Below are 49,776 nucleotides of genomic sequence, written 5' to 3' on the forward strand. Positions count from 1 at the left end.
ACCCACGAACTCAAGGGCTGTAGCCACACGAACCACTAGCGCGCCGCCTGCAGAAACGACAAAGCCGTTGAAGCTGGCGCTTCAACGGCTTTGTCGTAACTATCGCGCAGCAGCTAAGCGCTTTTACCGCGACGCAGGCGCAGCAGGTACTGAATCGGGCCCGAGGCCGCGTATGCAAGGAAGATGATCAGCAGAATGCGTGGCGGATCACTGAACACCACAGCAAACACCAGCACCACCGCCAGAATCGCTACAAAGGGCACGCGCCCTTTCAAGTCGAGATCCTTGAAGCTGTTGTACTTGATATTGCTGACCATCAGCATACCGGCAGCAGCCACCAGGATGGCAACCACAAAGGCCATATTCGAGCCCTTGATGCCAAAATCACTGAAGGCCCACACCGTACCCGCCACCACACCCGCAGCAGCCGGGCTGGCCAGACCGATAAAGTAGCGTTTGTCGACGCTGCCGATCTGTGTATTGAAGCGCGCCAAACGCAGCGCGGCACCCGCTACATAGATGAAGGCCACCATCCAGCCGACCTTGCCCATGCTGCCCAGCGCCCACTCAAACGCGAGCAAGGCAGGCGCCACACCAAAGGCGACCATATCGGACAGCGAGTCATACTCGGCGCCGAAAGCACTCTGGGTATTGGTCAAGCGTGCGACACGCCCATCCAGACCATCCAGCACCATGGCAACAAACACTGCGGCGGCGGCCACATAGAAGTTGCCGTTCATGGCATTGATGATGGCGTAGAACCCGGCAAACAGATTGGCCGTGGTAAACAGGTTGGGCAGCAGATAAATACCGCGATGACGGACCTTGCGCCCTTCGGCGTCATGCCCCTCTTCTATATGCTCATCGATTGGCAGCAAACTTTCAGCGTCGGCGGGAGACTGCGGCTCATCTGGACGTTCATTCATGAACAACACCTTGCAACGGATTTGGAGAATTTCGACAGGCGCTGACGATCAGGGTTCACGCCAGCGCCCATGCAACACTCAGGCTTTATACCAGAAGCCTTGCCGCACCATGAAAAAACGCGGCCAAGGCCGCGTTTTTTCTTACGTCATAAAACCTTAGTTCTTGGCTTTGTCGACAATTTTGTTGGCACCGATCCACGGCATCATGGAGCGCAGTTGCTCACCGATGATTTCGATACCGTGAGCAGCGTTGTTACGACGCTTGGCGGTCATCGAAGGGTAGCCGGTTGCGCCTTCGCTGATGAACATCTTGGCGTATTCGCCGTCCTGAATGCGCTTCAGAGCATTGCGCATGGCCTGACGGGACTCGGCGTTGATGACTTCCGGGCCGGTCACGTACTCGCCGTATTCGGCGTTGTTGGAGATCGAGTAGTTCATGTTGGCGATACCGCCTTCGTACATGAGGTCAACGATCAACTTCAGTTCGTGCAGGCACTCGAAGTAAGCCATTTCCGGCGCGTAACCGGCTTCAACCAGAGTTTCAAAGCCGGCTTTAACCAGCTCAACGGTACCGCCACACAGAACAGCCTGCTCGCCGAACAGGTCGGTTTCAGTTTCGTCCTTGAAGGTGGTTTCGATGATGCCGGTACGACCGCCACCAACACCAGCGGCGTAGGACAGAGCAACGTTCTTGGCGTTGCCGGAAGCGTCCTGATAGATAGCGATCAGGTCAGGGATACCGCCGCCCTTGACGAACTCAGAACGCACGGTGTGGCCCGGCGCCTTCGGCGCGATCATGATCACGTCGAGATCGCTACGCGGCACAACCTGGTTGTAGTGGATGGCAAAGCCGTGGGAGAAGGCCAGGGTGGCGCCTTTCTTGATGTTCGGCTCGATTTCGTTCTTGTACAGCGAGGACTGGAACTCGTCCGGGGTCAGGATCATGACCAGGTCGGCAGCAGCAACGGCGGAAGCAACGTCAGTCACTTTCAGGCCGTGGGCTTCAGCCTTGGCAACAGTGGCCGAGCCTTTGCGCAGGCCAACAGTCACGTCAACGCCGGAATCCTTCAGGTTGCACGCTTGAGCGTGGCCCTGGGAACCGTAGCCAATGATGGCAACTTTCTTGCCCTGGATGATCGAGAGGTCACAGTCTTTGTCGTAATAAACTTTCATGTTCTTGGCTCTTTTAATCGAAAGGGATGGGGTGCATGCACCGCGACGAAGACACCTTAAGTGATCCGCCCTATTGCGTAAAATGATATATTTGCAACACAACATGCCGATATTTGAAACGATTATGGATAGTCACGCACTCAGGCTCTTTCTCTCCCTGGCCGACCACCTGCACTTCGGCAAAACCAGCCGCGAGCAACACGTCAGCCCTTCCGCACTCAGCCGCAGCATCAAGCAACTCGAGGACGAACTGGGCGCGCCACTGTTTCTGCGAGACAACCGCTCAGTCCGCCTGACCCGCGAGGGACAACAGTTTCGCGAGTATGCGAACGAGGTCATGAATGGCTGGCAGGCCATCCGCCAGACCTTTAAGCAGGACCAGTTGATCCTCCACGGCGAGCTCTCACTGTATTGCTCGGTAACCGCTAGCTACAGCTTCCTCTATGACATCTTGAGCAGCTTTCGCCAGGACTACCCACGCATTGAAATGAAGCTGCACACCGGCGACCCGGCCAAAGCCGTAGAGCGCGTGCAAGAAGGACTGGAAGACCTGGCCATCGGCGCCCGCCCCGACAGCTTGCCCGCTGGCGTCGCGTTTCAATCCATTGCTCGTTCCGCACTGTGCTTTATCGGCCCACTGTCACCCCAGCTGTTAAGCGAGGAACAACTGAAGCTCCCCGGTACGGACACTTGGAAAGACGTACCGATGATTCTCTCAGAAGAAGGCCTTGCCCGAACCCGCACCGATCGATGGTTAAAAAACCACAACATCAAACCGCGCATTTACGCCCAAGTGAGCGGCAATGAAGCCATCGTCAGCATGGTGAGCCTGGGTTTTGGCATTGGTGTGGTCCCGCAAATCGTCCTCGACAACAGCCCACTGACCGCTCGCATCCGCATCTACGATATTCAGCCACCACTAACTGCCTATGACATTGGCCTGTTCGCGCTGGAGAAGCGCCTTAAAGATCCGCTGATCAACGCCTTCTGGAATCGCCAACGCTAAATGCGGGCAGCGAGCCGTTGACCCCGAAACGCAAAAAACCCTCAGGGATCTCTCTCTGAGGGCTTTTCGTTTTATCAGCACAACGCAATCAGATGCTCAGCACCTTGTCGCCACGGGCAATGCCGGTAACGCCACTGCGCACGGTTTCCAGAATCGAAGCAGTGCCGATGGCCTGGATAAAGCTGTCCAGCTTGTCGCTCGTGCCGGCCAGTTGAATGGTGTAAACGCTGCTGGTCACATCGACGATCTGCCCACGGAAGATGTCGGTGGTACGTTTGACTTCAGCACGTTGAGCACCAGTGGCCTTGACCTTGACCAGCATCAGCTCGCGCTCGACGTGAGCGCTTTCTGACAGGTCGACCAGCTTGACCACCTCGACCAGCTTGTTGAGGTTTTTGGTGATCTGCTCGATGACTTCATCATGACCCACAGTGGTCAGCGTCAGACGCGACAGAGTCGGGTCTTCGGTCGGTGCCACAGTCAGGCTTTCGATGTTGTAGTTGCGCTGCGAGAACAGACCGACCACGCGGGACAATGCGCCGGGCTCGTTTTCCAGCAGCAGGGAAATAATGTGTCGCATGATTAGGTACGCTCCGTCTTGCTCAGCCACATATCGCGCATTGCACCGTCTTTGATCTGCATCGGATAGACGTGCTCACTGGTATCAACCTGGATATCGAGGAACACCAGGCGATCTTTCATCGCGAAGGCTTCCTCCATCTTCGGTTTTAGATCCTTCAGGTCAGTGATGCGCATGCCGACATGGCCATAGGCCTCGGCCAGCTTGACGAAGTCCGGCAACGATTCCATATAGGAATGCGAATGACGGCTACCGTAGTTCATGTCCTGCCACTGGCGCACCATACCCAGCGCACCGTTGTTCAGGTTGACGATCTTCACCGGCAAACCGTACTGCAGGCAGGTCGACAGCTCCTGAATGTTCATCTGGATGCTGCCTTCACCGGTTACGCAGGCGACTTCGTCATCAGGGAAGCTCAACTTGACGCCCATGGCCGCAGGGAAACCAAAGCCCATGGTGCCCAGGCCGCCGGAGTTGATCCAACGGTTCGGCTTGTTGAAGCGGTAGTACTGGGCAGCAAACATCTGGTGCTGACCAACATCGGAGGTCACAAACGCGTCGCCACCGGTGACTTCGGACAGAGTCTCGATCACGGTCTGCGGCTTGATGATGCTGCCGTCGCCCTTGTCATAAGGGAACATGATGCGACCACCGCGCCACTCTTCGATCTGCTTCCACCAGCTCGCCAGAGCATCCTTATTCAGCTGCTCGCCGATCTCTTTAAGGATCGCGACCATCTCGGTCATCACGCTATCAACCGGGCCGACGATTGGGATATCGGCCTTGATGGTCTTGGAAATAGAGGCTGGATCGATATCGACATGGATGATCTTGGCATTCGGGCAGAACTTGCTCGCGCCGTTGATCACGCGATCATCAAAGCGCGCACCAACCGCCAGGATCACATCGGCGTGGTGCATTGCCAGGTTGGCGGTGTAGCTGCCGTGCATACCGAGCATGCCGAGGAACTGGCGATCGGTGCCTGGATAGCCGCCCAAACCCATCAGGGTGTTGGTGACTGGCAGGTTGAGCATTTGCGCAAGTTCAGTCAGCGGCGCTGCAGCACCGCCCATGATCACGCCACCACCGGAATAGATCACTGGACGCTTGGCCGTCAGCAGCAATTCAGCCGCCTTACGGATCTGCCCAGAATGACCGCGCAGTGCAGGGCTGTAGGAGCGCAGCTTGACCTTCTTCGGATAGACGTACTCAAACTTCTCAGCCGGGTTGGTCATGTCCTTCGGAATATCCACGACCACCGGGCCTGGACGGCCGGATTGGGCCAGATAGAAGGCCTTTTTCAGAACTTCTGGAATTTCCGAGGCGTGCTTGATCATAAAGCTGTGCTTCACGATCGGCCGGGAGATACCGATCATGTCGGTTTCCTGGAAGGCATCGGTGCCAACCATGTTGCTTGGCACCTGGCCAGACAACACCACCATCGGAATGGAGTCCATATAGGCGGTGGCAATACCGGTAATGGCATTGGTTGCGCCAGGGCCGGACGTTACCAGTACCACACCGGCTTTACCGGTGGCACGGGCATAACCGTCAGCCATATGGGTTGCCGCTTGCTCGTGACGAACCAGGATGTGCTGGACTTCCGGCTCTTTGAACAGGGCATCGTAGATGTGTAGGAGAGCACCGCCCGGGTACCCATAGATGTTCTTAACGCCTTCGTCACGCAAAAAGCGGACGACCATTTCAGCGCCGGATAAAAGCTCCACGTTGTTCACCTCTAAAACGCCAGAAAACCGCCCAACAAGGAGGACGGCCTAAGATAGGTTTACTGTCAGCAGAGCATGAGCGACGGTGGTCGCCGACTACGTCAGCTACAACTGAGCAAGTATTGGGAATGCCCCAAAGTGTTGCGGGGTCTTCCCACCCAGCGCGAGGTAACGCGTTGCGGGTGTAACAGGTCGGCGCGGGTGTGCACCTCATGTCTACTGAGCTAAAGCCTGCTTGCGGCGGACTCCACTACAGCGAGCGTGGAATTGTTGAGATTCGGCGCTGCCAAGTCAAGCAATCCGTGATTGAATCTGCAATCTTCTGCTGTGACGCAGCGCAGGATGACGATTCGAACATTTTGGTTATAGTAGTCAGCAGGCACCGCAGCTCAATATAAGGAAACCGCATGCGCCGCATGATGATCACCAGCAGCTTGCTGCTCGCCATGAGCGCCACCGCCATGGCCAGCCAGGTTTACAAGTGGGTCGACGCCCAAGGCGTGACGCACTTCAGCGCACAGCCACCACAAGGCCAAGACGCCACCAGCATCAACACCGCAACACCGCCGCCAAAACCTGCCGTCGCAGAAGAGAAGAAAGCGGCGCCGACCTTCGAAAGCATCGCCGACCCCGAGCAGGCGGCCATCGATGAAAAGGTCAAACAGGACGTCGCGGCCAAAGAAGTGGAGCGCAAGAAGTACTGTGAAGATGTGCGCACTAACCTCGCACAACTGCAGAACAACCCGCGCGTACGCGTGGATGTAGACGGTGAAGTGCGCCGCCTAAGCGAAGAAGAGCGCCAAAGCCGTATCAGCGAAGCGCAGAAGGCGATTGCCGAAAACTGCAAATAAGCCGATTGGCGCGACTCAGCTCGCGCCAACAATCAGCTGATCGAATTCACCCAGCAGCTTGATCAGCACTCTGGCCTTCTTGGCCTGACCGCCATACACCTGCTCGGCCATCGGCTGAATCCCGGAAACACTGGGCAATGCGGCACCTGCTTCCAGCATCTGCTTCATCCTCGGTAGAAATATCCACTGCAGCCACTGTTCGAACGCCAGCGTATCGACACAGAACGGCTGCTGGCTGGATAACGCCTGTGCACTAGGCGCCTGCGCATCCCACCAACCTTGCACGCGCAGCTCGCGCTCGATCAGCAGCAGCTGCTCCGCCACCACAGGTACGCGCGCATCCATCAGAGGCTAACTCGCGCCTGCTCACGGGCCTGGGCGGCACCCGCAGCATCACCTTGACGCTCGCGCGCCTGGGCGATCAGGTTCCACAGACTGGCCTGCAAGGCCGGGCGACCGTTGGCATAGCTCAGACCACGCCGGGCAAACTGCTCGGCCTGCGCCGCATCGCCTTGAGCCAAACGTACTTCGGCAAGCTTATAGAGCACCTGTGGTTCACGCGGTGCAATACGCTGAGCGCGCTCCAGACTGGAGGCAGCGCCATTCAGATCACCACCACCCTGCTGCTGCTGAGCCGTAGTCAACAAGGCCAGGACCGGGCCATCCAGCTGCTCATCCATGGCCAAACCACCGCTTGGAATGCCACTGGGCGCCGGCGCGACATAGCCGCCTTGGGTTGTGGCGGGCGGCGTAGCACTCCACGGCTGCGTAGTGCTGCCGGTATCCAGCGGGGCATTGCCTGCAGGGAACGACTGAATCGGCGCGGAACTCCCGCCACCACCCGGCACCATCACCACCACGCCGGAGTCTTCCGGCAGGGCCTGAGGCTGCGCAGCGGGGGCACCGTACCCACCTGGCGTACCCGATTGCGCGCCGGCGACAGCAGTGCCGCCTTCAACTACCGGAATCGAGCCGCGCGGCACACTGCTGCAACCAGCCAACATCAACGAAGCCGTTACAGCTGGAATCAACCACTTATTCACGTCACACCCTCTTCACTTAATCCAACCAGCCGCGTACCCAATCCATCACTTCGTTGACCGGCGCCTGAATACCACAGGCCGGCCCGGCGACGGGTTGGCTGCCGCGAATATACGGCATCTGTACTGCATTCGGACAACTCGGGTCGGTGCCCTGGCCGCTACTGGCATCCACCCAGGCCTGCACCACGTTATCCGGCACGGGCATATCCAGCGGCAGCGGGTCGGCCTTGCGCATAAAGTCCGTCCACACCTGCAGCGCACCAGTCGCACCGGTCAGCGGTGTGGGGCCGTTGTCATCACGCCCCAGCCACACCACCGCCAGAACGTCCTGACTGAAGCCGGCAAACCAGCTGTCGCGCGAGTCGTTACTGGTGCCGGTCTTACCGGCCAAGGCCAGGGAACGCGGCAGCTGGCTGTAGACCGAACGTCCTGTGCCTTCTGACATCGTGCGCTGCATGGCGTTCTGCAACAGATAAATGGCGCCGCTGTCGAAGCGCTGCTGAATCTGATACGGGTAGCGCTTGAGCGGCTCACCCTCTGCCGTCAATACCGCACGAATACCGCGCAACGGCGTATTGAAGCCGCCATTGGCCAGGGTCTGGTACATATTCGCCACGCTCATCGGGCTCAGTCCGCCTGCGCCCAACAACATCGACGGATACGCCGGCCACTCCTGCTCGACACCCAAGCGGTTCAGCGTCTTCAGCACTTCCGGCACGCCGATTTCCAGGCCGAGCTTGGCGGTCGACAGGTTGTAGGAATTGACCAGACCCTGATACAGATAAATCGTGCCATGGGCCTTGCGGTCGTAGTTCTGCGGGCTCCAGACCTGACCATCCTGACCCTTGATGGAGAACGGCTGATCTTCAAGCAGACTGGTCAAGGTGTACTGGCTCGGACGTTCCAGAGCCGTCAGATAGATCGCAGGCTTGATCAGCGAACCAATCGGCCGTACTGCATCCAACGCCCGATTGAAGCCAGCAAAGCGCGGCTGGCGACTACCAATAATGGCCTGCACCTCGCCACTTTCCGGACTGGTCACCACCATCCCGGCCTCAACCTGATCAACCCCCTTGCGCCCGGATAGGCGTTTCAGGGTGTCGGCCAAGGCACTTTCGGCTTTGAGCTGCATGATCGGATCAAAGCTGGTGAAGATGCGCAGGCCTTCTTCGGTCAGGTCCTGCTCCTGATAATCCTCACGCAGCTGGCGCTTGACCAGATCGAGGAAGGCCGGGAAAGAGCTGTCCGCCAAAGTCCCGCGCTGGGTAATGCCCAACGGTTTCTGTTTTGCCGCTTCAACTTCTTCAGTGCTGGCCACGCCCTGCGCTGCCAGCACATCGAGCACCAGGTTGCGCCGTTCCAACGCACGCTCGGGGTTACGGCGCGGATTGTAGTAAGTCGGCCCTTTGACCATGCCCACCAGCAGCGCCACCTGATCGAGCTTCAGCTCGGACAGCGGCTGACTGAAGAAATACTGGCTGGCCAGACCAAAGCCATGCACCGCACGCTGGCCGTCCTGGCCCAGGAAGACTTCATTGAGGTACGCCTCAAGAATGTCCTTCTTCTCGTAATGCAGCTCCAGCAGCACCGCCATCATGGCTTCGGTTGCCTTACGGGCCAGGGTGCGCTCGTTGGTCAGGTAGAAGTTCTTCACCAACTGCTGAGTCAGGGTACTGCCGCCCTGACGCAGCTGACCGGCGGTGGCGTTGATCCACACCGCGCGAGCAATGCCCTTGGGCGACACGCCGAAGTGATTGAAAAACTCGCGATCCTCAATCGCCACCAGGGTTTCCACCAGATACGGCGGCACCTGCTCCAGCTTGATCAGCACGCGGTCTTCCTGGTGCGCTGGGTACAAGCCACCAATCAGCAACGGCTCAAGCCGCGCCACCGCCAGATTGCCGCCACCGGCCTGAGTCAGGCCCGCAACATAGTCACCGGAGAAGCGCACGCGCACGCGCTGCGACGGCTCGGTGCTTTCATAGAATTGAAAGCCGCGTGAATGCAGCTCGATATTGTTGCCTGCCACCGACACGCCGCCGGGGCCGGCCACTGCGTTTTCGCGGCGATAGCCCAGGGCATCCAGCTCCTTGAGGAAGTCATCCTTGGCCAGTTTCTGCCCAACGAATAGCTCCAGTGGCCTGGCATAGACCTTGGCGGGCACAGTCCAGCGCTTGCCGGAGAACTTCTCCTGCACCACAGCATCGAGATAAACCGCAAACACGGCGAGTACCACCAAACCAACCAGGCCGAGCTTGATAGCCCAGCCCAACCAGGGGCGCATACCGCCAGAACGGCGTTTAGAACGGGGACGGGAAGATCGGGTACGAGTCATGGCGCGGCATTATACGCACTTTGCCCGCTTGCCAGCAGGCCAGCTCAGCGGTTTGCAGACTGGCGTTGAGCGGCCATAATGGCCGCCTCTTATTCAGTACAACGCCAAGGATCGCCCGTGAGCCAAGCTCTGATCGCCGCACTGCAGAACCCGGCCCTCTACCCTCATCCTGTGGAGCAGTTCCAGGTCATCGAAACCCATATTTCCTGGGTGGTGCTCACCGGCCCCTTTGCCTACAAGCTCAAGAAGCCGGTGAATTTCGGCTTTCTCGACTTCACCGAGCTGAGCGCACGTGAACACTTCTGCAAGGAAGAGCTGCGCCTCAACCAGCGCCTGACCCAGGGCCTTTATCTGGAAGTGCTGCCAATCACTGGCAGCGTCGATGCCCCGCAACTGGGCGGTACTGGTCCAGCCATCGAATACGCGCTGAAAATGCGCCAGTTCCCGCAAAGCCAGCTGCTCAGTGACGTGCAAGCGCGCGGCGAACTGAGCGAGGCGCATATCGACGCGCTGGCCAAACAAATTGCCGACTTCCACGGTTCGACCCCTGCGGTCGCGGCCAACCATACGCTGTGCGCCCCCGAAGCGATCGTCGCTCCGATGCGGCAGAACTTCGAACAGATTCGCCCGATGCTCAATGACGCGGCCGATCTGCAGCAGCTTGAAGCCCTGCAAGCCTGGACCGAAGCCAACTACGCGCGCCTCGAGCCACTGCTGGCCAAGCGCGCAGCCAATGGTTCGATCCGCGAATGCCACGGCGACATCCACCTGGGCAACGCCACTCTGCTGGACGATCAGGTGGTGCTGTTCGACTGCATCGAGTTCAACGAGCCATTTCGCCTGATCGATATCGCCTCGGACGCCGCTTTCCTCGCTATGGACCTGGAAGATCGCGGTCTCAAGGCCCATGCCTGGCGCTTCGTCAATGGCTGGCTGGAGCACACCAGTGATTACGCCGCTCTGGAGCTGCTGAATTTCTACAAGGCCTATCGCGCGCTGGTACGCGCCAAGGTCGCGCTGTTCAGCCTGGCCCATCAGACCGATGCAGTGCAAAAGGCGGTAACCCTGCGCCAATACCGCAACTACGCCAACCTGGCGGAAAGCTACAGCGCCATCCCGTCGAACTTCCTGGTCATTACCAACGGCGTTTCCGCAGTGGGCAAAAGCCATGTCGCCATGCGCCTGGTTGAAGCACTCGGCGCCATTCGTCTGCGTTCGGATGTAGAGCGCAAGCGCCTGTTCGGTGAGCAGAAGGATGCCGACCTCGGCAAACTCAGTACCGGCATCTACACCCAGGACGCCAGCGCCGCCACTTACCAGCGCCTGCACCAGCTGGCCGACGCCGCGCTGCACGCCGGTTTCCCGGTAGTCATCGACGCCACCTACCTCAAGCAGGCACAGCGCGAAGCGGCCAGCCAGGTTGCCGAAGCCTGCGGCGCACCCTTCCTGATTCTGGAATGCAGCGCCCCGGACGAGGTGATTGCCAGCTGGCTGGAGCAACGCAAGGCCGCCGGCAGCGACCCGTCCGATGCCACCATGGACGTCGTGCACGCCCAGCAAGCCAGCCGCGAAGCGCTGACCGACGATGAACTGCTGCACAGCAAGCGCGTAGAGACTCATGAAAGCGCCAGTCTGGACACCCTGATCGCGCGCATTCGCCAGCGCCTTACGGGCCTGTAACAAGCAAAAGGGCAATAGAGTTGCGGCGCGAGCAGAGCGCGCCGCGGCTTCTATACTGGCGGTGAGCCCATATGGAGATGCCCCATGAGTCAGCCCCGACAACTGGATAGCCCGCTGTATATCCTGATCCGCAACGAACAGATTTCCGCCTTCAATGCGCAAAAGCCCAAAGACACAGTCGTCGACCTGAGCGACGGTGATTTTCGCGGCATTGACCTGCGCGCTCTTGATGCCCAGGGCATCAACTTCACCAACGCCTACTTTCGCGGCACCGACCTGCGCGGCCTCGATCTGCGCAATGCCCAACTCGAAGGCGCCAGCCTGGCCCACGCGCAGATTTCCGGGGCCTACTTCCCCGTGGAGCTGACGGCTGACGAGATTCTTATGTCAGTGAATTTCGGCACCCGCCTGCGCTACAACACTCGTTGAGCGGCGACCACATCAGCCAGCTATTCGGCGCCCGAGCGGACGCCTACGCCTGCTTTCGTCCGCATTACCCGCAAAATCTGTTTGCCTGGCTAGCCGCGCAATGCCCCGAGCGCACTCGCGCGCTGGATATTGCCTGTGGTAATGGCCAGGCCAGCTATCCGTTGCTTGAGCACTTCAAGCAGGTGCTGGCCTGCGATGCCAGCCTGGAGCAATTGCAGGCTGGCGCGGATCAAGCTGGGCTGCAGTTGTTCGTCGCCAAGGCGCAGGCGCAACCCCTGCACAGCCACAGCCTGGACCTGATTGTGGTGGCGCAGGCGCTGCACTGGTTTGCCACACCGGCGTTCTTTGCCGAAGTACACCGCCTGCTCAAGCCCGGCGGGGTGTTCTGCGCCTGGTGTTACAGCCTGATGCGCATCGACGCTGAGCTGGACACACTGATCGACGATTTTTACTGGAATACCCTCGGCGGCTACTGGCCAACCGGCCGCGCCAGTGTCGATGCTGGTTACCGTGATATCGACAACCCCCTTAAGGCACTCACCCCGCCCGCCTTGGCTATTGAAGCCAGCTGGACGCTAGAGCAGCTGCTGGGCTACCTGCGCACCTGGTCAGCGGTGCAACGCTATGAACAGCAAAACGGTGCCGATCCTCTGCTGCAATTGCAGCCAAAACTGCGCCAGGCATGGGGTGATGCCAAACAGCCACGTTTTGTCCGCTGGCCGCTACACTTTCTGGCAGGCACACGAAACTGACTCCATCCGCACGACTGCCCAGCAGCGCAAGGAGGCTTGATGAACGATGAACTGCAACACCTGAAGAACCTCGGCAAAACCTCGGCCCAGTGGCTCCACGCGGTTGGCATTCACAGCGCCAATGACCTGCGTCGACTGGGCGCGGTGAGTGCCTATCGAGCGGTACGCGCGCGGGGCTTCAGGGCATCCAAGGTGCTGCTGTACGCGATTGAAGGCGCACTGCTGGACGTGCACTGGAACGAACTGCCACCCGGGCATAAGGCCGAACTGAATGGCCAGCTCGATGAAAGTTCACCCCACAACAAGAGCTAGCTCACAACCTCTCAGGCTTTTGATTTACCTGAAGCGCGCTGGCAACTATTGTTTTAGGGACGTTCGTGCGGTTTAGTATGCCCAGCCAGTTCAAGGAAATTCGCTCATGTATTTACTCGGGGAGCAACCGGCTTACGCCGATCAGCTGATCAACCGACTACAAAGCATCCCCACTCAATTACTCGATGGGCTTGCACCTGCTGGATCGCCACTACAGCTTGAACGTGCGGACGACCTGGGCAAGATGCTGCCAGGTAATCAGCTATTCATCATTGAAAATGGCCTGCTGCATGCCGTAGTCGATGAACGCCCGCTGTTTTACCTGCAGGAAGGCGACCTGGTTGGCCTGCGCCAGGGCCTGGACATGCCCAGCTGCCGTTACAGCAGCGAAGAGCAACTGAGCCTGATTCCTTACTCGCGCAGCGAAGTGTTCAAGCACATCTATGCCAGCGAACAGCGACAGGAACTGTTTATCCAGTACCTGATCGGCCATACCGCCCTGCTTTCCGACGCCCTGGCACGCTTGAAACAGCCAGAAATTCGCCCCTCCACCGGTTTCCAGCATTTTGCTGCGGGTGAAGAGCTGATCCATCAGGGCGATGTCGCCGACAACGTCTTTATCATCATCGAAGGTCATGCCGAGGCGTACGTCGACGGGCACAAAGTCGGTGACGTACAGAAAGATGAAATTTTCGGCGCCATGGCGGTGTTCACCCGAGAGAAGCGCAGCGCCACCGTATTGGCCAGCGAGCCCTGCACCGTGATGGTGATTCCCAAAGAGCAGTTCCTCAGCCTGATGCAAAGCAACCCGCGGATTGCCCACAGCCTGATCGAGAGCATGGCCAAGCGTATCGATCTGCTGAACAAGGAAGTCACTCAGCTGCGCCTGCCGGCCGAAGTGTCCTGAAACCCGCTTGCAGCCTGAAGAACCCGACCTCGTGTCGGGTTCTTTGTTTATGGGCCAAGCAGGCAGTTGGCAGCTCGATAAAAAAGTTTGTTTGGGGGTGTTGACATGAAAATGAGAATTGTTATTATTACCGCAACTGGTCGCGAGATCAGCCGATAAGCTTAAGAGACCTTCAGTCGGCCTCTTCAGATTATCTCCTCATCAGGCTAATCACGGTTATTGACCCGGCTCTTGCCGGGTCTTTTTTTGCCTGTCGAAAAGTACGCTTAGCAACCTTTAGAAATCGACCTGCGCCAACCATTCCGGCAGATTGAAATGCTGGCTTACCCGGCAGATCTTGCCGTCGCGAATCTCGAAGAAACTCGCTGCCGTCAGCTGATAGCTCTGGCCACAGGCGTCTGGCAGGCCATCATCGGTGCTCAGGTATTCACCGCTCAGGGTAAATTCACAAGCGGCGCGCTGCCCGCTTGGTTCGGTGAGGATCTGCAGGTTATCGATGCTTTCGCGGTAGCAGCGCTGGGTGCGCTCCAGATAGTCGGCAAAGGCTTGTACGCCCTGCTCGCGCGGGCCCTGATTGATATCCAGCAGCACATCGGCGCTGAGCAGGGCCAGGCAGGCGCGGCTGTCGCGTTCGTTGAGGGCGTTGAAATAGCGGGTAAGCAAGGCGTGGGCAGCGGCTGGCATCAGCAGTCTCCGGTGAAAACCGCAGACTACCTGCTCAGCCGCAGGCAAATCGGGCTAGGGTCGCAGTTTTGCGCAGTGGTCCTGCTCAGGTTGCGCCGGCGTGTACCAGACATAATCGGCCGAATCTGCAGCAACCTGGCTGCCTACCTCCGCCAGAATCAGCACCTGCACACCTTCCGCTGCACCTAAATCCTGCAAATGCAGCGGCACACCCAACTCACGACGCACATGGAAGGCGCCAGCAAACAGCAGACTTGGCGCCGGCGCGGCCAGCAGGGCTTCGGCCATACGCCGGTCACGCTGTTGCTGCACGGCGAGCATGGCGGGCAACTGACTTTCCGGCAGCAGGTTGCAGTGCGACTGGCGAATCTGTTCAAACAGCGCCTCACGCACTGGCTGCGCTGTAGAAGCCTGGCCTCGCAGCTGCGGCACCTGAGCGTAAATCTGCATGATCTCGCGACGCTCGAGGTTGGCCGCCAGCAGCGGATAAGGCTGACGCAGGGCATGCTGCACCAGCGGCCCGTACAGCGACCAGGCCCAGCCCGGGTGCCAGACCAGGGCGCTGAGGATGTCCTGCGGCGCCTGCCCGGCGGCGATGGCAGCGCGCACCTGTTCGACCTTGACCTGTTGATCCGGCGTCAGCATTTCCAGCAGCAGACTGCCTTGCGGCCGCTGCACTGCCAGTGCCCGCAACAGCCAGAGCTGCAGCGTGTGGTGATCGGGATTGTCATGCCGCTCGCCGACCAGCACTTTGGGTGCAGCGGCCAAGCGCGTCAGCAGTTGCTCAGGCGTCAGCCGCGTGCCGGTGCGCAGCTCAACAATCTGCCCCAACTCAGGATGCTGTAAACCTTCCGGGCTTTGCCAGGCGGGTAAAGCCGGTAACGAGGCCTGACAGGCACTCAACAGCGCGGCAGCCATCAATAACGCAATACGCATAAACACAACCTTAACGAGCAACAATTAAAGGATGACCCCGTTCCGGATGCTGTTGCACCAGCACTTCGAGACCGAACACGGCCTGCAGCGGCTCGGCGCGCAATACTTCCTCAGGGCTACCGAGCGCATGAGGGCGGCCACGTTCCAACAGCAACAGGCGGTCGCAGTAACGCGCAGCCAGATTGAGGTCATGCAGGATCACCAGCACCGCTGCGCCCTGCTCGACAAAGGCGCGGGTGGCCTGCAGCGTGGTGTGCTGATGCAGCGGATCGAGCATCGAAGTCGGCTCATCCAGTAGCAGCATTTGCCCTTCACCGCCCGGCCACAGCTGCGCCAGTACCCGCGCCAGGTGCACGCGCTGACGCTCGCCGCCAGACAGCGCCAGGTAGCTGCGCCCGGCCAGGTGCAAGGCATCGGCCGCTTCCAGCGCCTGATGGATGATCTGCGAGTCACGCACACGCCCGCTGGCGTGGGGTAAACGGCCCATGCCGACCACTTCTTCCACGCGAAAGGCAAAATTCAACGTCGAGGTCTGCGGCAATACCGCCAAACGCTGCGCACGCTCACTGCCGGGCCAGTCCTGCAGCCGTCGCTGATCCAGCCAGACATCGCCATGGCTCGGCTGTAGTTCGCCGCACAAGGCGCCCAGCAAGGTGCTCTTGCCGGCGCCATTGGGCCCAAGCACGCCGAGCACTTCACCCGGACGCAGCTCCAGGTTGATATCCGCCAACACCGTGCACGGGCCGCGCTGTACCGCCAGATTTTCCGCGCGCAGCATCAGGTACGCCCCCGCAACAACAGATAAAGGAAGAACGGCGCGCCAATCAGCGCCGTGACGATACCAATCGGCAGTTCGGCCGGTGCCAATGCCAGCCGCGCCGCCAGATCCGCCAGCAGCAGCAGGCTGGCGCCCGCCAGGGCCGAGGCCGGCAACAGCACGCGATGATCCGGCCCGACCAGCAGACGCACCAGATGCGGCACCACCAGGCCGATAAAGCCGATCATCCCCGCCGCTGCCACAGCCGCGCCGACGCCAAGTGCGGTGCAAAACACCAGCTCGGCCTTGACCCGCTCTACGGCAAAACCCAGATGGCGGGCCTCAGACTCGCCCAACAGCAAGGCATTCAACGCCTTGGCCCGCCGCGGCAACCACAGCGCCACCGCCGCCGTCACCAGCAGCAACGGCCATAAACGGCTGTAACTGGCACCATTAAGGCTGCCCAGGTTCCAGAACGTCAGGGTACGCAAGGTGGCGTCATCGGCCAGGTAGGTGAACAAGCCGATGGCCGCACCGGCCAGTGCCGTCAGCGCAATGCCGGCCAGCAGCATGGTCGCCACATTGGTTTCGCCGTCACGCCGGCCCAGACGATAGACCAGCGCCGTCACCCCAAGGCCGCCGATAAAGGCGAACAACGACAACAGATAAGGTGCAAAGGCTTCCGGCAAACCGCCAAGGGCCGCGCCGCCGACAATCGCAATCGACGCACCGAGAGCCGCGCCGCTGGAGACCCCGATCAGGCCCGGGTCAGCCAGCGGGTTGCGAAACAGCCCCTGCATCGCCACCCCGCACAGCGCCAGCACCGCGCCGACCAGCAGCCCGAGCAAGGTGCGCGGCAGACGAATCTGTCCGAGTATCAATTCGGCCTGGGCCAGATCATCACCCGGTTGCGCCAGGCCCAGCAGGCGCAATGCCGCTTTAAGGGTATCGAGCAGCGGCAGGCTGACCGGCCCCAGCGCCAGGGATAACCAGAGCGCGAGCGCCAGCAACAGGCTCAGTGCGATAAACAGTGAGCGCGGACGAATAACAGGATTCATGGCGTGGGCTTAGCTTCGGCGACCAGAGGTTGGCTGGCAGGATAAAAGGCTGCGGACAAGGCCGCCAGCCCATCCGGCAAACGCGGGCCGAGACCACCGACCAGCAGCGTCGGGTCGAGCATCAGCAAACGCTGGTTACGCGCCGCCTGGGTCGCCGCCAGCGCCGGGTTCTGCTGCAGCAGCGCCTCACGCGCGGCATCACCAGAAAGACTGCGATCAGCAATGATCACCACCTCCGGGTCAAGCGCCAGCAGGGCTTCGGTGGACAGCGCCTTGTAACCGCTATGGCTGGCCAGATTGCGCCCGCCGGCACGCTCAATCAGCCAGTCAGCCGAGGTGTCCTTGCCACCCGCCATCGGGCTACCGCCGGCATGCCCGAGCAACAGCAACACACCCGGCGCCGCCTGCTGACGCTGCGCAGTCACCAGCCAGTCGGCCTGCTGCTGCAAGCGCTGTTGATAAGCCGCAAAGGCCTGATCGGCGCGTTGCGGCTCACCCAGCAGCGTACCGATGCGTTGCAGGCTGGCTTGCAGGCTGGTCAGATCCGCCTTGGACGAGAGCATTTCCACCCGTATACCGGCGCCGCGCAATTGCGCCAGCACTGGCGGCGGCCCCATTTCCTCGCTACCGATCAACATATCCGGGCGCAGCGTCAGCATGCCTTCGGCGGCCAACTGACGCTGATAACCGATGCTCGGCAAAGCGCGCAGCGACTGCGGGTGCTGACTAGTGCTGTCCACTCCCACCAGACGGCTCTCACCACCCAGCGCCACCACCCACTCGCTGAGCGAGCCGCCGGAACTGATCCAGCGTTGCGGCAAGGGTTCGGCGGCCATCGCCGAGGCACAGGACAACAGGCTCGCGCCCAGGGCGAACAAAGTATTAAGGCGTTTCATGGTTGGCCTCTAGAAGAATGCGACTGTCCTGAATGCCCTGCTGCTGCAGCAAGGCCATCAGATCGAGAAATGCCGACAGCGGTGCCTGACGATCCAGCGCCAGGTCCAGACCTACCGTGTTGTCGGCGGCAAAGGCTTCGCTCAGCTCAGTGCGCAGCGCGTTGAAATCCGTCTGCTGCACACCGTTAAAGCGCCAAGCTCCGTCAGCGGAGAGCTGTATTTGCATGCGTTCGCCACTGCCTGCGCTCGCCGTGGGCAACGTCTCGCGGCTCTGCGGCAACTGCAAGGGCAGCTCCAGCAGTGGCGTTTGCGCGGTCAGCAGAAAGAACACCAGCACGATAAAAATCACATCGAGCAGTGGTGTCAGATCGGGCAGCAGATTGCCCTGGGAGCTGTTGGCGGCCGGCAGACGGATCACGGCAACACCCACTGCGCGGCCGGCTGATTACTCGGCAGTTCCAGCTCCAGGCCATCCAATGCCAGCTGACAGCGATTGAGTAACGCTTGCACGCCCTCCAGATAACGCTCGGCCCACAAGGAAAAGCCCTGCCCTGCCGCCAGCGCCGGAATGGCGATCAGCAACCCCCACACCGTGGTGTACAGCGCCTGCCATAGACCATCGGCGAGCAGCGCAGGAGTTACCGGGCTGTTCTGCCCGGCGATATTGGCAAACATCTCGAGCATACCCAGCACAGTGCCGAGCAGGCCGAGCATGGGCGCCAGCATGCCGATCAGCTGCAGCAAGCGCAGTTGTCGATTGAGGCGCTGACGCTCTTCCAGCAGCCAGCAGCCGAGCAGCTCTTCACGCTGCACCGCCGGCAACGCGCTGTGTTTAAGCAACAGCGCCAAGCCATAGCGCCAACCGCGCGCACGGCCTTTGCAGTGTTCACGCTCACAGGTGCGGCAAGCGCTGACTGCCGCACGCCCAGCGGCAGTGCTCAGCGGCTGCAAACGCAGAAATACGCTAAGGCGCTCCAGAATGAGTGCCAGCGCCAGCAGCGAACATAGCGCCAGCGGCCAGCCCAGCGGCCCCATCGCACTCCACCACTGGCTCATCTCAGCACTCCAGCGCTGGTGCGCTTTCGGCCAGGGCGCGCCAGTCTTCGCGCTCCGGGACGCCCGGTTTGCGCGCGCCAAACAGCTGCACCACCAGCTCGCCATTGGCATCGAAGGCTTCCCAGCTGGTGATCACGCCATCGCTGCTCGGCTTGCGCACCCGCCACAGCTCGGTCACGCCAGTGGTCTGCAAGTGCAGATTGAACTCGGGATCGAGCACGTTGAACCAGGTATCCATCCAGCGCAGGTTGCGTACTGGGCCGGAGTGAATCTGGATGCAGTGGCGATTGCCGACAAACACCATGATCGGCACTTCACGCGCACCGGCTTGCTCCAGCAGTTTTGGCAGCTCGCGCACGTCCAGCGGCTCGGCCCACTCGCTCCCGGCCAGACGCAGGGCCTGGGTGCGTGTAGTGCCGTGCTTTTTCAGCAGCGCGAAGAAGTGATGGGTGTCTTTGAGGGTCGACCAACCCACCCGCAGGGCATTTACATCCACCTGAGCATCGGCCTGCGCCGGCTGCGTCTGGGGCAAAGGCATCAGCTCCAGTTCGGCACTTTGCTCAGCCATGCGGAAACGTTCCAGCAGCGGCGCCCAGGCACTTATCTGGCTGTCATCGGTAAGGAATATCTTGTGTACCGCAGTGCCCTGACGGTCGAACACCTGAATGCTGCGCTGGGTGCCTTTGCCGGTTTGCTCCTCGATGGCAAACACACTGGCCCAGCCGCCGAGGAACAGGCGCAGGTCGATATCGGCTGACACCACCAACCCCATCTGACCATTACCGGTGACCGTCACTTCACGGTAATAACCTTTGCGTTCATGCACGCAATGCTCATTGCGGGTCAGCGCCATCACATAACCCAGCTCGCCCAATGCCGGCAGCAGCTGCGCCCAGTCTGGCTGCAAGCGCACAGCGTCGACACCGAGGCGGCTGGCCACCAGTTCGGCCTCGCTGACGGCCAGACGCTCGGCGGCATCGCGAGCGCGCAGGCGTGGCTGCTCGCTGCGCAGCACCTGCCAGGCCAGATACAGATCATTGCTGGGCGCGACGGATTGGGCGTGTGTGCTCATGGAAAACTCCTCACTGATTAATCAACGGCTCGCCGTCAAAGCGAACTGAATAGGGATTTGTACGCGGCTAGGCACGGCCTGGCCGCCGCTGGTTTCAGGGCGGAAACGCCACTTGGCAACCGCCTCCAGAGCGGCGCGATCGAGGCTGTCCACGCCCGAGGAGCGCAGCACATTCAGGCTGCGTTGCTGGCCGCGCTCATCCAGACGCACCTCGACCAGCACCACACCCTGCTGATTACGCCGGCGCGCCTGGGACGGGTAATTCGGCTGGCGTGGCGGCTCGCGAAAGCTCGGTTTAGTGCTGAGCACTTCAGCGGCCGGCTTTGCGGCAACCGGCTTGGCGGGCGCGGTTTGAGCCGCTGCAACCACTGCTGCCGATTGACTGATTGTCTCGGTTGGCTGCGCTTGCACGGGCTGGTTTCGAGTTGGCTGTGCCACTACCGCTGGCTTTGCCTTGGCCACGGGCGCCTGCATTGCAGGCTTAGGCGCCGGCGCATTTCTAGGCACTACCGCCTGGCGTTGCGGTTGCGGTTGCTCTGGCAGCTTGGTCGGCGCCGGCGTGACCTGTTGCAGCACTGCAGCCAGGCGTAATACCTGAGGCGCTTCGCGGGTTTGCGCCGCACTCAACGCAGGCGGTTGCGCCTCGTCATGCAGCAGCCAGCCGGCGGCATGCAGCGCCAGCGACAGCAGCAGAAACAGCGACAAACGCAGCATGCGATTACCCGGTCAAATCGAATTAAATCTATTTGATAATTATTTGCATTCGCATGTCAATGTCGTTTAGCTTTGCCGCCGATGCCAACCCGGTGGTCACAGAAACCACCCGCACGATCCTGGAGTCCCCATGCACAGAAGTCCTCCATTCGCCCGCCGCCCCTTGCTTGCCCTGCTGCTACTCAGCCCATCGCTGGCCCTTGGCGCCGAGAAAGCGCCGAACCAGTTCGATACCGTGACCGTCACGGCCACCCGTACCGAGCAGACACTCGACCAGGTGCCGAGCACAGTGTCGGTACAGACCGAACGGCAGATCGACCAGCAGAACATCAAGAACATCAAGGATCTGGTGCGCTACGAGCCCGGCGTATCGGTCGGTGGCAGTGGTGATCGCTTCGGCCTGTCGGGCTTTACCATCCGCGGCATTGGCGGCAACCGCGTACTGACCCAGGTCGATGGCATCGGTATGCCGGACGCTTTCTCCTTTGGCGGTTTCCTCAGCGCCAAGCGCGATTACGTCGACCTCGACACCGTCAAACAGGTGGAAATCATCCGTGGCCCAGCCAGTTCGCTGTACGGCAGCGATGCGATTGGCGGCGCGGTGAGCTTCCTGACCAAGGATGCTGGCGACTATCTGGACGAAGGCGATGACGCTTACGCACGCTTGAAAACCGGCTATGACGGCAGCGATGACAGCTGGCAGCGCAGCGCCACCTTCGCCGCACGCCTGGGCCAGGTCGATGGCCTGTTGCACCTGGGCCGGCGCAGCGGCCAGGCCACGGACACCCACAGCGGCCAGGGTGGTATCGGCGCAACCCGCGAGCAGGCCAATCCGCTGGATTACCGTACCGACAACCTGCTGAGCAAATTCGGCTGGGATTACAGCGACAGCGGCCGCCTGCAGCTGACCTACGAGCGTTACCAAGACGACACCGACACCCGCGTACTGAGCAACTACAGCAACACAGCCACCATCCGTACCCAGGATGCTGAAGACCGCGTCGACCGTGAGCGCTATTCCCTCGCCCATACCCAGCAACTCGACACCCTGCTGGTTGATCAGATCCACAGCCAGCTCAGCTACCAGGACAGCCAGACGCGTCAGCAAACGTTCGAGGACCGCGTGGTCGGCGGACAGCCACGCTACCGCACACGTGACTCGTACTACGAAGAAAAGCTCTGGGCGTTCAACACCAAGCTGGACAAGGCCTTCAGCATCGGCAGCACGGAACATGCGCTGGTCTATGGTCTGGACGTCAAACACCTGAAGAACGCGGATCTGCGCGAAGGCGGCGAGACCGTACTGGCCACCGGCGTGACCACGCCTGTTCTGCCCACCAGCGATTTCCCCGATCCGACCACCAAGGAATACGCCCTGTTTGCTCAGGACAGCATCAGCATCGGCCGTTGGACCCTGCTACCGGGCCTGCGCTACGACCACTATGAGATGAGCCCACACGTCACCAATAAGTACCTCAATAGCCAGGCCACCGAGCGCGACCCAAGCGACTTCAAGGATTCGGCGTTGTCGCCCAAGTTTGGCGTGACCTACCAACTCGACGACGCCCACAGCGTCTACGGTCAGTACGCTGCAGGCTTCCGTGCACCGCAGGCGATCGAGATATTTGGCGAGTTCGCCAACCCCGGCATGTACCGCACCCTGGCCAATACCAACCTGAAGGCAGAAACCAGCGACAGCTTCGAGCTGGGCCTGCGCGGCCAGTACGCCATCGGCAGCTTTGGTGCGGCGCTGTTCTACAACCAGTACGACGACTTTATTGAGCAGGTCAGCCGGCCTTCCAGCGTGCCGGGTTTCCCCTTCGGCGAGTTCCAGTACGTCAACCGTGATCGCGTAACCATTCGCGGTGCGGAAGCCAAAGGCGAACTGTTCCTCGACCAACTGGGCCTGCCGGCTGGCTGGAAAGCCCGCGGCAGCGTGGCTTACGCCCGCGGTAAGGATGAAGGCACAGGCCAGCCGATCAACAGTGTCGACCCGCTCAAGGGGGTGTTCGGCCTGGGCTACAGCGAGCCGAGCGGCAAGTTTGGTGGCGAGCTGAGCTGGACCCTGGTGGCGGCGAAAACCCGCGTCGACATGACCCAAACCGCCAATCACGCCGAGACATCGGGTTATGGCGTACTCGACCTCAACGGCTGGTGGCAGATGACCGACGCCTTCGCCGTGAATGCCGGCCTGTTCAACCTGACCGACAAAGAGTACTGGCAGTGGGGTGATGTGCGCGGTCTAACCGAAAATAGCCCAAGCATGGGCCGCTTCAGCCAGCCGGGCCGCCACGCCGCCGTCAATCTGGTCTGGGAAATCTGACCCAGCAATACGTTATCCGCGCTATTAACTAGCCGCGAAAAAGAGTTCCACTTGGCGCAAGGATGCGCCCTCCTCTTTTACTTCCACGCCAGGGCGGCATAATGCCGGCCTGTCGGGGAGGTTCCTATGTTGCGTTTATGTGCACCGGATGAGTTGGCCGAAGGCCAGAGCCGGGGCTTTGAGATAGCGGGAGAGAAGCTGTTTGCCGTGCGCAAGGACGGCCAGCTGTATGCCTATCGCAATCGCTGCCCGCACCGTGGCATCCCGCTGGAATGGCTGCCCGACCAGTTTCTCGATCACAGCGCCAGCCTGATCCAATGCGCCACCCACGGCGCGCTATTTCTGATCGAGTCCGGCGAATGCGTAGCCGGCCCCTGCGCCGGACAATCGCTGCAAGAACTTGCCATCCGCGAGGATGATCAGGGTATCTGGGTCGAGCTAAACGAACTCTAAAGGCCTGCAGCCTGCAGCCGTTGCGCATGCTCAACAAACAGTTTTACCGGCTCGGCGCCTTTGCCGACCAGGCCGAAGGTCTGATTGATGATATCGAAGTGATCCATCGGGTACTGATCACCAATCACCGTGCCCAGGTGTGAGCTGTAGCGCCCGACCATGCCATCGCACTGCCCAACCTCACGCTGAAAGGTTTTGGCAAACATCCGGCAGGCGACATTCGGCCCGTCGAAGCGGTTACCGCCTTTATCGGTGATACCCGGCTGAATGGTGCCGGACCAGGAGTAGTAACGCACGCCGTTGACTTCGGCTGCGCCCTCACCGCCCCAGACTTCAGGCAGGCCCTGCGGATACTGCACATTAAAGGCTGCCACGCCGTCGCTGGTCAGCGATTGCTGCGCTGCTGCCACATCCATCGGCAGTGGCTCACCTTTGTAGCCGCGCTCCAACCAGGCCATGCAACGCGCTACGCCACGCAGCAGACGCGCCAACAGACGCTCGCGCCAGCTGCCGTGCGGGGCTTTGCGTTTGAGAAAATTCGCCAGTTCCGAACCATGGTTAGGCCCAGCCACCGAGGTGACGGATGCCACCCATTCGGGCTTTAGCGCAGCTGCATAGCGCGCCGTCAGGGCGCCCTGGCTGTGACCGATCAGATGGACCTTTTCTGCACCGGTCTCCTGCAGCACATCGGCGATGCGCAGCAGCAGTTGCTCGCCGCGCACCTCGGTGGAGTGCACCGAAGACACCAGCACCGGGAAGACTTTTGCACCGATGCGGCGCAGCGCCGTGACGATGCCATACCAGTAGGGATAACCGAGCAGGCTGATAAAGCCCAGTAAACCTGGCACCAGTACCAGGGGATAACGGGGTGCAGAAGATGTCGACATTGCAAACCATCCTTGTGTCATACCGCCGAGAAAGAAAGTGCAGAACCACGAAGCATGCCAATGCCGCTCGTGGGAAAAGTGGGCCGCCTGACATATAGTCCCGGCTTCTCTTTGCGCTGCCATGACCATGCATACCATCGAACGGATTTACCCGAAGGATCTCAACCCGCTTAACCCGGATGACCAGGCCAGCCTGCAGATTCATATGCAACGCTATGAGTTCGCAGCCCTGCACCTCAGCGGCCAGCGCGTGCTGGATATGGCCTGCGGCTGCGGCTACGGAACAGCCCTGCTGGCCGAGCGCAACCCGCACATGCAGGTCACCGGCGTGGACATTGACCCGGCGGCCATCGCCTACGCCCGCGAGCATTACCACCTACCCAACCTGCGTTATGAATGTGCCGATGCCGAACAGTTCAGCAGCGAGCAGGGCTTTGATTGCATCGTCAGCCTGGAAACCATCGAGCACCTGCCGCGCCCGCACGTGCTGCTGGCCAACTATGCACGCTTATTGGCCGGAGGCGGCAAGGTCATCGCGTCAGTACCAATCACCCCGACCCTCGACGGTAACCCGCACCACCTGCATGACTTCAGCAAACGCAGCTTTTATGCACTGTTCCGCCAGCAAGGGCTGCATGCCAGCCAGCACTTGGAACAGATTCAGTGGTGGCAGTTCAAAGGTTTATTCTCGAAACAGGCCGATCAACAGAAACTGCACCGCAGCGAAGGGGTCGGCAATGCGGTGCTGCTGTATTACCGCAAACGCCCGTTGTACCTGTTCAGCCGGCTGTATTCGATGCTGCGCTATGGCTTTAGCAACCGGTATATGACTTGCGTGTTTACACGCCAGCCGGCATAGCCTCGGCAGGGCGCCGGCGGTAGATCCAGATCCGCTTAAGCACTGTCGCGAATTGGCTCCACAAGCTGCCGTTGTTATAGACCTGACCGTAACGCTCGGCGATCTCGCGCACTTCCACCGCCAACGCCGCATAACGCCGCGCCGGCAGGTCTGGGAACAAGTGGTGTTCGATCTGGTGGCTAAGGTTGCCGGTGAGGATATGGAACAGCGGCCCGCCATTCAGGTTGCTGGAGCCGCGTAGCTGACGCAGGTACCAGTGACCCCGGCTCTCGCCGACCACCGACTCCTTGCTGAACACCGCTGCCTGCTCGGTAAAGTGGCCGCAGAAGATCACCGTGAAGGTCCACAGATTACGGATCAGGTTGGCCAACACATTACCGGCCAACACCGCCAGGGCATTGGCCCCGATCAGCAGCGCCAGCAACGGGAAAAACAGGTAATCCTTGCCCCACTGACGCAGGATCTTGGCGTTGAACTGCTTGATCAGCGGGCGCACCTCGTCCTTGCTCATTCGGCCCTTGTAGACCTTGTCCAGGCGCAGGTGCTGCACCGCGATCGAGTACTGGAACAGCACTGCCTGAATCGTTACCCACAGCGGCTGCCAACGGTAGAACGGCTTCCAGCGCTGCTCAGGAAACAGCCGCACCACGCCATAACCGACGTCATCGTCCATACCCAGCACATTGGTCCAGGTGTGGTGCACGTGGTTATGGGTGTGCCGCCAGAAATCACTGGGCCCGGCGATATCCCACTCATAGCTGCGCCCGGCAAACTCGGGGTCATTCATCCAGTCGTACTGGCCGTGCATGACGTTATGGCCCAGCTCCATATTCTCCAGAATCTTTCCCAGGCCCAGCAGCAGCGTGCCGAGCAGCCAGGTCGGCGGAAACCAACCGAGCATCAATAACCCCCGTCCGCTCCAGCAACAGCAGCGCACCGCCGCGCGAATACGGCGGATATAGCGTGCATCCGCCTCGCCCAGATCGGCCAGGGTACGTTGGCGCAGAGCGTCCAGCTCGTTGCCGAAAGCGTTCATTTCATCCGTGGAAAGTTCGCGATCACGACGCATGGGGATTCCCTCGCAAGTTAAAGATCAATCTCGACATCGGTGTGCGGCGCGCTGACACACAAGCGGATCGGCTGACCCGGCTCGCTGAACAACACGCCGCTGCGCAAATCGCGCACCGTGCCGCTAAGCAAGGTGCAGGTGCAGCTGGCGCAGATACCCTGGCGACAGCCATGCACCGGCTGCAGTCCATGGGACTCGGCCTGTTCCAGCAGGCTGTGCTGATTATTGGCAGTCGCCTGCTGATGGCTGCGGGCAAACCCCAGGCGCACCTGACGCAGGCTGACGTCGGCGCGCAGCACAGGCGCAGTGAAGGCCTCAACCTGCAGCGCACCGGGCAATCTGGCGGCCTGCCACCACTGCTGCACCTGGGCGACAAACCCTGCCGGGCCACAGGCCAGCACGCGGCGCTGGTCCAACTGCGTGACCTCGGCCAGATGCTCGCCAGCAAAACGCCCAGTCAGGACTCCCGACTCAACCCCGGCAGCGGTCAGTGACCAGCGCACCTGCAGATTGCTGTGCTGCGCCTGCAAGGCCTGCAGCTCGGCGACAAAACCGCGCTGGCCCTGCTCACGCACGTAATGCAGCAGCGTGATCGGCGCGCTAAAGCCCTGAGCCAGAGCGGCGCGCAGCATGCCCAGCAGCGGCGTGATGCCACTGCCAGCGGCGAGCAGCAACACGCCCTGTTGCGCCTCGGGCCAACTCAGCTCGCCATACACAGGGCCCAACTCCAGCACATCGCCGACCGCCAGATGCTCCAGCAGGTAGGGCGAGACGCGGCCAGCGGCCTGATGCTTGATCGCGATCTGCAGGCGGCCATTCGGCTGCACCGCAGTCAGGCTGTAACTGCGGCTCAGGCGTACGCCATCACGCTCGAGATACAGCTGCAGATGCTGCCCCGGCTGCGCGCCGCGCCAGTTGCCGTTGGCCTGTAGGGTCAATTCGAGCATGTCATCGGCAACCCACTGACGCTGGGTTATCCGGGCAAATGCGCGATTCAGCCGCAGCGCCGGATGCAACAGCGCTAACCCGGCATCAACATCGCTTTCCCGCAACCAGCCATGAGCGACCAGCACGCGCAGCGGAGAGAGCAGGCTTGCAAGCCCGCGCACCCAGGCAAAAGGAAGAAGGGCCATGGCAGACTCCAGTGAACAATTGTTCACCAGATTGGCAGAGCATGCTTATTCAGTCAACACTCGTTCACTCAAATGCGGATGAGTAACCGCGGTTCGACGTAAACAACGACCATTTGTTAGAGTGCGGCGCTGATTTCGCAATGCAGAGCCATGCACGCTTGAAACCACTACAACCGCGCGCCGAACAAAAACTGCAAACCCGCCACGCCCTGATGGACGCGGCGCGCAGCCTGATGGACAGCGGCCGTGGCTTTGGCAGCCTGAGCCTGCGCGAGGTGGCGCGCTGCGCCGGCATCGTGCCGACCGGCTTCTACCGGCATTTCGAGGATATGGACGCCCTGGGCCTGGCGCTGATTGCCGAGGTCGGGGAAACCTTCCGCGAAACCATTCGCCAGGTACGCCACCACGAGTTCGAAGTGGGCGGCGTGATCGACGCCTCGGTGCGCATCTTCCTCGACGCCGTGGCGGCCAACCGCTCGCAATTTCTGTTTCTCGCCCGCGAGCAGTACGGCGGCTCGCTGCTGGTACGCCAGGCCGTGGGCGCACTGCGCGAACGCATCACCGCCGACCTGGTGGCGGATCTGGCGGCCATGCCGAAGCTGCAGCACTTCGATGCTCCTGCGCAGAACGTGATCGCCGACCTGGTGGTGAAAACCGTATTCGCCACCCTGCCCGAGCTGATCGACCCACCCGCAGCGCCCCTGCCGATGCACGCCTCGCCCGAGGTGAAGATGATCGAGCAGCTGCGCTTTATTTTTATCGGTGCCAAGCATTGGCAGGGTCTGGGCCAGACCCGCGACTAGCCGCACCAAAAGCGAGCACAGACCTGGCACACGCACCAAACAAAACCCCATCTCGCTCCAATTTCAGCCACACCAACACCCACGCGCCCCGCTCTGCGTGGCGCAATGGCAGCTTGGCAAGGCACTTGCTCTATAACCGGCATTGACCTGCCGGAAACTGCCCCATGTTGGTGATTCACCGCCGTATTGCCGCCCAGCCGCACTGGGACGCCGAACTCGAACTGAGCTTCGAGGCCCGTAGCAAAAGCCGCCTGCGCTGTTTCAGCCGCACGGGCGAGGATGTCGGCCTGTTTCTCGAACGCGGCCAACCCGCACTGCACGACGGCGAATGCCTGCAAGCCGAAGACGGCCGCATCGTACGCGTCATCGCCCGCGCCGAGCCGCTGCTGCACGTCACCTGCGCCAACCCCTTCGAGTTGATGCGCGCCGCCTACCACCTGGGTAATCGTCACGTGGCCCTGCAACTCGGCGATGGCTGGCTGCGCCTGCCGGATGACTATGTGCTCAAGGCCATGCTCGAACAGCTCGGCGCGACGGTGCAGCTGATCGAAGCGCCCTACCAACCCGAGCAAGGCGCTTACGGCGGTGGCCATCACCACTCGCATGCCGGCGATGCCGAATTCAGCTATGCACCGCGCTTGCATCAGTTTGGTGCACGCAAGTGAATAAAGCCTGGCAGCTACTCCGGCTCGCCAGCCCGCAGCTGCCGATTGGCGGTTATAGCTATTCCCAGGGCCTGGAAATGGCCGTCGAGCAGGGCTTAGTCGATAACGCGGACAGTGCTCAGTGCTGGATTGCCGATCAGCTGCTGCTCAATCTCGCGCGCTTCGAGGCACCGCTGCTGCTCGCCCATTGCCAGGCTGCTGCCAACGAGGACTGGGCTCAGCTACGTCACTTGGCCGAACAGCAACGGGCCAGCCGCGAAACCCGCGAACTGCGCCTGGAAAGCCGGCAGATGGGTTACTCCCTGCAGCAACTGCTGAGCGGCCTGCCCGAGCTGGATCAGCCGGCGCAGCAGCTGTTTAGTGAGCTGGACGAACCCGGCCTGGCCGTTGGCTGGGCGCTGGCCGCGCGGGCCTGGCAGATCGAGCCGCAGGATGCCCTCGCCGCCTGGCTCTGGGGCTGGCTGGAAAACCAGCTGGCGGTGCTGATGAAAACCCTGCCGCTGGGCCAGCAAGCCGCCCAGCGGCTGACCTCGCAACTGCTGCCGCTGCTCGATCAGGCCCAGCGCCAAGCCAGTGAACTGCAACCACAACACTGGGGCAGCGCCGCCTTTGGTCTGGCCCTGGCGAGCATGGCGCACGAGCGCCAGTACAGCCGTTTATTCCGTTCTTGATGATAAGGAAGACTCAACCATGAACAGCCAACCCCTGCGTATCGGCATCGGTGGCCCGGTCGGCTCCGGCAAGACCGCCCTGACTCTGGCCCTGTGCCTGGCCCTGCGCGAGCGCTACAACCTGGCGGTGGTGACCAACGATATCTACACCCAGGAAGACGCGCAGTTTCTGGTGCGCAACGAAGCCCTGGCGCCGGAGCGGATCATCGGCGTGGAAACCGGCGGTTGCCCGCACACAGCGATACGCGAAGACGCCTCGATCAACCTGGAAGCGGTCGACCAGCTCAACCGACGCTTTCCGGGGCTGGACCTGATCATCGTCGAATCCGGCGGCGACAACCTCTCGGCCACCTTCAGCCCTGAGCTGTCGGACCTGACCATCTACGTGATCGACGTGTCGGCCGGCGACAAGCTGCCGCGCAAAGGCGGCCCGGGCATCTGCAAGTCCGACCTGCTGGTGATCAACAAGGTCGACCTGGCTCCACTGGTCGGCGCATCGCTGGAAGTGATGGAACGCGACACCCTGAAGATGCGCGGCGACAAGCCATTCGTCTTCAGCAACCAGAAGATCGGCCAGGGTCTGGAACAGATCATCGCCTTTATAGAACAACACGGAATGCTCACCGCAGCCTGAGAACCTGCTTACGATCTGCTGCGCGTCGGCCATTCGGCGTTAAAAACAACCTCGGAATGCTCATTTACAGCTCGTAAACTCCGCTTCCTCGGCTGTTTTTGCCTTGACTGGCTCTAGCTCGCGAGATCGTAAACAGGTTCTAAGTACAACCCATTCAGTCAAGGAGACCCCCCATGAACCTGCGTAAAACCCTGTTCGCCATCGCCCTGTTTCTCAGCCCCGCTGTGGCCTTCGCCCACGCCGGCCACGACCACTCCGGGCTAATGGCCGGCCTGGCGCACCCGGTATTCGGCCTCGATCACCTGCTGGCGATGCTCGCGGTTGGCCTGTGGGCTGCGCAGCAATCCGGCGCGGCACGCTGGGCGCTGCCGCTGACCTTTGTTGGCACTATGTTGATCGGCGGCCTGCTCGGGTTTAACGGCCTGCAGATTCCGCTGATGGAAACCGGCATCGCCGCCTCGGTGCTGGCTTTCGGTCTGCTGGTGGCAGTAGCCATTCGCCTGCCAATGGTTATCTCCATCGCCCTGACCGCGCTGTTCGCCCTGACCCACGGCGTCGCCCACGGTTTGGAACTGCCGGAACTGGCCAGCCCATGGGGCTATGCCGCAGGTTTTGTGGTTGCCACCGCTGCCCTGCACGCCAGCGGCTACGCCCTGGTGCGTCTGCTGCCTCAGGCCGCTGCACCGGTGGTGCGCGTACTCGGCGCCGCCTCGGCAGTAACCGGCGCCTGGCTGCTGGCAGGCTGAGTTGCTGGCTCGGGTGGACGGCCAACGTCCATCCACATCCGCCACGCCAGCCTCCCCTGACCGCAAAGGTCGCTAGGCTGGCGCATTTCGCCTCTCGCTCAGCCGCCATGGCTTTGTCATAGTCGAGGCGTATTAAACCCCCTCCCCATTGACTGCTCTGGACCCTGACCATGCTGCGCGTTGCCCGCTTTCTCTCTGTTCCACTGCTGTTGCTTGCCATCGCCCTCGGCGTACTGGCCCTGACCAGCAAACCGGCCCAACCGGCGGCGGTGCTCAGCAGCTTTGCCGAACAACCGCTGGTTATCGCCCACCGCGGCGGCAAGGGCCTGTGGCCGGAGAACAGCCTGTTTGCCTTCCAGCGCGCCAGCGCCCTGGGCGTGGACATGCTGGAGATGGACCTGCACCTATCCAGTGATGGTGAGCTGGTGGTGATCCACGACAGCACCCTGGACCGCACCACCAATGGCGAAGGCCCGGTCGCCGCGCTCAGCCTGGAAAAGCTGCAAGCACTGGACGCCGGTTACCGCTGGAGCGCCGATGGCGGTCAGAGCTACCCCTACCGTGGCCAGGGCATTCGCATCCCACGCTTTGCCGAGGTGCTCGACAGCTTTCCCGATACCCCCAAGGTGATTGAAATCAAGGTGCCGGATGTCGGCATGGAAGCGCTGCTGTGTGATGCCCTTGAGGCGTACCAGCAACGCGATCGGGTGATTGTCGGCAGCTTCTATGACCGCAGCCTGCAACTGTTCCGCGAACAGTGCCCAGGCGTTGCAACCTCCGCCGGGCCTGGCTCGGTGCGCCTGCTGGTGGCGCTCAACTGGGTCGGTCTGGGCAGCCTGCTGTCGCCGTCCTACCAGGCGCTGCAGATTCCCGAAGCCCACGGCGGCCTGCCAGTCGCCAGCCCTAGCCTGCTCAAGACCGCCGCACAACGCGGGCTGAACGTGCAGCTGTGGACCATCAACGAACAGCCGGACATGCGCCGCCTGCTCGACCAAGGCGCCCATGCGCTGATCACCGACTACCCGGACCGCGCCCTGCAGGTGCTCGGACGTTCGACACAAATCAGCGCCCTCGAAGACTAAACGCCCCACTCTGTATAAAAAACAACCTACCGCGTTCAGGCCGCGCCCGCTGTGGCCTGAACGCAAGCGTGCGCAGCTTATCCACAGATCGCTCCACAGCAACCTGGGATAAGTTATCCACCGTACGCCGCAGCACTGCGGCAAACCCTTGAAATAACGCGATTATTGCTTGACTCAGCAGAGCGGAAATGACGTATTTCGAGACCTCGGCAAGCTGCTTAAAAATCGATCAAAGAGCGCAAAACCAGGCTTTATCAGCCTCACAGCCAGGCATACCAGAGTTATCAACAGCTCTACCCACAGTAGTCGTGGACAACTTTAGCGCTACCCCATAACGACCTGAATAACCAGGCTAACCTGTTGTTTCTACAATAAATAACAGCCTGATCAAAAAGCGTACAAAGGCCGCAAGCAGCCACACGACTAAGCCTGCAAGCGCCTACACTCACCTTATCCACAGTTCGCTCCACAGTCTTTGTGCACAACTAACCGCGCGCTGCCGCAAGGGCTGTGCATAACCCCGAAGCGGCTTCCGGCTATGACCCCTATCGAGACAATCAACAGCCCAGCCGCAGAGCACAGGCGTAACGTCACTCTACCCACCCAGGAGATACGCCCATGCCCCTCAATGACCTGTTACGCAGCCTGCTTGCCGCCTATGCCAGTGGCGCCAGCGGAGCCTGTGGCAATAGCAGCGACTGAGCTGCACCGCCGGTTTTTTCGTGCACTGCGGCAAACCTGGGTTTGCCGCCTATGGCTGATGCGTGCTGACTCACGTATAAATCTGCGCCATATCACCTGCAGTTCTGCCTGCAGTTATGCCGGGTGATTCGCCCCAGAAACCGTAGAAAGGAATCCGACCCATGGCCGGCGCTAGCCTGTTAACCCTGCTCGATGATATTGCCGCCGTTCTTGACGATGTGGCGGTAATGACCAAAGTCGCCGCCAAGAAAACTGCCGGGGTACTCGGCGACGACCTGGCGCTGAATGCCCAGCAGGTCAGCGGCGTACGCGCCGAACGTGAGCTGCCGGTGGTCTGGGCAGTGGCCAAGGGTTCGTTCAAGAACAAACTGATTCTGGTGCCCGCCGCCCTGCTGATCAGCGCCTTTGCGCCCTGGGCGGTAACGCCACTGCTGATGTTCGGCGGCGCGTTCCTCTGCTACGAGGGCTTCGAGAAGCTCGCGCACAAGTTCCTCCACAGCAAAGCCGAGGACCAGGCGCAGCATGCGGAACTGCTGCACGCCGTGGCCGACCCTGAAGTGGACATGCTGGCGTTCGAGAAGGACAAGATCAAAGGCGCGATCCGCACCGACTTTATCCTCTCGGCGGAAATCATCGCCATTACCCTCGGCACCGTGGCGCTGGCCAGTTTCGGCAAGCAGGTGGCGGTGCTCTCGGGTATCGCCCTGCTGATGACCGTCGGGGTTTATGGCCTGGTAGCGGGTATCGTCAAGCTGGACGACGCCGGCCTCTACCTCAACCAGCGTGGCGGTGAAGGCCTAGGCGGTCGCCTGCAACGCAGCATCGGTCGCGGCATCCTGTTTACCGCGCCGTACATGATGAAAACCCTGTCGATTCTCGGCACCGCAGCGATGTTTATGGTCGGCGGCGGCATCCTCACCCACGGCGTACATGCCGCGCAGATGTGGATCGACCAGTTGACGCAGAGCGTGGCGGCCAGCAGCGGCCTGCTCGCGGCCTTGCTGCCAACGCTGCTGAATGCCATCGCCGGAATCATTGCCGGTGCCGTTGCCCTGCTGCTGGTCAGCCTGGCCACTCGCGTTTGGAAAGCCGTGAAACCGAGCAAGGCGCAAGCCTGATCCAGCGCCGGCCGCCATCCCCTGGCGGCCGGCCTCCTCTGTTACCCCGCCTGCTGCATGATCACCGTCTGCGCCGGCATCGGCGCCGGGAAGCCGCCTTCGCCGAGGGCATCCTTGATCATCTTGTTGCTATCGAAATACACCTGCCAGTAATGGTCGGTGTGGCAATACGGGCGCACCGCCAGCACCGGCCCGACCAGATTGAACTCGATAATTTCCACATCCACCGCCGGCTCCTTGAGCACGTTGGCAATACCGCCGATACGCTCCTTGAGCAGCGCCGCAGCGGCTTTGTAGTCCGCCGCGCTGGACAGCTGCGCCTGCAGATCGACCCGGCGAAACGCGTTGTGGCTGAAGTTCTGGATGTTGTCGGAGAAGATCTTGTTGTTACCCACCAGGGTCATCACGTTGTCCGGGGTGTTGATCGCCGTGACGAACAGGCCGATCTCGGTAACGGTGCCGACCACGCCGCCAGCGCTGATAAAGTCGCCGACCTTGAACGGCCGCAGCACGATGATAAAACCGCCGGCCGCGAGGTTGGCCAACAGCCCCGACCAGGCCATACCGATGGCCAGGCCGACCGCCGCAATCAACGCCGCCAGGCTGGTGGTCTGCACACCGAAGTAGCCGAGAATACCGATGACCAGGATGATGTTGAGGGTCACCGAGATAAAGTTGCCGACATAGCGCAGCACCGTCGGGTCGACCCGCTGCTGGCCCAATGCGCGCTGCACCATGCCGACGGCAAAGCCGATCAGCCAGCGGCCGATCACCCAGAAGGCAATCGCCGAGAGAATCTTGATGGCAAACGCCGCGCCGTACTGCGCGACCAGGTTGTAGAGATCGGCAACTTTCTCGGTGCCGAGATTGATCAGATTGGTTTCTTCCATGGCGCAGCTCCAGTGAGTGTTCACCAGAAAACGCTAGCACGGCCTTACATAACTGCTACCCCTCTATCGCGGGGATCGGCAGCACCGTCACCTGTACCTCGGGGTCATGGCTGCCGCCGCCGAGAATCACCCCACGCAGCGGTGAGACATCGGCAAAGTCGCGGCCCCAGGCCAGGGTGATATGTTCCAGCGCCGGGCGAATATTGTTGGTCGGGTCGAAATCCACCCAACCCTGCTGCGGGCAGAACACCGACACCCAGGCATGCGAGGCATCGGCGCCGATCAAGCGGGGCTGGCCGGGTGGCGGCTGAGTCAGCAGGTAGCCGCTGATATAACGCGCCGAAAGGCCCATGGAGCGCAGGCAGGCAAGCATCAGGTGGGCGAAGTCCTGGCACACACCGCGGCGCTCCTCCAGCACCTGCAGCAGCGGCGTGGCCACCTGGGTGGCGGCGGCATCGAAGCTGAACTCGCTGAAAATCTTCTGCATCAGCCCATCTACTGCCGCCAGCAGCGGCCGGCCGGGGCTGAAGCAATCCGCCGCGTAGGCGGCAAACACCTGCTTGAGGTGCACATAGGGCGACTCGAAACGAAAGCGCGTGGCCTCCAGCACGCCGGGCAGCAGTTCCTGACCGCTATAGCGCAGCGCCGTGCAGGCCTCTTCCCAGGGCGGCGACGCCTGCAGATCCAGCGTCGGCCGCGCCAGCACCTCGACCTGCAAGCGCGCGCTGACCTTAAGTTCGTCATGCGGGCGCTCGAATACCAGGCGAGTCAGCGGGTTGCCGAACACATCCAGAGCATCCTGGCGCTGACACGGCTGCGGGCTGACCAGCAGCTGCTGGTTGTGATTACGCTGCCAGGGGCAGGCGCGCGGCCACAGATGCGCCAGCTGCTGGGCCAGCGACACCGGGCTGGCGTAGCGGTAATGGGTGTCGTGAAGTATCTGGTAGCAGGCGCTGCTCATGAGGATTGCGTCCGCTGGCTGGCGTCGACATGCACAAAGAAGCGCAGGCCCAGACGGTCGGAGATTTCCGCACTGGCCTGGCTGATGCTTTCCAGCAGCGCGGACAGACCGTCGAGCACCTCCTGCACGCTGGCCGCGCCGAACAACGGATTCTCCAGGCTGGCCAGGCTAAAGCGCGCCAGTTGCCCTTCCAGATGCTTCAGCCGGCGCTCGCTGGGCAGCTCGAAACGCTCGCCCAGGCGAGCCAGCGAGCGCAGCAGGGTGCGCACCTGAAACAGCACGGCATGCGGGTTCTGCTCATCCAGCAACAACAGGTCGAGCACCGGAATCAGCTGCGCCGAGGCCAGGTAACGGGTGCGGTAGGTGATGCTGCTGTTGCCCAGCTCCAGCAGCCATTCCAGCGCGGACTGGTCATTAGCCGCGCTGCTACGGAGGAAGTTCGCCAGGCTGTCGCAGAGAAACTGCAGGCGCTCGATGCAGCGACCGATCATCAGAAAGCGCCAGCCGTCATCGCGGGTCATATCATCCAGGGCAAAGCCCGACAGCGCCGCCAGCGATAGCAGCAGGCGGTCGAGAAAATCCAGCAGTTCGCCAAAGTCGGCCTGTTCAGCATCCAGCCCCTGGGCCTCGCGCTGCAGCTCCAGCAAGGCCTGCCAGTTGGCCTGGGACAGCTTGCCGCGCACGCTGCCGGCCACCCACTGCAGGCGCTGCAGATTGCCGCGCAGGCTGTCCGGCCAGTCCTCGCCAAGCAGGGCTTCAAGCAGCCGCGCTTGCAGTTCGCCGCTGTCGGCATCCGGCAGCAGGCCCAGGCTCTCGGCCAGGCTCAAGGCAGTTTGCAGCGCCTGCGGGTCATCGTCGTCATCCACATAACGCGCCAGCATGATGCGAAGCAGCCGCGCACCATCCTCGCAGCGTTCGCTGTAGCGGCCAAACCAGTAGAGGTTTTCCACCACCCGCGAAGGCAGATAAGGGTCGCTGCGCACCAGATCGGCCACGCCCAGCGGGCGCAGCCATTGCCAGGGTTCGCCGCCGGCATGCCGTTCGCTGAGCACCCAGGTGTCCTTGCTGGCACCGCCACGCTGCATCGACACTACTTCGGCATCGGCTTCGGCGGCTACCCGGGTCAGGCCACCGGGCATGACCCGATACCCCTCGGCGCTGGCCACGGCAAACACCCGCATGCCGATGGCGCGCGGCGCCAGCTGGCCTTCTTCCTGCTGCCAGACCGGCGCCTGCGACAGCTGCGCCAGCGCCTGGGCAACATAGGCATAAGGCCGCGCCTTGAGGCGTTCGGCCAATTCGTCACGCTGCGCCTCATCCAGATCGCGGCCAAACACCGGGGCAAAACTCTGCGAAGGAAAGCTGGCACGCACTAGCAGCTCGTCGAGCTGTTCCAGGGCTTTGTCCAGCACCGGCGGCTCGCCGCACCACCAGCTGGCGATGCTCGGCAGCAGCAGTTCTTCGCCCAATAATTTTTCCGCGATGGCCGGAAGAAAGCCCGGCAAGCCAGGGGACTCAAGCACGCCACTGCCGAGGGCATTGGCCACCAGCACATTGCCCTGGCGCACCGCTTCGAGCAGGCCAGGCACGCCGAGGGCCGAGTCGGTGCGCAGTTCCAGCGGGTCGCAGAAGTCATCATCCAGACGGCGCAGCACCGCATGCACGCGGCGCAGGCCGGCCAGGGTTTTTAGATAGACCTTGGCGTCACGCACGGTGAGGTCGCTGCCTTCCACCAACGGGTAACCGAGCTGACGTGCCAGGTACAGGTGCTCAAAATAGCTCTCGTTAAAACGCCCAGGGGTGAGCAGCACCACCAGCGGCGTTTCACTGCCGGCCGGGGCCTGACGCGCCAGGGTGTCCTGCAGGGTGCGGAAGAAGCCGGCCAGGTATTGCACGCGCAGATCACGGTACAGCTCTGGGAACGCGCGGGAGACGATCTGCCGGTTTTCCAGGGCATAACCGGCGCCAGACGGCGCCTGGGTGCGGTCGGCGGTGACCCACCAGCGGCCATCCGGCGCGCGGGCCAGGTCCACCGCATACAGATGCAGATAGGTGCCGCCAGGCGGCTGCACACCCTGGCAGGGCCACAGGTAATTGTTGTGGCCAAACACCAGCTCAGCAGGCAGAAGCCCGTCGGCCAGCAGCTGCTGCGGGCCATACAGATCGGCCAGCACAGCATTCAGCAAACCGGCACGTTGGGCCACGCCAGCGGCGATCTGCTGCCATTCTTCCGCCGGAATCAGATTAGGCAGCAGGTCCAGTTCCCACGGCCGGTCGGCGCCATCGGGGTCGGCGTAGACGTTGTAGGTCACGCCGTTTTCCTGAATCTGCCGCGCCAGCAAGGCCTGACGCTGAGCCAGCTGCGCCGGGCTGCTGCGCTGCAGGCGCTCGAGCAGCAGGCGCCAGTGCGGGCGCACCTTACCGTCGGCGTCGAACAGTTCGTGGTAAGCCCCGGAGGTCAGGGGGTAGTCGGCAAGCAGGTCGGGCATGGCAGGCTCGATAAAAGGTTCTGGTGTTGCGCAGATGCAGGAGCCTACTCGCCGGCTCCTGCAATCGACCCAGGCTAGGTCAGGCGCAGGTCCAGGGTCATGGGCATTTCATTATTATTGATCGGGGCCAGTGCCGGGCGTTTGCCTGGGCTGTGGCCCAGACGGAAGAAACGCGCCAGGCGCCGACTCTCGGCCTCATAGGCGTTTACCGGCAGGCTGTCGTAATTGCGTCCGCCGGGATGGGCGACATGATACTGGCAACCGCCGAGGGAGCGGCTCATCCAGCTGTCCACCAGGTCGAATACCAGCGGCGCGTGTACTTCGATGGTCGGGTGCAGGCAATTGGCCGGCTGCCAGGCGCGAAAGCGCACGCCGCCGACAAACTCGCCGACCTTGCCAGTAGGCCTTAGCGGCACCGGTACGCCGTTGCAGGTCAGCACATAGCGATCACTCGGCAGGCCACTGAGCTTGACCTGCATGCGTTCCAGCGAGGAGTCGACATAACGCACCGTGCCGCCGCCACCGCCCTCTTCGCCCAGTACATGCCAGGGCTCCAGGGCCTGACGCAGTTCCAGCTCGATGCCCTTGACGTTGAAATCGCCGGATTTTGGAAAGCGGAACTCGAAATGCGGGGCAAACCATTCGCTGTGCAGGCGATAGCCGCAGCCATCCAGCTCCTGCAGTACGTCAGCAAAATCCTGCTCGATAAAGTGCGGCAGCAGAAAGCGGTCATGCAGCTCGGTGCCCCAGCGCACCAGCCGCGCCGGCTTGTAGGGCTCGCGCCAGAAACGCGCGATCAGCGCGCGAATCAACAGTTGCTGAGCCAGGCTCATCTGCGCATGGGGCGGCATCTCGAAGGCGCGCAGCTCCAGCAGGCCGAGGCGCCCGGAGGCCGAGTCCGGCGAGTAAAGCTTGTCGATGCAGAACTCGGAGCGATGGGTGTTACCGGTCACATCCACCAGCAGATTGCGCAGCAGGCGGTCGACCAGCCAGGGCTGGCAGTCGCGGCCCACTTCGGGCATCTGCGCGAAGGCGATTTCCAGCTCGTACAGCGCATCGTTACGCGCTTCATCGATACGCGGCGCCTGGGACGTCGGGCCGATAAACAGACCACTGAACAGATAGGACAGCGACGGATGGTTGTGCCAATAGCTGATCAGGCTGCGCAGCAGGTCCGGGCGACGCAGAAACGGCGAGTCCGCCGGCGTCGCGCCGCCGAGCACAAAGTGGTTGCCGCCACCGGTGCCGGTGTGGCGGCCATCGATCATAAATTTCTCGCTGGAGAGGCGGCATTCGCGAGCCTGCTCATAGAGAAACTCGGTGCGTTCGACCAGCTCATCCCAACTGGCGGCCGGGTGGATATTCACCTCAATCACGCCAGGGTCCGGAGTCACCCGGAAGAACTGCAGGCGCGGGTCCAGCGGCGGCTCGTAACCTTCCAGCAGCACCGGGCATTTCAGCTCGGCGGCGGTGGCTTCGATGGCGGCCACCAGCTCCAGGTAATCCTCCAGGCGCACCAGTGGCGGCATAAACAGATAGAGCTTGCCCTCTCGCGGTTCGGCGCACAGCGCGGTGCGCACCACAGCGGCAGCCGACTGGCCGAGCAGCGGACGCTTGCCCGCACCGTTCTGACTGCCCGGCCAGACGCCGCGCAGCTGCGGCTTGATCTGCGCCGCAGCCGGTAGCGGGGCGAACACCTGGCTGGGGTCTTCCGGGGTGACGTAGGGGTAATCGGCTTCGCTGACCCAGGGCTGGGAGTCCAGCGGCAGACGGTAGCCCATCGCCGAATCGCCCGGTATCAGCCGGCAATGCTGGTCACGCAAGAACCAGCTGCCGCTCTGCCAACCCAGCTGCTTGGCATGCCGAGCCAACGGCAGGATATGCCCCACCACTTTATCCAGGCCCTGTTCGAACACCTTGCGCAGGCGCTCACGCTCCAGCGCGTCGGCCAGGCGCGGGTCTTCGGCGGTGACGTTGATCGGCAGCTTGCGCTCGCGCCACAGGTAATAGAAACGGTCCTCATAGGCCGGCACGCAGTATTTACCATCCACACCCAGGCGCTCGGCGAGCAGGGTGAGAAAGTCGGCGGCCTTGGCCGCATCGACGCCGTAGTCCTGTTGCTCGTCGGCGTACAGCGCCGGGTTGTGCCACAGCGGCTCACCATCGCGGCGCCAGTAGGCATTCAGCGACCAGCGCGGCAGCTGCTCACCGGGGTACCACTTGCCCTGGCCGAAATGCACCAGCGCTTGCGGCGCATAGTGCTCGCGCAGGCGATGGAACAGGTCGGTGGCCAGGCGGCGCTTGTTCGGCCCCAGGGCGGCGGTATTCCATTCCGCATCGTCGGGGTAATCGAGGGCGACGAAAGTCGGCTCGCCGCCCATGGTCAGGCGTACGTCCTGGGCCTGCAGGTCGCCGTCGATCTTCTGCCCGAGCGCGACAATCGCCTGCCACTGCGCCTCGCTGTAAGGCTTGCTGACGCGTGGCGCTTCCCAGATACGCTCGACCCACATTTCGTGACTGAACTCGCACTCGCTCTCATCCACGCCGCCGCTGATCGGCGCCGCCGAGGATGGCTCGGGGCTGCAGGCCAGCGGAATATGGCCTTCACCAGCGAACAGGCCGCTGGTGGGGTCCAAGCCAATCCAGCCGGCGCCCGGCAGGTAAACCTCGCACCAGGCATGCAGATCAGTGAAATCCACCTCGGTGCCGGAGGGGCCGTCGAGGGATTTCATATCGGCCTTGAGCTGAATCAGGTAGCCGGAGACAAAGCGCGCTGCCAGGCCCAGGTGGCGAAACAGCTGCACCAGCAACCAGGCCGAGTCGCGGCAGGAGCCGGAGCCTTTCTGCAGGCTTTCTTCCGGCGTCTGCACGCCCGGCTCCAGGCGGATCAGGTAGCTGATATCGGTGGCCAGGCGCTGGTTCAGCGCCACCAGAAAGTCCACGCTCGGCAGAGGCGTCAGCTCGATGCTGGCCAGGTATTTGGCAAACAGTTTGTCCGCCGGCAGTTTCACCAGATAAGGCGCCAGCTCCAGCTGCTCGCCTTCGGTGTAGGCAAAGGGGATTTTCTCGGCGTAGGGCTCGAGGAAGAAATCGAAGGGGTTGAACACCGCCATTTCGGCGACCAGATCGACCTCAATCTTTAGCTCTCGGGTCTTTTCCGGGAACACCAGGCGCGCCAGGTAGTTGCCCTGGGGGTCCTGTTGCCAGTTGATAAAGTGCTCGCCCGGCTCGACCTTCAACGCGTAGGACAGAACCCGGGTACGGCTGTGCGGTGCAGGACGCAGGCGCACGACCTGCGGGCCAAGGTTGACCGCGCGGTCGTAGCGATAGTGGCTGACATGGTGCAAGGCGATATGAATCGACACAGCGGGCCTCCTGCGAGCCTGGGCGATAACCAGGCAGCGCAAGACTTATGCCAGTGGCCCAAGCCAGAACTGGCGCGGCCTGGCGCATTCACTCGCTACAGGCACGCACCACAACAGGGCCGGTCATGCCCCACGCCTGCTGCGGCGCACGAAAACAGGTCGCGCCTTTTCAACAGTCCCCTTGCAGGCTGGCGATCCAACGCTGCAGTACGTCCACGCCTTCGGCATGCACGGCGGAGCGGCCCAGCTCCGGCATCATGATGCTCGGGTCGACGCTTTCCACACGAAACAGCAGCACCGACTTATCCGGCTGGCCCGGGTGAATATCCACCAGACGATCACCCGATCCTTTACCCGCAGCCACCGGCTGTTTGCACAGGCCATAGCTGATGCCGATGGCCGTGGCCGGATCGAGCAATAGCCCCGAGGTACGACCCGGCCCCTTGGGGTTGTGACAGTGGCTGCAGTTGGCATCCAGATAACTGCGCGCCTGCTGCTCCAGGCTTTCGCCACTGCGCGGGGTCGGCCATAAAGCGTTCTGCGGCACGCCCTGCAACTCGGCCGGCACGCCCTGTAGACGGCCCTGCTGCTGCCAGTGCTGCAACTGATTGTGCGTGCCATCGGCGTAGGCAAAATCCTTGTTCAGATGGCGCGCCTTCGGCCCCAGCGGGTTGACGCCCTGCCCTGCAGTTTCCTCATGGCAACCGGCGCACTGGTTGGCGTCCGGCACCTGATAGGCCACCGCCTGAGCCTTGCCCTCGGCATTCAGCAGGCTCAACTGGCGGCTGTCGCCAGCCCATTCCAGATGTGCCTCCTGTTGCTGTTCATCCCACACATAGGGCAACGCGACCCAGCCGTCCTGCTGTTTAAGCAGAATGCGCGTCTCGATCAACTGCACCCGCGCCAGCTCCAGACCGCGCTGCGGGTCGCGGTCATCCTGCTCGTTAAGCAGCAGGCGGCCCTGGGCGTCCTTGGGGTAGTAGAAGGTCTTGCTCAGCACCGTGCCAACCGGGTAATCGAAGTGCGCGTCGGCATAACTCGCCGCCGTATCCGCCGGCATCCATACGCTGCGCAACTTGTGCGCGTAGTCGGTAAACAGCGGGGTGTTCAGGTCGTAGGGCAGCGCCTCGGCGATGGGTGCGATAAAGCCGTCGGCGCGCTGCAGCATGCCCCACTCGCTGAGCTTTTCCGGGTAGTTGTCACCTTGCGGCAGGTACAGCGGCGCCGGCTGCTGCTCACAGCCGGCCAGGAGCAGCAACACACCCAGTAGCAGCCTGCGCATCAGGCCCCCTGACCGGCGTCGGCCGAAGCCAGTTTGACTGCCGGCAGCGCGGGCAGGCTGCAGCGGTAGTCGGCCATTTCGGTGCTGATGTTCTTGAAGTTGTTCGGCCCGTCGACGTTGATCATCCCCGCCTCGCCGTTATTGATGCAGATCGCCCGATCCGCCGGCAGCTTGCCATCCACCAGGATGTCGAGGTTGACGTAGCCATCCCAGAGAATGTCCGGCAGGCGGCCATTCAAGCCGAACTGGCTGACCTTCAGCGCCTTCAGCTCCAGATGATCCGGGCTGTCGCCGCCTGGGCCGAAGCGGTTGCCGTGAATATGGATGCCTTCTGGATAGGGATCGAAGTTCTCGGCGGTGGAGAGGTCGGTGTAACCGGTGCTGAAGTAGCTGCTGATAATGATATTGGCGGTCTTGTGGTCACCGATATCGTTGTCGAACACCTCAACATCGTCATTGGAGTTGATCACCACCCCCGAGCCTGCCGGCACGCTGGCCACCGGTGTGCCTTTGTGGCCGAAGTTCTTGTGGTTGTTGCCTTCGATCTTGTTACGGAACACCCGCGTCACCCGGCCGGCCTGCGGCAGGTTGGGCATGTTGAACACCAGAATGCCGCCGGTATTGCCGGTGGCGACGTTGTCATACACGTCGGCGTCGATGGTGTTTTCGATCTCGATGCCGGCGACGTTGCGCTCCGCGCGGCTGTTGCGTACCACCACGTTGCGCGACTGGCCGACATAGATGCCGGCATCCGATGCGCCAATAGCCACCGCGCCGTCGATCAGGGTGTTCTCGGTCTGCACCGGATAGATGCCGTAGGCGCCGTTCTCGGTGGCCGGGCCGTTGGTCCACTCGGTGCGCACGCGGCGGATGATGATGTTCTTGCCGCCCACCACTTTCAGCGAATCACCCAGGGTGTCCTCAAAGGCGATGTCTTCAATGGTGAAATCCGAGGCATCCACCAGCAGGCCTTCAGCGCCGGACTTCTGCCCCTTGAAGCTCAAGATGGTCTTGTCCATGCCCGCGCCCTTGATGGTCACGCCGCTGACTTTCAGGCTCAGGCTACGGTCGAGCTGATAGGTGCCTGCAGGAATCTCAATCACGCTGCCGGGCTTGGCCTTGATCAGCTGAGTTTGCAGGTCTTTCTGGAAGTCCAGATCGGCCACCGGGGCCGGTTCTTCGCTGCAGGCAGCAAGCAGCACGGACAGGGCAAGCACGGAAAGCGGGGCGAGGCGCATGGCAATCTCCAGCATTTTTCTTATTAAGTGGAACGATAGTACCAACTAATCAGAAAAAGCCAACCCCTGCGCACACTCAGCCCATGCCGCCCGACCAATAGCCCAGAGCGTCACGCATCCGTTACCATCGCCGGCAATTAAGCGAAGAGATGCGGCATGTATATCTATCGATTGGTGCTGATCCTGGTGGTGGGGATCTACCTGTTCTCCCCGGCCATCATGGACTGGTGGATCGACCCCAATGGGGCCTGGTACCGCCCCTACCTGCTGTGGCTGATCCTGATAGTCGTGACCTTCATTCTTCAGAGTCAGCGTGATGCCGATGAGCTCTGACCTGCTGCGGCACGACGTACGTGACCGCTCCTTACCCTTATTCGCTTCAGAGCCAACGTGATGCTGACGAGCTTTAGCCTGAGCCAGCTGATTCTGATCAGCGCTGCCTACCTTCTTATTCTGTTCGGCGTGGCCTGGATCAGTGAACGCGGCCTGATTCCACGCTGGGTGATTCGTCACCCGCTGACCTACACCCTGTCGCTCGGCGTATACGCCAGCGCCTGGGCCTTCTACGGCACGGTGGGGTTAGCCTACCAGTATGGCTATGGCTTCCTCGCCAGTTACCTGGGGGTGTCCGGGGCGTTTCTGCTGGCGCCGGTGCTGCTCTACCCGATTCTGCGCATTACCCGTACCTACCAGCTGTCATCCCTGGCCGACCTGTTTGCCTTCCGTTTTCGCAGCACCTGGGCCGGCGCGCTGACCACGGTGTTTATGCTGATCGGCGTACTGCCGCTGCTGGCCCTGCAGATTCAGGCGGTGGCCGATTCCATCGGCATCCTCACCCGCGAGCCGGTGCAGGAGCGCGTAGCGTTGGCCTACTGCGGGCTGATCATCCTATTCACCATCCTGTTCGGCGCCCGGCATATCGCCACCCGCGAGAAGCACGAAGGCCTGGTGTTCGCCATCGCCTTTGAGTCGGTGGTCAAACTGGTGGCGATCAGCGCCATCGGTCTGTATGCGCTGTACGGCGTATTCGACGGCCCGCAGGACCTGCAGTCCTGGCTGGTGCAGAACCAGTCCTCGCTGACCAGCCTGCACACCCCGCTGCAGGAAGGTCCGTGGCGCACCCTGCTACTGGTGTTCTTCGCCTCAGCCATCGTCATGCCGCACATGTACCACATGACTTTTACCGAAAACCTCAACCCGCGCGCCATGGTCAGCGCCAGCTGGGGCCTACCGCTGTTCCTGCTGCTAATGAGCCTGGCGGTGCCGCTGATTCTCTGGGCTGGCCTCAAGCTGGGCGCCACCACCAACCCGGAATACTTCACCCTCGGCGTCGGTATTGCGGTGAATAGCCAGACCCTGGCGTTGATCGCCTATGTCGGCGGCCTGTCGGCCTCCAGCGGGCTGATCATCGTCTCGACCCTGGCGCTGTCGGGCATGGTGCTCAACCATGTGGTGCTGCCGCTGTACCAGCCGCCGTCCGAAGGCAATATCTACCGCTGGCTGAAGTGGACGCGGCGCGCGCTGATCCTGCTGGTGATCATGGCCGGTTACGGCTTCTATTTATTGCTGGGCGCCGAACAGGACCTGGCCAACCTCGGCATCGTCGCCTTCGTCGCCACCCTGCAGTTCCTCCCCGGCGTGTTGTCGGTGCTGTACTGGCCGACCGCCAACCGCAAAGGCTTTATTGCCGGCTTGCTGGCGGGGATCGGCATGTGGGTGGTAAGCATGCTGTTGCCGATGCTTGGCAACCTGCAGGGTCTCTACCTGCCCTGGTTCAACGTCATCTATGTGCTGGATGACAGCAGCTGGCACCTGGCGGCCATCGGCTCGCTGGCCGCCAACGTGCTGGTATTCACCCTGGTGTCGCTGTTTACCGAAGCCAGTCCAGAAGAAAAAAGCGCCGCCGAGGCCTGCGCCGTGGATAACGTGCGCCGCCCGCAACGCCGCGAACTACTGGCCGCCTCGCCGCAGGAATTTGCCGCGCAACTGGCCAAACCCCTGGGCGCCAAGACCGCCCAACATGAAGTGGAACAAGCGCTGCGCGATTTGCACCTGCCGTTCGATGAAGGCCGCCCCTACGCCCTACGCCGCCTGCGTGACCGCATAGAGGCCAACCTCTCCGGCCTGATGGGCCCCAGTGTCGCCCAGGATATCGTCGAGACCTTCCTGCCTTATAAGGCCGGCAGCGAAACCTACGTTACCGAAGACATCCACTTTATCGAGAACCGCCTGGAGGACTACCACTCGCGCCTCACTGGCCTGGCGGCCGAACTCGACACCCTGCGCCGCTACCACCGCCAGACCCTGCAGGAGCTGCCGATGGGCGTCTGCTCGCTGGCCAAGGATCAGGAGATCCTGATGTGGAACAAGGCCATGGAAGAACTCACCGAAATCCCCGCGCAACGCGTGGTCGGCTCGCGCCTGAATACCCTGGGCGAACCTTGGCGCGGCCTGCTGCAAAACTTTATCGAGCTGCCCGACGAGCACTTGCACAAACAGCGCCTGGCCCTCGACGGCCAGACTCGCTGGCTCAACCTGCACAAGGCGGCCATCGACGAGCCCCTGGCCCCCGGCAACAGCGGCCTGGTGCTGCTGGTTGAAGACCTCACCGAAACGCAGATGCTTGAAGACAAGCTGGTGCATTCCGAACGACTGGCCTCCATTGGTCGCCTGGCCGCCGGGGTCGCTCACGAAATCGGCAACCCGATCACCGGCATCGCCTGCCTAGCGCAGAACCTGCGCGAAGAGCGCGAAGGCGACAGCGAGCTGACCGAGATCAGCGAACAGATCATCGAGCAGACCAAACGTGTTTCGCGCATCGTCCAGTCGCTGATGAGCTTTGCCCATTCCGGCAGCCACCAGAACAGCGAAGAACCAGTCTGCCTGGCCCAGGTCGCACAGGACGCCATCGCCCTGCTGGCGCTCAACCGACGCAGCGTCGAAGTGCAGTTTTTCAATCTTTGCGATTCCGACCACTGGGTGGTCGGCGATCCGCAGCGCCTGGCCCAGGTGTTGATCAACCTGCTGTCCAACGCCCGCGATGCCTCACCGCCGGGTAGCGCGATCCGGGTCAAGAGCGAACGTTTCGAGCACACCGTCGACCTGATCGTCGAGGACGAAGGCAGCGGCATTCCCAAGGCGATCATCGACCGACTGTTCGAACCTTTCTTCACCACCAAGGACCCGGGCAAAGGTACGGGACTGGGCCTTGCACTGGTCTATTCGATCGTGGAAGAGCATTATGGACAGATAACAATCGACAGCCCGGCCGACCCCGAGCTTCAACGCGGCACCCGCATTAGGGTCAGCCTGCCGAGGCATGTCGAGGCGACGTCCCTAGCGACTTAAACCAGCTACCAGAGAGTGTGCCTGCCAGGCCCTTAGCCCAGCGGCATGCCCCGAGACCGTCGAGAGACCGAATTGATGCCTCATATTTTGATCGTCGAAGACGAAACCATTATCCGCTCTGCCTTGCGTCGCCTGCTGGAACGTAACCAATACGAAGTCAGCGAAGCCGGCTCGGTGCAGGAAGCGCAAGAGCGCTTCAGCATCCCCAGCTTCGACCTGATCGTCAGCGACCTGCGCCTACCGGGCGCGCCCGGCACCGAGCTGATCAAGCTTGGCCAAGGCACGCCGGTGCTGATCATGACCAGCTACGCCAGTCTGCGTTCGGCAGTCGACTCGATGAAGATGGGTGCGGTGGACTACATCGCCAAACCCTTCGACCACGACGAAATGCTCCAGGCCGTGGCGCGCATCCTGCGCGATCACCAGCAGGCCAAGAGCGCACCAGCACCCGCAACCGGCCCAGCAAAAGCCGGCGCCGACAAGGTGGTGGATAACAGCAACGGCGAAATCGGCATCATCGGCTCCTGCGCATCCATGCAGGAGATGTACAGCAAGATCCGCAAAGTCGCGCCCACCGACTCCAACGTACTGATTCAGGGCGAGTCCGGTACCGGTAAAGAGCTGGTCGCCCGCGCCCTGCACAACCTCTCGCGCCGCGCCAAAGCGCCGCTGATTTCGGTGAACTGCGCCGCCATCCCGGAATCGCTGATCGAATCCGAACTGTTCGGCCACGAGAAAGGCGCCTTTACCGGCGCCAGTGCCGGCCGTGCCGGCCTAGTCGAAGCAGCTGACGGTGGCACCCTATTCCTTGATGAAATCGGCGAGCTGCCCCTGGAAGCCCAGGCGCGCCTGCTGCGCGTGCTACAGGAAGGCGAGATTCGCCGGGTTGGCTCGGTACAGTCACAGAAGGTCGATGTGCGCCTGATCGCCGCGACCCACCGCGACCTGAAAACCCTGTCGAAGGTCGGCCAGTTCCGTGAAGACCTGTATTACCGCCTGCACGTAATCGCCCTGAAACTGCCGCCACTGCGTGAACGCGGGGCGGACGTGATCGAAATCGCCCGCGCCTTCCTGATTCGCCAAAGCACCCGTCAGGGCCGTCTTGACCTGAGCTTTGCCAGTGACGCCGAACAGGCCATTCGTCATTACCCCTGGCCAGGTAACGTGCGCGAGCTGGAGAACGCCATCGAGCGCTCGGTGATTCTCTGCGAAGGCAACAGCATCTCGGCCGAGCTGCTGGGCATCGATATCGAACTGGATGACCTGGAAGACGACTTCACCGGCCTGCCCGCGCAAAGCGGCGGCCTGGGCCATGAGCCGAGCGAACCGACCGAAGACCTGTCGCTGGAAGACTACTTTCAGCACTTCGTACTGGAACACCAGGACCACATGACCGAGACTGAACTGGCGCGCAAACTCGGCATCAGCCGCAAATGTTTGTGGGAACGCCGCCAGCGCCTGGGCATTCCACGGCGCAAATCCTCGGGCGCAACCGCAGGCTAGAGCGTCGCAGCGGGGTGACAGATGTGTGCGACAGAGGTTCCACAGTCTGTTACCCATTCAACACTTAGTAACAAAAGCCGGGTCTTATGGTAACGAGAACCCGGCTTTTTTATACCCTTCCATCACTTACACAACCCATCAACCCCTTGTTTTTAAAGGGCTTGTAAAAACTGGCACGGGTTCTGCTTTATTGCTGGCACAACAACAATAACAAGCACGCTCCAAACCTAATAAAAATAAGACGTATCGACTCCAGCACAATAAAAACAACAACGCGGAGGCGCAGCTAACTGATTCTTTTGGAAAGGAATTGCCTTTGGGGTTCGCCCCAAAACCAGGCTGAGAATAATAAAACTGCCCTAAGGCAGCGCCAGAACTGGTTGGGTCACTGTGTGATCATGGCAGCGTCAGCATCCAAAGAAATCCGTTTGCTCTTGATTCCCAGCTTGGGAAGTTTTCCAAAAGTCCTTGACTGGATGGAACGGGTAAATCAACAAAAACAACAAGCCCGCCATAATAATAAAAAAAGAGCACGCACCAATTTGGGGGGGAGCTTCGGCTCCCCCAGTAGCTTCAAACTCCCCGCCTGCAGCAGTCTCCCGCCGTTTCCTGCATCAAACCCCGACTCAATGCTAGAATCCGCGCCATTCCCTGTCTCTTA

The 49,776-nt window shown here is 61.7% G+C and carries 46 protein-coding genes; 21 read left to right on the forward strand and 25 right to left on the reverse strand.

The features are described from left to right. Nucleotides 1–113 precede the first annotated feature (113 nt). Nucleotides 114–926 carry a CDP-diacylglycerol--serine O-phosphatidyltransferase gene (pssA, locus tag ACQ4LH_RS20275; protein WP_275961621.1) on the reverse strand — a complete coding sequence of 271 codons (813 nt, stop codon included), beginning with the start codon at nucleotides 924–926 and terminating at the stop codon, nucleotides 114–116. Between the two features lie 156 nt (nucleotides 927–1,082). Next, on the reverse strand, nucleotides 1,083–2,099 hold the full coding sequence (gene ilvC, locus ACQ4LH_RS20280) for a ketol-acid reductoisomerase (protein ID WP_275961622.1): 1,017 nt from the start codon (nucleotides 2,097–2,099) through the stop codon (nucleotides 1,083–1,085). A gap of 124 nt (nucleotides 2,100–2,223) precedes the next feature. On the opposite strand from ilvC, the gene ilvY reads away from it, so the two are divergent. Beyond that, nucleotides 2,224–3,105, forward strand: coding sequence for an HTH-type transcriptional activator IlvY (gene ilvY / locus ACQ4LH_RS20285; protein ID WP_430698848.1), 882 nt, complete (start codon nucleotides 2,224–2,226; stop codon nucleotides 3,103–3,105). Between the two features lie 88 nt (nucleotides 3,106–3,193). Here the strand turns inward: ilvY and ilvN are convergent, their stop codons facing one another. After that, on the reverse strand, nucleotides 3,194–3,685 hold the full coding sequence (ilvN, locus tag ACQ4LH_RS20290) for an acetolactate synthase small subunit (RefSeq protein ID WP_090256033.1): 492 nt from the start codon (nucleotides 3,683–3,685) through the stop codon (nucleotides 3,194–3,196). 2 nt (nucleotides 3,686–3,687) lie between these two features. Next, a complete protein-coding gene (locus ACQ4LH_RS20295; RefSeq protein ID WP_339526270.1) occupies nucleotides 3,688–5,412 on the reverse strand; it encodes an acetolactate synthase 3 large subunit in 1,725 nt (574 codons plus the stop codon). A gap of 407 nt (nucleotides 5,413–5,819) precedes the next feature. On the opposite strand from ACQ4LH_RS20295, the gene ACQ4LH_RS20300 reads away from it, so the two are divergent. Then, nucleotides 5,820–6,263, forward strand: coding sequence for a DUF4124 domain-containing protein (locus tag ACQ4LH_RS20300; RefSeq protein WP_430698849.1), 444 nt, complete (start codon nucleotides 5,820–5,822; stop codon nucleotides 6,261–6,263). Nucleotides 6,264–6,278: 15 nt separating this feature from the next. Here the strand turns inward: ACQ4LH_RS20300 and ACQ4LH_RS20305 are convergent, their stop codons facing one another. From ACQ4LH_RS20305 to mrcB, 3 genes are read right to left on the reverse strand one after another with little or no spacing between them, the layout of a single operon-like run. After that, a complete protein-coding gene (locus ACQ4LH_RS20305) occupies nucleotides 6,279–6,608 on the reverse strand; it encodes a YqcC family protein (protein ID WP_430698850.1) in 330 nt (109 codons plus the stop codon). Further along, a complete protein-coding gene (locus ACQ4LH_RS20310) occupies nucleotides 6,608–7,306 on the reverse strand; it encodes a tetratricopeptide repeat protein (protein ID WP_430698851.1) in 699 nt (232 codons plus the stop codon). Before ACQ4LH_RS20310 ends, ACQ4LH_RS20305 begins: the two co-directional genes overlap by 1 nt. 16 nt (nucleotides 7,307–7,322) lie before the next feature. Continuing rightward, the gene (gene mrcB, locus ACQ4LH_RS20315) at nucleotides 7,323–9,641 is read right to left on the reverse strand and encodes a penicillin-binding protein 1B (RefSeq protein ID WP_430698852.1); all 2,319 of its coding nucleotides are present in this window, start codon (nucleotides 9,639–9,641) and stop codon (nucleotides 7,323–7,325) included. Nucleotides 9,642–9,758: 117 nt separating this feature from the next. Between mrcB and ACQ4LH_RS20320 the strand changes: the two genes are divergently transcribed. The 5 genes from ACQ4LH_RS20320 (at nucleotide 9,759) to ACQ4LH_RS20340 (ending at nucleotide 13,721) form a co-directional block, all read left to right on the forward strand. Next, complete coding sequence (locus ACQ4LH_RS20320) at nucleotides 9,759–11,321, forward strand: AAA family ATPase (protein ID WP_430698853.1); 1,563 nt, start codon at nucleotides 9,759–9,761, stop codon at nucleotides 11,319–11,321. 84 nt (nucleotides 11,322–11,405) lie between these two features. Continuing rightward, a complete protein-coding gene (locus ACQ4LH_RS20325; RefSeq protein WP_430698855.1) occupies nucleotides 11,406–11,750 on the forward strand; it encodes a pentapeptide repeat-containing protein in 345 nt (114 codons plus the stop codon). Beyond that, nucleotides 11,747–12,502: a class I SAM-dependent methyltransferase gene (locus ACQ4LH_RS20330; protein WP_430698856.1), complete on the forward strand. Its 756-nt coding sequence runs from the start codon at nucleotides 11,747–11,749 to the stop codon at nucleotides 12,500–12,502. Before ACQ4LH_RS20325 ends, ACQ4LH_RS20330 begins: the two co-directional genes overlap by 4 nt. A 39-nt stretch (nucleotides 12,503–12,541) precedes the next feature. After that, a complete protein-coding gene (locus ACQ4LH_RS20335; RefSeq protein WP_275961632.1) occupies nucleotides 12,542–12,814 on the forward strand; it encodes a TfoX/Sxy family protein in 273 nt (90 codons plus the stop codon). A 106-nt stretch (nucleotides 12,815–12,920) separates the two neighbouring features. Beyond that, entirely contained in the window at nucleotides 12,921–13,721 is an 801-nt protein-coding gene (locus ACQ4LH_RS20340) for a Crp/Fnr family transcriptional regulator (protein WP_430698857.1), read from the forward strand. A 276-nt stretch (nucleotides 13,722–13,997) separates the two neighbouring features. On the opposite strand, the gene ACQ4LH_RS20345 is transcribed toward ACQ4LH_RS20340, so the two are convergent. The 9 genes from ACQ4LH_RS20345 to ACQ4LH_RS20385 are packed head-to-tail and all read right to left on the reverse strand — an operon-like array spanning nucleotide 13,998 to nucleotide 20,894. After that, entirely contained in the window at nucleotides 13,998–14,405 is a 408-nt protein-coding gene (locus tag ACQ4LH_RS20345) for a nuclear transport factor 2 family protein (protein ID WP_305594472.1), read from the reverse strand. Nucleotides 14,406–14,459: 54 nt separating this feature from the next. Further along, nucleotides 14,460–15,341: a ChaN family lipoprotein gene (locus tag ACQ4LH_RS20350; protein WP_430698858.1), complete on the reverse strand. Its 882-nt coding sequence runs from the start codon at nucleotides 15,339–15,341 to the stop codon at nucleotides 14,460–14,462. Nucleotides 15,342–15,351: 10 nt separating this feature from the next. Then, nucleotides 15,352–16,119 carry a heme ABC transporter ATP-binding protein gene (locus tag ACQ4LH_RS20355; protein WP_430698859.1) on the reverse strand — a complete coding sequence of 256 codons (768 nt, stop codon included), beginning with the start codon at nucleotides 16,117–16,119 and terminating at the stop codon, nucleotides 15,352–15,354. Then, nucleotides 16,119–17,156, reverse strand: coding sequence for a FecCD family ABC transporter permease (locus ACQ4LH_RS20360; protein ID WP_430698860.1), 1,038 nt, complete (start codon nucleotides 17,154–17,156; stop codon nucleotides 16,119–16,121). The genes ACQ4LH_RS20355 and ACQ4LH_RS20360 overlap by 1 nt, the downstream gene beginning before the upstream one ends. After that, complete coding sequence (locus ACQ4LH_RS20365; RefSeq protein ID WP_430698861.1) at nucleotides 17,153–18,052, reverse strand: heme/hemin ABC transporter substrate-binding protein; 900 nt, start codon at nucleotides 18,050–18,052, stop codon at nucleotides 17,153–17,155. Before ACQ4LH_RS20365 ends, ACQ4LH_RS20360 begins: the two co-directional genes overlap by 4 nt. Continuing rightward, a complete protein-coding gene (locus tag ACQ4LH_RS20370) occupies nucleotides 18,039–18,470 on the reverse strand; it encodes an ExbD/TolR family protein (RefSeq protein WP_430698862.1) in 432 nt (143 codons plus the stop codon). The genes ACQ4LH_RS20365 and ACQ4LH_RS20370 overlap by 14 nt, the downstream gene beginning before the upstream one ends. After that, the gene (locus ACQ4LH_RS20375) at nucleotides 18,467–19,108 is read right to left on the reverse strand and encodes a MotA/TolQ/ExbB proton channel family protein (RefSeq protein ID WP_430698863.1); all 642 of its coding nucleotides are present in this window, start codon (nucleotides 19,106–19,108) and stop codon (nucleotides 18,467–18,469) included. Before ACQ4LH_RS20375 ends, ACQ4LH_RS20370 begins: the two co-directional genes overlap by 4 nt. A gap of 1 nt (nucleotide 19,109) precedes the next feature. Next, nucleotides 19,110–20,180, reverse strand: coding sequence for a hemin-degrading factor (locus tag ACQ4LH_RS20380; RefSeq protein WP_430698864.1), 1,071 nt, complete (start codon nucleotides 20,178–20,180; stop codon nucleotides 19,110–19,112). 21 nt (nucleotides 20,181–20,201) lie between these two features. Next, a complete protein-coding gene (locus tag ACQ4LH_RS20385) occupies nucleotides 20,202–20,894 on the reverse strand; it encodes an energy transducer TonB (RefSeq protein WP_430698865.1) in 693 nt (230 codons plus the stop codon). 130 nt (nucleotides 20,895–21,024) lie between these two features. Between ACQ4LH_RS20385 and ACQ4LH_RS20390 the strand changes: the two genes are divergently transcribed. Continuing rightward, nucleotides 21,025–23,217, forward strand: a complete 2,193-nt coding sequence (locus ACQ4LH_RS20390) for a TonB-dependent hemoglobin/transferrin/lactoferrin family receptor (RefSeq protein ID WP_430698866.1) — start codon at nucleotides 21,025–21,027, stop codon at nucleotides 23,215–23,217. A gap of 126 nt (nucleotides 23,218–23,343) precedes the next feature. After that, nucleotides 23,344–23,670, forward strand: coding sequence for a Rieske (2Fe-2S) protein (locus ACQ4LH_RS20395; RefSeq protein WP_430698867.1), 327 nt, complete (start codon nucleotides 23,344–23,346; stop codon nucleotides 23,668–23,670). Here ACQ4LH_RS20395 and ACQ4LH_RS20400 read toward each other — a convergent pair. Then, a complete protein-coding gene (locus ACQ4LH_RS20400) occupies nucleotides 23,667–24,557 on the reverse strand; it encodes an esterase/lipase family protein (protein ID WP_430698868.1) in 891 nt (296 codons plus the stop codon). The two genes, ACQ4LH_RS20395 and ACQ4LH_RS20400, sit on opposite strands and share 4 nt — an antisense overlap. Before the next feature lie 121 nt (nucleotides 24,558–24,678). Between ACQ4LH_RS20400 and ACQ4LH_RS20405 the strand changes: the two genes are divergently transcribed. Further along, nucleotides 24,679–25,416, forward strand: coding sequence for a class I SAM-dependent methyltransferase (locus tag ACQ4LH_RS20405; RefSeq protein ID WP_430698869.1), 738 nt, complete (start codon nucleotides 24,679–24,681; stop codon nucleotides 25,414–25,416). Here ACQ4LH_RS20405 and ACQ4LH_RS20410 read toward each other — a convergent pair. After that, the gene (locus ACQ4LH_RS20410; protein WP_430698870.1) at nucleotides 25,397–26,485 is read right to left on the reverse strand and encodes a fatty acid desaturase family protein; all 1,089 of its coding nucleotides are present in this window, start codon (nucleotides 26,483–26,485) and stop codon (nucleotides 25,397–25,399) included. The genes ACQ4LH_RS20405 and ACQ4LH_RS20410 overlap by 20 nt on opposite strands. A 17-nt stretch (nucleotides 26,486–26,502) precedes the next feature. Continuing rightward, the gene (locus ACQ4LH_RS20415) at nucleotides 26,503–27,618 is read right to left on the reverse strand and encodes a ferredoxin reductase (RefSeq protein ID WP_430698871.1); all 1,116 of its coding nucleotides are present in this window, start codon (nucleotides 27,616–27,618) and stop codon (nucleotides 26,503–26,505) included. A gap of 140 nt (nucleotides 27,619–27,758) precedes the next feature. Between ACQ4LH_RS20415 and ACQ4LH_RS20420 the strand changes: the two genes are divergently transcribed. From ACQ4LH_RS20420 to ACQ4LH_RS20450, 7 genes are all read left to right on the forward strand, one after another. After that, nucleotides 27,759–28,421, forward strand: a complete 663-nt coding sequence (locus tag ACQ4LH_RS20420; RefSeq protein ID WP_269383389.1) for a TetR family transcriptional regulator — start codon at nucleotides 27,759–27,761, stop codon at nucleotides 28,419–28,421. Nucleotides 28,422–28,585: 164 nt separating this feature from the next. Beyond that, nucleotides 28,586–29,086, forward strand: a complete 501-nt coding sequence (gene ureE, locus ACQ4LH_RS20425; RefSeq protein ID WP_430698872.1) for an urease accessory protein UreE — start codon at nucleotides 28,586–28,588, stop codon at nucleotides 29,084–29,086. Then, nucleotides 29,083–29,757 carry an urease accessory protein UreF gene (locus ACQ4LH_RS20430; RefSeq protein ID WP_430698873.1) on the forward strand — a complete coding sequence of 225 codons (675 nt, stop codon included), beginning with the start codon at nucleotides 29,083–29,085 and terminating at the stop codon, nucleotides 29,755–29,757. Before ureE ends, ACQ4LH_RS20430 begins: the two co-directional genes overlap by 4 nt. Nucleotides 29,758–29,776: 19 nt before the next feature. Then, nucleotides 29,777–30,391 (forward strand): urease accessory protein UreG, encoded by a 615-nt coding sequence (ureG, locus tag ACQ4LH_RS20435; protein ID WP_305594440.1) that lies wholly within the window; start codon nucleotides 29,777–29,779, stop codon nucleotides 30,389–30,391. Nucleotides 30,392–30,564: 173 nt separating this feature from the next. Then, nucleotides 30,565–31,137 carry a HupE/UreJ family protein gene (locus ACQ4LH_RS20440; RefSeq protein WP_430698874.1) on the forward strand — a complete coding sequence of 191 codons (573 nt, stop codon included), beginning with the start codon at nucleotides 30,565–30,567 and terminating at the stop codon, nucleotides 31,135–31,137. A gap of 170 nt (nucleotides 31,138–31,307) precedes the next feature. After that, the gene (locus ACQ4LH_RS20445; protein WP_430698875.1) at nucleotides 31,308–32,219 is read left to right on the forward strand and encodes a glycerophosphodiester phosphodiesterase; all 912 of its coding nucleotides are present in this window, start codon (nucleotides 31,308–31,310) and stop codon (nucleotides 32,217–32,219) included. Between the two features lie 863 nt (nucleotides 32,220–33,082). Beyond that, nucleotides 33,083–34,039 carry a DUF808 domain-containing protein gene (locus ACQ4LH_RS20450; protein WP_430698876.1) on the forward strand — a complete coding sequence of 319 codons (957 nt, stop codon included), beginning with the start codon at nucleotides 33,083–33,085 and terminating at the stop codon, nucleotides 34,037–34,039. Nucleotides 34,040–34,080: 41 nt separating this feature from the next. Here ACQ4LH_RS20450 and ACQ4LH_RS20455 read toward each other — a convergent pair whose 3' ends face one another. The 6 genes from ACQ4LH_RS20455 to ACQ4LH_RS20480 all read right to left on the reverse strand — a co-directional run bounded on the left by ACQ4LH_RS20455 (nucleotide 34,081) and on the right by ACQ4LH_RS20480 (nucleotide 44,264). Further along, nucleotides 34,081–34,929, reverse strand: a complete 849-nt coding sequence (locus tag ACQ4LH_RS20455; RefSeq protein ID WP_430698877.1) for a mechanosensitive ion channel family protein — start codon at nucleotides 34,927–34,929, stop codon at nucleotides 34,081–34,083. A 55-nt stretch (nucleotides 34,930–34,984) separates the two neighbouring features. Then, nucleotides 34,985–35,890, reverse strand: a complete 906-nt coding sequence (locus ACQ4LH_RS20460) for a transglutaminase family protein (protein WP_430698878.1) — start codon at nucleotides 35,888–35,890, stop codon at nucleotides 34,985–34,987. After that, nucleotides 35,887–38,379, reverse strand: a complete 2,493-nt coding sequence (locus ACQ4LH_RS20465; protein ID WP_430698879.1) for a circularly permuted type 2 ATP-grasp protein — start codon at nucleotides 38,377–38,379, stop codon at nucleotides 35,887–35,889. Before ACQ4LH_RS20465 ends, ACQ4LH_RS20460 begins: the two co-directional genes overlap by 4 nt. A gap of 74 nt (nucleotides 38,380–38,453) precedes the next feature. Beyond that, nucleotides 38,454–41,744 (reverse strand): DUF2126 domain-containing protein, encoded by a 3,291-nt coding sequence (locus ACQ4LH_RS20470; RefSeq protein WP_430698880.1) that lies wholly within the window; start codon nucleotides 41,742–41,744, stop codon nucleotides 38,454–38,456. Between the two features lie 169 nt (nucleotides 41,745–41,913). Continuing rightward, on the reverse strand, nucleotides 41,914–43,026 hold the full coding sequence (locus ACQ4LH_RS20475) for an SO2930 family diheme c-type cytochrome (protein ID WP_430698882.1): 1,113 nt from the start codon (nucleotides 43,024–43,026) through the stop codon (nucleotides 41,914–41,916). Beyond that, entirely contained in the window at nucleotides 43,026–44,264 is a 1,239-nt protein-coding gene (locus tag ACQ4LH_RS20480) for a parallel beta-helix domain-containing protein (RefSeq protein WP_430698883.1), read from the reverse strand. Before ACQ4LH_RS20480 ends, ACQ4LH_RS20475 begins: the two co-directional genes overlap by 1 nt. A gap of 156 nt (nucleotides 44,265–44,420) precedes the next feature. Between ACQ4LH_RS20480 and ACQ4LH_RS20485 the strand changes: the two genes are divergently transcribed. The 4 genes from ACQ4LH_RS20485 to ACQ4LH_RS20500 all read left to right on the forward strand — a co-directional run. Further along, nucleotides 44,421–44,597, forward strand: a complete 177-nt coding sequence (locus tag ACQ4LH_RS20485; RefSeq protein WP_003244646.1) for a hypothetical protein — start codon at nucleotides 44,421–44,423, stop codon at nucleotides 44,595–44,597. A 60-nt stretch (nucleotides 44,598–44,657) separates the two neighbouring features. Beyond that, the gene (locus ACQ4LH_RS20490; protein ID WP_430698885.1) at nucleotides 44,658–47,612 is read left to right on the forward strand and encodes a sensor histidine kinase; all 2,955 of its coding nucleotides are present in this window, start codon (nucleotides 44,658–44,660) and stop codon (nucleotides 47,610–47,612) included. A 75-nt stretch (nucleotides 47,613–47,687) separates the two neighbouring features. Then, complete coding sequence (locus ACQ4LH_RS20495) at nucleotides 47,688–49,115, forward strand: sigma-54-dependent transcriptional regulator (protein WP_430698886.1); 1,428 nt, start codon at nucleotides 47,688–47,690, stop codon at nucleotides 49,113–49,115. Nucleotides 49,116–49,543: 428 nt separating this feature from the next. Next, nucleotides 49,544–49,776 (forward strand): hypothetical protein (locus ACQ4LH_RS20500; protein ID WP_430698887.1); only part of this gene is annotated, 233 nt, incomplete at its 3' end.

The organism is Pseudomonas peli (genome assembly GCF_050563605.1).
GTDB classification, from domain to species: Bacteria; Pseudomonadota; Gammaproteobacteria; order Pseudomonadales; family Pseudomonadaceae; genus Aquipseudomonas; species Aquipseudomonas peli_A.

Coding starts and splice junctions, on each gene's coding strand:
- pssA (WP_275961621.1), bottom strand. CDS start 926: ATGAATGAACGTCCAGATGAGCCGCAGTCTCCCGCCGACGCTGAAAGT.
- ilvC (WP_275961622.1), bottom strand. CDS start 2,099: ATGAAAGTTTATTACGACAAAGACTGTGACCTCTCGATCATCCAGGGC.
- ilvY (WP_430698848.1), top strand. CDS start 2,224: ATGGATAGTCACGCACTCAGGCTCTTTCTCTCCCTGGCCGACCACCTG.
- ilvN (WP_090256033.1), bottom strand. CDS start 3,685: ATGCGACACATTATTTCCCTGCTGCTGGAAAACGAGCCCGGCGCATTG.
- ACQ4LH_RS20300 (WP_430698849.1), top strand. CDS start 5,820: ATGCGCCGCATGATGATCACCAGCAGCTTGCTGCTCGCCATGAGCGCC.
- ACQ4LH_RS20305 (WP_430698850.1), bottom strand. CDS start 6,608: ATGGATGCGCGCGTACCTGTGGTGGCGGAGCAGCTGCTGCTGATCGAG.
- mrcB (WP_430698852.1), bottom strand. CDS start 9,641: ATGACTCGTACCCGATCTTCCCGTCCCCGTTCTAAACGCCGTTCTGGC.
- ACQ4LH_RS20325 (WP_430698855.1), top strand. CDS start 11,406: ATGAGTCAGCCCCGACAACTGGATAGCCCGCTGTATATCCTGATCCGC.
- ACQ4LH_RS20335 (WP_275961632.1), top strand. CDS start 12,542: ATGAACGATGAACTGCAACACCTGAAGAACCTCGGCAAAACCTCGGCC.
- ACQ4LH_RS20340 (WP_430698857.1), top strand. CDS start 12,921: ATGTATTTACTCGGGGAGCAACCGGCTTACGCCGATCAGCTGATCAAC.
- ACQ4LH_RS20345 (WP_305594472.1), bottom strand. CDS start 14,405: ATGCCAGCCGCTGCCCACGCCTTGCTTACCCGCTATTTCAACGCCCTC.
- ACQ4LH_RS20350 (WP_430698858.1), bottom strand. CDS start 15,341: ATGCGTATTGCGTTATTGATGGCTGCCGCGCTGTTGAGTGCCTGTCAG.
- ACQ4LH_RS20355 (WP_430698859.1), bottom strand. CDS start 16,119: ATGCTGCGCGCGGAAAATCTGGCGGTACAGCGCGGCCCGTGCACGGTG.
- ACQ4LH_RS20360 (WP_430698860.1), bottom strand. CDS start 17,156: ATGAATCCTGTTATTCGTCCGCGCTCACTGTTTATCGCACTGAGCCTG.
- ACQ4LH_RS20365 (WP_430698861.1), bottom strand. CDS start 18,052: ATGAAACGCCTTAATACTTTGTTCGCCCTGGGCGCGAGCCTGTTGTCC.
- ACQ4LH_RS20375 (WP_430698863.1), bottom strand. CDS start 19,108: ATGAGCCAGTGGTGGAGTGCGATGGGGCCGCTGGGCTGGCCGCTGGCG.
- ACQ4LH_RS20380 (WP_430698864.1), bottom strand. CDS start 20,180: ATGAGCACACACGCCCAATCCGTCGCGCCCAGCAATGATCTGTATCTG.
- ACQ4LH_RS20385 (WP_430698865.1), bottom strand. CDS start 20,894: ATGCTGCGTTTGTCGCTGTTTCTGCTGCTGTCGCTGGCGCTGCATGCC.
- ACQ4LH_RS20390 (WP_430698866.1), top strand. CDS start 21,025: ATGCACAGAAGTCCTCCATTCGCCCGCCGCCCCTTGCTTGCCCTGCTG.
- ACQ4LH_RS20395 (WP_430698867.1), top strand. CDS start 23,344: ATGTTGCGTTTATGTGCACCGGATGAGTTGGCCGAAGGCCAGAGCCGG.
- ACQ4LH_RS20400 (WP_430698868.1), bottom strand. CDS start 24,557: ATGTCGACATCTTCTGCACCCCGTTATCCCCTGGTACTGGTGCCAGGT.
- ACQ4LH_RS20405 (WP_430698869.1), top strand. CDS start 24,679: ATGACCATGCATACCATCGAACGGATTTACCCGAAGGATCTCAACCCG.
- ACQ4LH_RS20410 (WP_430698870.1), bottom strand. CDS start 26,485: ATGCGTCGTGATCGCGAACTTTCCACGGATGAAATGAACGCTTTCGGC.
- ACQ4LH_RS20415 (WP_430698871.1), bottom strand. CDS start 27,618: ATGGCCCTTCTTCCTTTTGCCTGGGTGCGCGGGCTTGCAAGCCTGCTC.
- ACQ4LH_RS20420 (WP_269383389.1), top strand. CDS start 27,759: ATGCAGAGCCATGCACGCTTGAAACCACTACAACCGCGCGCCGAACAA.
- ureE (WP_430698872.1), top strand. CDS start 28,586: ATGTTGGTGATTCACCGCCGTATTGCCGCCCAGCCGCACTGGGACGCC.
- ureG (WP_305594440.1), top strand. CDS start 29,777: ATGAACAGCCAACCCCTGCGTATCGGCATCGGTGGCCCGGTCGGCTCC.
- ACQ4LH_RS20440 (WP_430698874.1), top strand. CDS start 30,565: ATGAACCTGCGTAAAACCCTGTTCGCCATCGCCCTGTTTCTCAGCCCC.
- ACQ4LH_RS20445 (WP_430698875.1), top strand. CDS start 31,308: ATGCTGCGCGTTGCCCGCTTTCTCTCTGTTCCACTGCTGTTGCTTGCC.
- ACQ4LH_RS20450 (WP_430698876.1), top strand. CDS start 33,083: ATGGCCGGCGCTAGCCTGTTAACCCTGCTCGATGATATTGCCGCCGTT.
- ACQ4LH_RS20455 (WP_430698877.1), bottom strand. CDS start 34,929: ATGGAAGAAACCAATCTGATCAATCTCGGCACCGAGAAAGTTGCCGAT.
- ACQ4LH_RS20460 (WP_430698878.1), bottom strand. CDS start 35,890: ATGAGCAGCGCCTGCTACCAGATACTTCACGACACCCATTACCGCTAC.
- ACQ4LH_RS20465 (WP_430698879.1), bottom strand. CDS start 38,379: ATGCCCGACCTGCTTGCCGACTACCCCCTGACCTCCGGGGCTTACCAC.
- ACQ4LH_RS20475 (WP_430698882.1), bottom strand. CDS start 43,026: ATGCGCAGGCTGCTACTGGGTGTGTTGCTGCTCCTGGCCGGCTGTGAG.
- ACQ4LH_RS20480 (WP_430698883.1), bottom strand. CDS start 44,264: ATGCGCCTCGCCCCGCTTTCCGTGCTTGCCCTGTCCGTGCTGCTTGCT.
- ACQ4LH_RS20485 (WP_003244646.1), top strand. CDS start 44,421: ATGTATATCTATCGATTGGTGCTGATCCTGGTGGTGGGGATCTACCTG.
- ACQ4LH_RS20490 (WP_430698885.1), top strand. CDS start 44,658: ATGCTGACGAGCTTTAGCCTGAGCCAGCTGATTCTGATCAGCGCTGCC.
- ACQ4LH_RS20495 (WP_430698886.1), top strand. CDS start 47,688: ATGCCTCATATTTTGATCGTCGAAGACGAAACCATTATCCGCTCTGCC.